This is a genomic window from Mycobacterium sp. IS-1556 (genome assembly GCF_001499985.1).
Lineage (GTDB): Bacteria > Actinomycetota > Actinomycetes > Mycobacteriales > Mycobacteriaceae > Mycobacterium.
The window spans coordinates 1-57,671 of sequence record NZ_LQIM01000039.1; the positions used below are offsets into that span (position 1 = coordinate 1).

General features: G+C 66.2%; 43 protein-coding genes (1 of these 43 running past the window's edge). 12 read left to right on the plus strand and 31 right to left on the minus strand.

Features of this window, described 5'->3' with window-relative positions; translation table 11 throughout:
- The 3 genes from AU187_RS20105 to AU187_RS20115 all read right to left on the minus strand — a co-directional run.
- A partial coding sequence (locus AU187_RS20105) for a non-ribosomal peptide synthetase (RefSeq protein WP_156442391.1) occupies positions 1–14,425 on the minus strand: 14,425 nt, incomplete at its 3' end.
- 137 nt (positions 14,426–14,562) lie between these two features.
- Complete coding sequence (locus AU187_RS20110; RefSeq protein WP_082683946.1) at positions 14,563–16,611, minus strand: SidA/IucD/PvdA family monooxygenase; 2,049 nt, start codon at positions 16,609–16,611, stop codon at positions 14,563–14,565.
- Positions 16,612–17,443: 832 nt separating this feature from the next.
- The gene (locus tag AU187_RS20115; RefSeq protein WP_059100815.1) at positions 17,444–18,181 is read right to left on the minus strand and encodes an acyltransferase; all 738 of its coding nucleotides are present in this window, start codon (positions 18,179–18,181) and stop codon (positions 17,444–17,446) included.
- 82 nt (positions 18,182–18,263) lie between these two features.
- On the opposite strand from AU187_RS20115, the gene AU187_RS20120 reads away from it, so the two are divergent.
- Complete coding sequence (locus tag AU187_RS20120) at positions 18,264–19,580, plus strand: outer membrane protein assembly factor BamB family protein (RefSeq protein ID WP_059100816.1); 1,317 nt, start codon at positions 18,264–18,266, stop codon at positions 19,578–19,580.
- Here the strand turns inward: AU187_RS20120 and AU187_RS20125 are convergent.
- The 7 genes from AU187_RS20125 to AU187_RS25720 all read right to left on the minus strand — a co-directional run bounded on the left by AU187_RS20125 (position 19,577) and on the right by AU187_RS25720 (position 25,098).
- The gene (locus AU187_RS20125) at positions 19,577–20,269 is read right to left on the minus strand and encodes an esterase (RefSeq protein ID WP_059100817.1); all 693 of its coding nucleotides are present in this window, start codon (positions 20,267–20,269) and stop codon (positions 19,577–19,579) included. The genes AU187_RS20120 and AU187_RS20125 overlap by 4 nt on opposite strands.
- Before the next feature lie 64 nt (positions 20,270–20,333).
- Positions 20,334–21,497, minus strand: coding sequence for a class I SAM-dependent methyltransferase (locus tag AU187_RS20130; RefSeq protein ID WP_059100818.1), 1,164 nt, complete (start codon positions 21,495–21,497; stop codon positions 20,334–20,336).
- 2 nt (positions 21,498–21,499) lie between these two features.
- Positions 21,500–22,510 (minus strand): class I SAM-dependent methyltransferase, encoded by a 1,011-nt coding sequence (locus AU187_RS20135; RefSeq protein ID WP_059100819.1) that lies wholly within the window; start codon positions 22,508–22,510, stop codon positions 21,500–21,502.
- 11 nt (positions 22,511–22,521) lie between these two features.
- Positions 22,522–23,169: an enoyl-CoA hydratase gene (locus AU187_RS20140; RefSeq protein WP_059100820.1), complete on the minus strand. Its 648-nt coding sequence runs from the start codon at positions 23,167–23,169 to the stop codon at positions 22,522–22,524.
- The gene (locus AU187_RS20145) at positions 23,166–24,011 is read right to left on the minus strand and encodes an NUDIX hydrolase (protein ID WP_059100821.1); all 846 of its coding nucleotides are present in this window, start codon (positions 24,009–24,011) and stop codon (positions 23,166–23,168) included. Before AU187_RS20145 ends, AU187_RS20140 begins: the two co-directional genes overlap by 4 nt.
- Positions 24,008–24,850 carry an ABC transporter ATP-binding protein gene (locus AU187_RS20150; protein ID WP_059100822.1) on the minus strand — a complete coding sequence of 281 codons (843 nt, stop codon included), beginning with the start codon at positions 24,848–24,850 and terminating at the stop codon, positions 24,008–24,010. The genes AU187_RS20145 and AU187_RS20150 overlap by 4 nt, the downstream gene beginning before the upstream one ends.
- A gap of 92 nt (positions 24,851–24,942) precedes the next feature.
- Positions 24,943–25,098, minus strand: a complete 156-nt coding sequence (locus AU187_RS25720; RefSeq protein ID WP_172800323.1) for a hypothetical protein — start codon at positions 25,096–25,098, stop codon at positions 24,943–24,945.
- A gap of 64 nt (positions 25,099–25,162) precedes the next feature.
- Between AU187_RS25720 and yczR the strand changes: the two genes are divergently transcribed.
- Entirely contained in the window at positions 25,163–26,605 is a 1,443-nt protein-coding gene (yczR, locus tag AU187_RS20155) for a MocR-like transcription factor YczR (protein WP_059100823.1), read from the plus strand.
- A gap of 97 nt (positions 26,606–26,702) precedes the next feature.
- Here the strand turns inward: yczR and serB are convergent, their stop codons facing one another.
- Together serB and ctaD are read right to left on the minus strand one after the other, a co-directional pair.
- Positions 26,703–27,938: a phosphoserine phosphatase SerB gene (gene serB, locus AU187_RS20160; RefSeq protein WP_059101120.1), complete on the minus strand. Its 1,236-nt coding sequence runs from the start codon at positions 27,936–27,938 to the stop codon at positions 26,703–26,705.
- A 25-nt stretch (positions 27,939–27,963) separates the two neighbouring features.
- Positions 27,964–29,694, minus strand: a complete 1,731-nt coding sequence (gene ctaD, locus AU187_RS20165; RefSeq protein WP_059101121.1) for an aa3-type cytochrome oxidase subunit I — start codon at positions 29,692–29,694, stop codon at positions 27,964–27,966.
- A 161-nt stretch (positions 29,695–29,855) separates the two neighbouring features.
- On the opposite strand from ctaD, the gene AU187_RS20170 reads away from it, so the two are divergent.
- From AU187_RS20170 to AU187_RS20180, 3 genes are all read left to right on the plus strand, one after another.
- The gene (locus tag AU187_RS20170) at positions 29,856–30,971 is read left to right on the plus strand and encodes an iron-siderophore ABC transporter substrate-binding protein (RefSeq protein WP_059100824.1); all 1,116 of its coding nucleotides are present in this window, start codon (positions 29,856–29,858) and stop codon (positions 30,969–30,971) included.
- Positions 30,972–30,981: 10 nt separating this feature from the next.
- Positions 30,982–31,257, plus strand: coding sequence for a YciI family protein (locus AU187_RS20175; RefSeq protein WP_059100825.1), 276 nt, complete (start codon positions 30,982–30,984; stop codon positions 31,255–31,257).
- Positions 31,258–31,376: 119 nt separating this feature from the next.
- Positions 31,377–32,420: an NAD(P)-dependent alcohol dehydrogenase gene (locus tag AU187_RS20180; RefSeq protein WP_059100826.1), complete on the plus strand. Its 1,044-nt coding sequence runs from the start codon at positions 31,377–31,379 to the stop codon at positions 32,418–32,420.
- A 108-nt stretch (positions 32,421–32,528) separates the two neighbouring features.
- On the opposite strand, the gene AU187_RS20185 is transcribed toward AU187_RS20180, so the two are convergent.
- The 6 genes from AU187_RS20185 to AU187_RS20205 all read right to left on the minus strand — a co-directional run bounded on the left by AU187_RS20185 (position 32,529) and on the right by AU187_RS20205 (position 37,790).
- Entirely contained in the window at positions 32,529–32,975 is a 447-nt protein-coding gene (locus tag AU187_RS20185) for a hypothetical protein (RefSeq protein WP_059101122.1), read from the minus strand.
- Between the two features lie 113 nt (positions 32,976–33,088).
- Positions 33,089–33,337, minus strand: coding sequence for a DUF1918 domain-containing protein (locus tag AU187_RS20190; protein WP_059101123.1), 249 nt, complete (start codon positions 33,335–33,337; stop codon positions 33,089–33,091).
- A 338-nt stretch (positions 33,338–33,675) separates the two neighbouring features.
- Positions 33,676–33,912: a hypothetical protein gene (locus tag AU187_RS25805; protein WP_156428049.1), complete on the minus strand. Its 237-nt coding sequence runs from the start codon at positions 33,910–33,912 to the stop codon at positions 33,676–33,678.
- Positions 33,913–34,238: 326 nt separating this feature from the next.
- A complete protein-coding gene (gene nrdF / locus AU187_RS20195; RefSeq protein ID WP_059100827.1) occupies positions 34,239–35,201 on the minus strand; it encodes a class 1b ribonucleoside-diphosphate reductase subunit beta in 963 nt (320 codons plus the stop codon).
- A gap of 219 nt (positions 35,202–35,420) precedes the next feature.
- Positions 35,421–36,947, minus strand: coding sequence for a flavin-containing monooxygenase (locus tag AU187_RS20200; protein WP_059100828.1), 1,527 nt, complete (start codon positions 36,945–36,947; stop codon positions 35,421–35,423).
- A gap of 102 nt (positions 36,948–37,049) precedes the next feature.
- A complete protein-coding gene (locus AU187_RS20205; RefSeq protein ID WP_059100829.1) occupies positions 37,050–37,790 on the minus strand; it encodes a TetR/AcrR family transcriptional regulator in 741 nt (246 codons plus the stop codon).
- Positions 37,791–37,941: 151 nt separating this feature from the next.
- Here AU187_RS20205 and AU187_RS20210 point away from each other — a divergent pair, with 151 nt between their 5' ends.
- The gene (locus AU187_RS20210) at positions 37,942–39,123 is read left to right on the plus strand and encodes an NAD(P)/FAD-dependent oxidoreductase (protein ID WP_059100830.1); all 1,182 of its coding nucleotides are present in this window, start codon (positions 37,942–37,944) and stop codon (positions 39,121–39,123) included.
- Positions 39,124–39,186: 63 nt separating this feature from the next.
- Here AU187_RS20210 and AU187_RS20215 read toward each other — a convergent pair whose 3' ends face one another.
- The 8 genes from AU187_RS20215 to AU187_RS20250 all read right to left on the minus strand — a co-directional run bounded on the left by AU187_RS20215 (position 39,187) and on the right by AU187_RS20250 (position 46,730).
- Complete coding sequence (locus tag AU187_RS20215) at positions 39,187–39,525, minus strand: cupin domain-containing protein (RefSeq protein WP_502687779.1); 339 nt, start codon at positions 39,523–39,525, stop codon at positions 39,187–39,189.
- Between the two features lie 25 nt (positions 39,526–39,550).
- Positions 39,551–40,225, minus strand: a complete 675-nt coding sequence (locus AU187_RS20220; protein WP_059100832.1) for a helix-turn-helix transcriptional regulator — start codon at positions 40,223–40,225, stop codon at positions 39,551–39,553.
- Positions 40,226–40,237: 12 nt separating this feature from the next.
- On the minus strand, positions 40,238–41,041 hold the full coding sequence (locus AU187_RS20225) for a class I SAM-dependent methyltransferase (RefSeq protein ID WP_059100833.1): 804 nt from the start codon (positions 41,039–41,041) through the stop codon (positions 40,238–40,240).
- A gap of 477 nt (positions 41,042–41,518) precedes the next feature.
- Complete coding sequence (nrdE, locus tag AU187_RS20230; protein WP_172800324.1) at positions 41,519–43,624, minus strand: class 1b ribonucleoside-diphosphate reductase subunit alpha; 2,106 nt, start codon at positions 43,622–43,624, stop codon at positions 41,519–41,521.
- 44 nt (positions 43,625–43,668) lie between these two features.
- The gene (nrdI, locus tag AU187_RS20235; protein ID WP_059100835.1) at positions 43,669–44,112 is read right to left on the minus strand and encodes a class Ib ribonucleoside-diphosphate reductase assembly flavoprotein NrdI; all 444 of its coding nucleotides are present in this window, start codon (positions 44,110–44,112) and stop codon (positions 43,669–43,671) included.
- Positions 44,113–44,143: 31 nt separating this feature from the next.
- Complete coding sequence (locus tag AU187_RS20240; RefSeq protein WP_059100836.1) at positions 44,144–44,392, minus strand: redoxin NrdH; 249 nt, start codon at positions 44,390–44,392, stop codon at positions 44,144–44,146.
- 428 nt (positions 44,393–44,820) lie between these two features.
- Complete coding sequence (locus AU187_RS20245) at positions 44,821–46,056, minus strand: nucleotide disphospho-sugar-binding domain-containing protein (protein WP_059100837.1); 1,236 nt, start codon at positions 46,054–46,056, stop codon at positions 44,821–44,823.
- A 110-nt stretch (positions 46,057–46,166) separates the two neighbouring features.
- Positions 46,167–46,730, minus strand: coding sequence for an NAD(P)H-dependent oxidoreductase (locus AU187_RS20250; protein ID WP_059100838.1), 564 nt, complete (start codon positions 46,728–46,730; stop codon positions 46,167–46,169).
- A 90-nt stretch (positions 46,731–46,820) separates the two neighbouring features.
- On the opposite strand from AU187_RS20250, the gene AU187_RS20255 reads away from it, so the two are divergent.
- From AU187_RS20255 to AU187_RS20265, 3 genes are read left to right on the plus strand one after another with little or no spacing between them, the layout of a single operon-like run.
- Entirely contained in the window at positions 46,821–47,429 is a 609-nt protein-coding gene (locus tag AU187_RS20255) for a TetR/AcrR family transcriptional regulator (RefSeq protein ID WP_059100839.1), read from the plus strand.
- Positions 47,430–47,487: 58 nt separating this feature from the next.
- Entirely contained in the window at positions 47,488–48,564 is a 1,077-nt protein-coding gene (locus tag AU187_RS20260) for a DNA polymerase IV (protein WP_059100840.1), read from the plus strand.
- A gap of 4 nt (positions 48,565–48,568) precedes the next feature.
- Positions 48,569–49,747 (plus strand): AAA family ATPase, encoded by a 1,179-nt coding sequence (locus AU187_RS20265; RefSeq protein WP_059100841.1) that lies wholly within the window; start codon positions 48,569–48,571, stop codon positions 49,745–49,747.
- On the opposite strand, the gene AU187_RS20270 is transcribed toward AU187_RS20265, so the two are convergent.
- Together AU187_RS20270 and AU187_RS20275 are read right to left on the minus strand one after the other, a co-directional pair.
- Positions 49,744–50,601 carry an SDR family oxidoreductase gene (locus AU187_RS20270; RefSeq protein ID WP_059100842.1) on the minus strand — a complete coding sequence of 286 codons (858 nt, stop codon included), beginning with the start codon at positions 50,599–50,601 and terminating at the stop codon, positions 49,744–49,746. The two genes, AU187_RS20265 and AU187_RS20270, sit on opposite strands and share 4 nt — an antisense overlap.
- Before the next feature lie 19 nt (positions 50,602–50,620).
- Complete coding sequence (locus AU187_RS20275) at positions 50,621–51,262, minus strand: TetR/AcrR family transcriptional regulator (RefSeq protein WP_059100843.1); 642 nt, start codon at positions 51,260–51,262, stop codon at positions 50,621–50,623.
- Between the two features lie 118 nt (positions 51,263–51,380).
- Here AU187_RS20275 and AU187_RS20280 point away from each other — a divergent pair, with 118 nt between their 5' ends.
- Complete coding sequence (locus AU187_RS20280; protein WP_059100844.1) at positions 51,381–52,865, plus strand: cytochrome P450; 1,485 nt, start codon at positions 51,381–51,383, stop codon at positions 52,863–52,865.
- A 10-nt stretch (positions 52,866–52,875) separates the two neighbouring features.
- Here AU187_RS20280 and AU187_RS20285 read toward each other — a convergent pair whose 3' ends face one another.
- On the minus strand, positions 52,876–53,379 hold the full coding sequence (locus AU187_RS20285; RefSeq protein WP_172800325.1) for a 2-isopropylmalate synthase: 504 nt from the start codon (positions 53,377–53,379) through the stop codon (positions 52,876–52,878).
- 243 nt (positions 53,380–53,622) lie between these two features.
- On the opposite strand from AU187_RS20285, the gene AU187_RS20290 reads away from it, so the two are divergent.
- Positions 53,623–54,408 (plus strand): sulfite exporter TauE/SafE family protein, encoded by a 786-nt coding sequence (locus AU187_RS20290; RefSeq protein WP_059100845.1) that lies wholly within the window; start codon positions 53,623–53,625, stop codon positions 54,406–54,408.
- Positions 54,409–54,477: 69 nt separating this feature from the next.
- Here the strand turns inward: AU187_RS20290 and AU187_RS20295 are convergent, their stop codons facing one another.
- The gene (locus tag AU187_RS20295; RefSeq protein ID WP_059100846.1) at positions 54,478–55,542 is read right to left on the minus strand and encodes a phosphotransferase family protein; all 1,065 of its coding nucleotides are present in this window, start codon (positions 55,540–55,542) and stop codon (positions 54,478–54,480) included.
- 58 nt (positions 55,543–55,600) lie between these two features.
- Positions 55,601–56,368 carry an SDR family NAD(P)-dependent oxidoreductase gene (locus AU187_RS20300; protein WP_059100847.1) on the minus strand — a complete coding sequence of 256 codons (768 nt, stop codon included), beginning with the start codon at positions 56,366–56,368 and terminating at the stop codon, positions 55,601–55,603.
- Between the two features lie 102 nt (positions 56,369–56,470).
- On the opposite strand from AU187_RS20300, the gene AU187_RS20305 reads away from it, so the two are divergent.
- Positions 56,471–57,671: the 5' portion of a molybdopterin-dependent oxidoreductase gene (locus AU187_RS20305; protein ID WP_059100848.1), read on the plus strand. The gene runs 338 nt beyond the window's last position; 1,201 of the gene's 1,539 nt are visible here — the first part of the coding sequence; its start codon is at positions 56,471–56,473; its stop codon lies beyond the right edge, outside the window.

Here is a 57,671-nt window from a genome sequence, read left to right on the forward strand (position 1 = left end):
CGGCCACATACAACTCCCCGACCACCCCCGCCGGCACCGGCCGCAACCAGCCATCGAGCACAAACAACGCCGCGCCGGGCACCGGCGAACCGATCGGCACAACCCCCGACCCAGGAACCAAGGGCGCGCTGATCGCCGCATACACCGTGGTCTCGGTCGGGCCGTAGCCGTTGACCATCACCCGCCCCGGCGCCCAGCGCTCCACCACCTCAGCCGGACACGGCTCAGCGGCCACCACCAACGCCGCCGACTCCAACGCCTGCGGGGAGAGCCTCCCCACCGCAGACGGGGTCTGGCTCAACACGCTCACTTTCTCTGAGGCCAGCACGCCCTGGAAGTCCTCCGGCGAGCGGGCCACCTCATCGGGCACCACCACCAGCCGCCCCCCATGCAACAGCGCAGCCCAGATCTCCCACACCGAGTAGTCAAAGGCCAACGAATGACACTGCGTCCACACCTGCCGTGGCGCCAGCGCCACACCGACATCTAGGCCATCGAACAGCCGGGTGACATTGCGGTGAGTGACCGCAACGCCTTTCGGCACTCCGGTGGTGCCCGAGGTGTAGATGAGGTAGGCGATGTCGTCGGGGGTCGGCGTCCGCAACGCCGTGCGCGGATACGTCTGAACCCGGGGGTCGGCGACATCGATCACCGGAAGATCAAACTCCTCTAGCCGGTCGGCCAGCTCGGTGGTGGTGACAGCGGCGATGGGTGCGGCATCAGCAACCATGAAGCCGATCCGGCTCGCGGGCAGCGCCGGGTCGATCGGCAGATAAGCCGCCCCGGTCTTGAGCACCGCCAAGATCGACACGATCGCCTCAGCCGACCGCGAAAACATCAGTGCCACAAATCGTCCCGGGCTCGCACCCCGAGCGGTGAGCAGATGCGCCAGTCGGTTGGCCGCCTCGTCAAGCTCGCGATACGTCATCGATCGGCCGTTGTAGGTCAGCGCCGGTGCCTGCGGGGTGCGCGCCACCTGCGCGGCGAACAACTCCGGAACCGACGAACCGGTCACCGGCAGCGTCAACACCGCCCGATTACCCCACCCATCCAGCCGGGCGTGCTCGGGCTCGTCGAGCAGATCGACCGACGACACCCGCGCGGGCGGCGCAGCGGTAATCGCCACCAACACCCGCCACAACCGCTCGAGGAGCGCCTCGATGCTGGCCGCATCGAACACATCGGTGCGGAACTCCACCGTGCCGCCGATCCCGGCCGGCGCACCGGATTCGCTCCACCGCTCCCCCAGGGAAAACGTCAAATCCATACGCGCCGTCTGGGTATCGATGGGCAGCGGTGTCACCTGCAGACCACCCAAAGCCAGCCCAGTGGCATCACCGTCTTGACCCGTGAAGTTCTGCCAACCCAACAGCACCTGCACCACCGGGTGATGGGACAGGCTACGGGTCGGGTTGAGCCGCTCGACCAACACCTCGAAGGGCACATCCTGATGCTCGAAGGCCTCCAAACTGCGCGCCCGAACCCCCTCCAACAACTCAGCCACCGTGGGATCACCAGCGAGATCAACCCGCAGCACCAAGGTGTTGACGAAAAACCCGACCAAATCATCGAGCGCAGGATCGCGCCGCCCGGCGATCGGAAAGCCCACCGCCACATCAGAAGTGGCGCTCACCTTCGCCAGCAGCACCGCCAGCGCCGCTTGTACCACCATGAAACTGGTCGCGTTGTGCTCACGGGCCGCTCGGGCGACCTGTTGCTGTAGCTCGGCCGGCCAGTCGACGGCCACCGTGGCGCCGTGCTGATCAGCCACCGCCGGATAAGGCCGATCGGTGGGCAGGTCGAGGCGTTCGGGCAACCCGGCGAGGGCTTCCTCCCAGTACGCCAGCTGCGCTGCGATGGGACTGTCGCTGTCGTCGAGCTCCCCTAGCTGCGCGCGCTGCCACAGCGTGTAATCGGCGTACTGCACCGTCAGCGGCGCCCAATCCGGGGCGTGTCCCGCACACCGGCTGGCATAGGACACGCCCAGATCGCGCACCAACGGGGTCAACGACCAGCCATCGGCGGCGATATGGTGCACCACCGCCACCAGCACGTGCTCATCCTCGGCGAGGCGGAAAAGCTGTGCCCGCAACGGAATCTGGTGGCCTAGGTCAAACGTGTAGCGCACCGCCTCCTCGATCGCCTCCGCCAGCCGGTGCGGTGGCCAGCCGGTGGCATCGATGACGTCCCAACCGAAGTCGGCCCGCTCGGCGGGCAACACGACCTGCTGCGGGACCCCGTCGACCGCGACAAACAGTGTGCGCAGGCTTTCATGGCGGGCCACCACATCCGCCAGCGCCGCACTCAACGCCTCCGCATCAAGCTGCCCCCGCAGCCGCAACGCCGCCGGCATGTTGTAAACCGGTGACGGGCCCTGCAATTGCTCCAGGAACCACAACCGGCTCTGGGCGAACGACAACGGAACCACCGCCGGCCGCTGCTCAGCGGCGACCAACGGCTCCAGCTGACCGGTACCCTCACCGATCCGCGGCGCCACCCGAGCAACCGTCGGCGCCTCAAACAGCGTCCGCACTGAAAGATCAGCATCGAGTGCGGAATTGATCGCCGCGATCAGGCGCATCGCCGAGATGCTGTCACCACCAAGGTCAAAGAAGGAGTCGTCGACGCCGACCCGCTCGAGCCCCAGCACTTGGGCGTAGATGCCGACCAGAATCTCCTCGGTCGGGTTGGCCGGGGCCCGGTACTGGCCGGCGGTGTACTCCGGCGCCGGCAGAGCGCGGGTGTCGAGTTTGCCGTTGGGGGTCAACGGAAGGCTCTCCAGCGCTACGACTGCGGCCGGAACCATGTAGGCGGGCAGCCGCTCGGCCAGCACGCTGCGGGCTTCGGTCGGGTCGGCGGTGCCGGTGATATAGCCAACCAGGCGTTTGTCGCCCGGGCGGTCCTCGCGGGCGATCACAGCCGCCTGCTGCACCCCCTCCAGCGCGGCGAGCGCCGTCTGGATTTCGCCGAGTTCGATGCGATAGCCGCGGATCTTCACCTGCTCATCGGCGCGGCCCAGATAGTCGAGCTGCCCGTCGGCGCGCCAGCGCACCACATCCCCGGTGCGATACATCCGTTGTGCCGGCGCGCCGAATGGGCAGGCGACAAACCGCGACGCGGTCAACCCGGCCCGTCGCCAATACCCGACCCCCACTCCGGCGCCGGCCAGATACAACTCGCCTACGACACCGGCCGGCACCGGCCGCAGCCAGGCGTCCAACACGAAAAACGCCGCCCACGTCACCGGCGAGCCGATCGGCGGCGCCCCCGCGCCCGCCGTCAACGGCGCACTCTTCGATGCCCACATCGTGGTCTCTGTGGGGCCGTAGACGTTGAGCATCACGCGCCCCGGCGCCCACCGGTCGACCAGCTGGGCCGGGCACGGCTCTGCGCCGATCACCAACGCCGTCGACTCCAACCGCTCAGGTGATAGCGCTCCCACGGCAGACGGCGTCTGCGTCAGCACGCTCACCTTCTGCCCAACCAGCAAGGCGTGGAAGGCTTCCGGCGAGCGAGCCACCGACTCGGGCACCACTACCAGGCGTCCACCATGCAACAGCGCAGCCCAGATCTCCCACACCGAGAAGTCGAAGGCGTACGAGTGACACTGGGTCCACACCTGCCCGGGGGCCAGTTCCAGGCCGGTATCCAGTGAGTCGAAAAGCTGGGTCACGTTCTGGTGGGTGACCGCTACACCCTTGGGAACGCCGGTGGTGCCGGAGGTGTAGACGATATGGGCCAGGTCATCTGGTGCCGGCCCCGGCAACCCCGTAGCCGGGTAGGCGCCAATCCGGGTGTCGTTGACGTCGATAACGACGACGCCGAACTCGGCTAGCCGCTCGGCCAGCTCGGTGGTGGTGACAGCGGCGATGGGTGCGGCATCAGTAACCATGAAGCCGATCCGGCTTGCGGGCAGCGCCGGGTCGATCGGCAGATAGGCCGCTCCGGTCTTGAGCACCGCCAAGATCGACACGATCGCCTCGGCCGAACGCGAAAACATCAGCGCCACACACTGTCCCGGGCGTGCACCCTGGCCGGCGAGCAGATGCGCCAACCTGTTCGCCGCCTCGTCAAGGTCGCGGTAACTCCACGAACGCTCGCCGCAGCTCAGCGCCACCGCCTGCGGAGTGCGAGCCACCTGCGCGGCGAACAACTCCGGAACCGACGAGCCCGTCAACGGCAGCGTCAACACCGCCCGATTGCCCCACCCATCCAGCTGGGCAAGCTCAGTGGCATGCAGTAGATCCACCGACGACAACTGTCGCGTCGGGTCGGCGGTGACAGCCACCAAGACTCGCCTCCAGCGCTCGAGGAGCGTCTCGATGCTGGCCGCGTCGAACACGTCGGTGCGGAACTCCACCGTGCCGCCGATTCCGGCGGGCGCACCGGATTCGCTCCACTGTTCGGCCAGGGAGATCGACAAATCCATGCGCGCCGTCTGGGTGTCGATCGGCATCGGGGTGACGTGGAGATCACCCAGGGCCAACGCTGCGGTGTTTCGCTCCTGCCAGGGAAAGTTCTCCCAACCCAACAACACCTGCACCAATGGGTGATGGGTCAAGCTTCGGGCCGGGTTGAGCCGCTCCACCAGCACCTCAAACGGCACATCCTGATGCTCGTAGGCGGCAAGGCTGCGCCGCCGCACCTGGCCGAGCAAGTCGGCAAAACTGGGATCCCCGGCCAGATCAACCCGCAGCACCAAAACGTTGACGAAGAACCCGACCAGTTCATCGAGCGCGGGGTCGCGGCGCCCGGCGATCGGGAACCCCACTGCCACTTCGCTACTGGCGCCGATCTTGGACAGCAACGCGGCAAGAGCGGCTTGGACCACCATGAAGCTGGTCGCGTTGTGCTCGCGGGCCACCCGACGAACCTGTTGCTGCAACTCGGCCGGCCAGTTCACCGCCACCCGGGCGCCACGGTAGTCAGCGACCGGTGGATAGGGCCGATCGGTGGGCAGTTCGAGGCGTTCGGGCAACCCGGCGAGGGCATCTTCCCAATGAGCCAGCTGGGCGGCGATGGGGCTTTCGCTGTCGTCGAGCTCACCTAGCTGCGCGCGCTGCCACAGCGTGTAATCGGCATACTGCACCCGCAAGTCGCTCCAACTCGGGACTTGCCCCGCGCACCGGCTGGCGTAGGCCATGCCCAGATCACGGGCCAACGGGGTGATCGACCAACCGTCGGCGGCGATATGGTGCACCGCTGCCACCAGCACGTGTTCGACATCGCCGATGCGGAACAGCCGTGCTTGTAGCGGGATCTGGTGTGCCAGGTCGAACGTATAGCGCGCCGCGGTCCGGATGGCATCCTCGAGCCGGTGTGCCGGCCACTCGCCGGCGTCGATGATGTCCCAACCGAAGTCGGCCTGCTCAATGGGAATAACCACTTGCTGGGGTATGCCGTCGCGAGCGACAACCAATGTGCGCAGGCTTTCATGGCGGCCGACCACGTCGGCCAGCGCCGCACCCAGCGCGTCGGCGTCAAGCCGCCCCCGCAGTTGCAACGCCAGCGCGATGTTGTAGATCGGCGAGGGCCCCTGCAATTGCTCCAGGAACCACAGCCGGCTCTGGGCGAACGACAACGGAAGCACCGGTGGCCGCTGTCCTGCCACCAACGGCTCCAGCCGATCCGCATCGCCACCGATGCGTGGCGCCAACTGGGCAACCGTGGGCGCCTCGAAAACGGTGCGCACTGAAATATCTGCGTCCAGCGAGTTGTTGATCGCCGCGATCAGGCGCATCGCCGACAGCGAATCCCCACCCAGGTCGAAAAACGACTCATCCACACCGACCCGGTCCAGCCCGAGTATTCGGGCGTAAACGCCTGCCAGGATCTCCTCGACCGCGCCGACCGGAGCGCGATAACGATCGGCATCCTGGTACTCGGGGGCCGGCAGCGCCCTACGGTCGAGCTTGCCCGATGAGGTCAACGGAAATTCCTCGAGCACCACAATGTGCGTCGGCACCATGTACTCGGGCAACCAGGCGCTCAATCGCTGACGGACCGCGTTGATTTTCGTATTGGTATGCGGGTCATTGGCATAGGTGCCGCGTCGGTGGTCCCCGGCGGTTGGTAGGTAGAGGTCGGCGAGTGCTGTGTCGTGCTGCCGGTGGGAGTCGGTAGCGGTGATGAAGACGGCATCAACCGTGCCGGGTCGGGCGCCCCAGGTGACGGCAACGTGGTATCCGTTGGCTTCACCGAGGCGATGCAACTCTTCGGGGACAGCGGAATCGGCGGGGGCGGTGGCTTGGGCGAGTGCGTCTGGCACAGACAGCCCGGCGGCCAGACCGCGCTCGATGTCCACGTCGCTGATCAGTCCGGTGCGGGGGATCTCGGTGACGCGGACAACGGCGGGACGTTGGGATACGAACCGATCTTGTAGGTCACGCAGGCGTGAGAATTCGATCCACGCCCAGGTGGGTGCGGCGGCCAGTGAGCGCACCCGTGTCGGGCTTTTGTGGACGACGACTTCGTAGCGATAGCGGCTCAGCTCGTTATCGGCCCATCCGCGTTTGACTTGGATATCGAGTCCGGCCACCGCCGGATGCTCCGCGGCCCAGGTGGTGAAAAAGTCTGGGGCCAACAGCAATTCGGGTTCGCCGAGCATGGCGCGGTGTACCCGTTGGCGGATCTCGGCGGCGTCGGTCGCCGCACTGCGGACCAGTGCGATACCGGTCTGGAAAGCACTCTGCAGGCTGTGGTTACGGATGTCGCCGATGAACAGTGCTCCGCCGGGTGCCAGCAGATCCATGGCGTTGTCGATGACCTCCGCCAGATACCCCGCATTGGGGAAATACTGGACGACCGAGTTGAGAATGATGGTGTCGAAGTAGCCCTGCGGCAAGCCCTCGGTGACGTGGGCGGGCCGGACCATCAACTCGACCCGGTCGCGCCACGGGATCTGCAACTTCTCCAGCGTGCGGGCCAGTTCGTCGATGACCACCGCCGACATGTCAGTGCCGACGTACTGCTCACATTGCGGGGCGATCTGCGACAACAACAGCCCCGAACCCACGCCGATCTCCAGCACTCGCCGTGGCTGCAGGGCGACGATCCGGTCCACGGTGGCCGAACGCCACTCCTGCATCTCCTCAAGAGGAATCGGATCATCGGTGTAGCTGCTGTTCCAGCCCCGAAAATCCATGCCGAACTCCGAGCGCTGTGTCTCAGCGCCGTAGAGGTCGTCATACAGGTGTTGCCACTCTTCGACGATTTCGGCGTCGTGATCGCCGGTAGTGCTGTGCTCGAGGGTGACGTAGGCGACGAGATGGGCGCCGGTATTGCTGTGTTGCACCGTGGCGGCGGCCTGGGTGACCTGCGGGCAGGCCAGCAGCGTGTTCTCGATTTCGCCTAGCTCGATGCGCTGTCCACGCAGCTTGATCTGGGTGTCGGCGCGGCCCAGATAGTCCAGGGTGCCGTCCGGGGTCCAGCGCACCAGGTCGCCGGTGCGGTACATGCGAGTTCCGGCGTCACCGTAGGGGTTGGCGACGAACCGTTCCGCGGTCAACTCAACTCGGCCCACATAGCCGTGCGCCAGGGCCGGCCCGGACAGATACAGCTCACCGACAACCCCAGTCGGGGCAGGGTTCAGCCAGGCGTCGAGCACCAGCGCGCACACCCCAGGGATCGGGGCGCCGATGTGAATCGGCTGCCCCTCGGACAGGCTCGCGCAGGTGACCCAGATCGTGGTCTCGGTCGGACCGTAGCCGTTGAACATCCGCCGGCCCGGCGCCCAGGCCGTCACCAACTCCTCCAGGCAGGCCTCTCCGACGGCGACCAGTGTGTCCAGCCCGTCCAGCCGCGCGCGATCCAGCGACGACAGCACCGTCGGGGTCAATATGGCCGCGCCGACCTGCTTGTCCTGCAGCAACGCGGTCAGCGCCTCCCCGGCGTACACCCCCGGCGGCGCCACCACCAGCGCGGCCCGCGATTCCACCGCCAGCAACAACTCGCCGATCGACGCGTCAAAGGTCGGCGAAGCAACCATCAGCACCCGGGCATCTGCGCTCAGGCCGAACAGCTCGCGCTGGGCCGCAGCCCAACCCAGCAGACCGGCGTGGCCGACGGCCACCCCCTTGGGGGCCCCGGTGGACCCCGACGTGAAGATCACGTATGCGGTGTTGTTGACCTCCAGCGCCGCCAACCGGTCGGCGTCGGTAATCGGATCCGCGGAGCGCGCCGACACATCCAACCCGTCGATGCGCATCACCGGGCGCTCCCCGCCTGCGGCGAGATCGTCGGCACCGCAAGTCAATACGCACACCGCATCGGCCGCGTCCAGCACCGTGGCAATCCGCTCGACCGGATGCGATGGATCCACCGGGGCATACACCCCACCGGCCTTGACCACGGCCCACCAGGCCACGACCAATTCCACGCATCGATCCATTGCCACGCCCACCGCACGCTCCGGACCGGCGCCCGCCTCGATCAGCACCCTCGCCAGCCGAGTCGACCACCGATCGAGCTCGCGATACGACAGCGTGCGCGTACCGTCCACAATCGCCACCGCGTCGGGGTCGGCCGCCACCGCCGCGGCTAACAGCTGAGGCGCCACCCCGACCGGCGCCGCCACCCCAGCGCCAGACCACCGCGACAGCACGAGCTCGCGCTCACCACGGTCCAGGAGATCCACCGACGACAGACGCCGTGTGGGATCGGCGGTCATCGCCAGCAAAACGCGGCGCAACCGCTCGATGACTGCCTTGATGGTGGCGGTGTCGAAGACGTCGGCGTCGTACTCGACGTGCAGGTCGAGCTCGCGGCCTGGCAGAGCTTCTACGGTCAGCGGGTAGTGGTTGTATTCGCGGTTGGTGAACTCGGTGATGGCCAACTCGTCGACGCCCAACGGCACGTTGGTTTCGATGGGGTAGTTCTCGTATACGAAGAGCGTGTCGAAGAGTCTTTCGTGGCCGGTGACGCGATGAATCTCGCTCAGCGCCAGGTGCTGGTGCTCGAGCGTGTCGTTATGGTCGTTTTGCAGCTGGTCCAGCAGATCTGCGGTGGTCGTTACCGCTGTGATGTTGGCCCGCACCGGCACCGTGTTGATCAACAGGCCGACCATCGATTCCGCGTCGCCGACCTCCACCTGGCCCACCCGTGACCGCGGGGTGCCGAAGGTGACATCGTGCTGACCCGTCAGCGAGGTCAGCACCAGCGCCCAAGCACCCTGCAACACGGTGCTGACGGTGGTATGACATGAGCGCGCAAACCCGTTGATGGCGCGCGTGGCCTGCTCCGGGACCCGGAACGACTCAACACCTCGCCGTCCTGCCCCTAACCGATCCTGCGGACCGACCAGTGTGGGAGTGTCGAAGTCGGCGAGTACCTCGCGCCAAGCCGCGCGAGCGGCGTCGAGGTCTCGATCGGCCAGCCAGGTGAGAAACGTCCGATACGACCGGGCTCCGGGCAGTCGCTGCCCGTAATAGCTGGCGAATATTTCGCGGAGCAGGATCGGCATCGACCAGCCGTCCAGCACGATGTGGTGATTCGTCAGTACGAACCGGTGCCGGTCTTGTGCCGTGCGGATCAATGCGGCTCTGAAGGGTGCCTGGTTGGCGAGGTCACATACCGCGGCGCGTTCGGCCACGCACAGCCGTTGGATCAGCTCATCTGCGTCGACGTCGATGCCGGCGGTCTCGACGCTGAGATCTACATACCGCCACTCCACCGCTGGGTCAGCCGGGATGATCTGCACCGGTTCCTCGAACCGCTCGCAGAATCGGGCCGCCAGGTGCGGGTGCCGATCGACCACCGTATGCACCGCGTCCCGCAGACGGTCGGGGTCGAGCCGGCCGGCCACCGTGAACTCCAGCTGGACCGCATACAGTTCACTCGATTCGCCGGGGCCCTGCGCACTGCTCGCGTGAAAGAGAAGCCCCTGCTGCAGGGGGGTCAGCGGCAGCACGTCGGCGATCCGGTATTGCCGTTGCAGTTCGTCGAGCTGGTCCTGGCTGAGGCGAGCAGGCGCAATATCCGACGGCGTCAACCCGCCTCCACCGGATCGCACATGCGCGCAAATGCCGGCCAGGGCGTCAAACCACAGCTGGCTGAGCCGGGTGATCTGCGGGCGATCAAGCGTCGAGGGCGCCCAGGCCCAGTCGGCGTGAAGGCGAGGGCCAGTGTCGGTGTCGACGGTGCCGGCGTTGAGCTCCACAGTGTGCGCAAGCGGCATGGGCACCGCCGCGGCGGCGCCGGTCAACGACAAGCCTTCCTTGCCGATCCGCCAACCATCACCCGAGACGTCGGCCGTCGCGCCCAGGCGCCCGAGATAGTTGAACCCGATCGCCGGGTCGGACCCATCGAGGTCGACTTCGGTGTTCAGATAGCGCAGCAGACCGTAGCTCAAGGGGTGCGGTAGGGCCCGCAGCTGTTCTTTGGCGTCCTTGATGACGGCCGCCAGTGCCGGTGCACCGGACATCACTTGCGCCCACCGCAGCCCGCCCACCCTCAACGACACCGGGTATTTGGTGGTGAACCACCCCACGGTGCGCGACAGATCCATAGCCGAGGAAAGCTCCTCGTGGCGGCCATGGCCCTCGACGTCGATACTGAGCGGCGCGGTGCCGTTACCCAAGAACTCCGCCGCCGCCAACGCGAACGCAATCAACAAGATGTCGTGCACTCCGGCGTGAAACGCCGCAGGCACCTCACCCAAGAGCATGCCGGTGGTCTCCACATCCAACGACACCGACAACCGACCGGCGTTGGCATACGTGTCCACCGCAGGACGTACCGCGGGCAGCGCGGTGTGTGCCGCCGCCACCTGCTTCCAGGCGTCGGCCTGTTCCACCACGTGAGGGCTATGCGCGTGCTCCGCCAACAGCTCCGCCCACCGGGCGAAGGACGTCCCGCCGGCCGGTACTGCCACCGGTTGACCGGTGCGATGCTGCGCCCAGGCGATGTTCAAGTCCTCCAACAAAATCCACCACGACACCGCATCGACGGCCAAATGATGAACGATGAGCACCAACTGGCCGGTCGAGGCGATCCAGAGCGCGCGCAGCATCACTCCGGCGGCCGGGTTCAGCCGTGACCTCGCCTCCACCACCGCCGCATCGGATAACAGCTCCACCGCTTGCAGACACTCACGGGCATCCACCGAACCGGGCTCTGGCACCGTCAACGACCAGCCACCCGCGCCGTCGTCATCGGCTCGCAGCCGCAACATGCCATGACGGTCCAGCAAGGCTTGCAACAGGATTACCGCGTCGAGCTCAGTAGCCTCGGCTGGAGCCTGCACCACCACCGTCTGGTTGAACTGCTCCACGGGGCCGTCCACGTCGCGCAGCCACCGCATGATCGGCGTGGCCACTACCGGCCCGACGCCCTCGTCCACCAAGCCGCCATCACCGTCTGTCACCGCGGCGACTCGGGCCAGCCGGGCCACGGTCTGCTCGACGAAAACATCATGCGGCCGACACATCAGGCCCGCGGCACGCGCCCGCGCAGCCACCTGCATCGCCGAAATGCTGTCGCCGCCCAGCTCGAAGAACGACTCGTCGACGCCGACGCGTCCCAGTCCGAGCACCTGTGCGTAGATGCCGGCCAGGATCTCTTCGACCGCATTGTCCGGAGCGCGGTAGTCACCGATGGTGTATTCGGGCGGCGGTAGGGCGCGGGTGTCGAGTTTGCCGTTGACCGTCAACGGCAGCGCTTCCAACACCACCACGGCCGAGGGCACCATATAGGCGGGGAGGCGCTGCGTCAGTTGGGCGCGTATCTCGCTCGGGTCGGCGTCGCCGGTGACATAGCCGACCAGGCGCTTGTCGCCCGGTCGGTCTTCGCGGGCGATCACCGCCGCCTGATCCACCTCGTGGAGCGCGCTCAATGCGGCCTGAACTTCGCCGATTTCGATGCGGTAGCCGCGGATCTTGACCTGCTCGTCGACGCGCCCTAGATAGTCCAGTTGCCCATCGGCGCGCCAGCACACCAGATCCCCCGTGCGGTACATCCGTATTCCCGGCACTCCCGCGCCACCGAACGGGCAAGCGACAAATCGCGTCGCGGTCAGTCCCGCCCGGCGCACATACCCGACGCCAACTCCGGCACCGGCCACATACAACTCCCCGACCACACCGACCGGCACCGGGCGCAACCACCCATCGAGCACAAACAACGCCGCCCCTGACACCGGCAACCCGATCGGCACAAAGCCCGGCCCGGGTGTCAACGGCGCGCTGATCGCCACACACATCGTGGTCTCAGTCGGACCGTACGCGTTGACCATCACCCGTCCGGGCGCCCACCGGTCCACCACCTCGGGCGGACACGCCTCACCGGCCACTACCAACGCCGATTCCAGCCCCTGCGGCGACAACATCCTCACCGCCGACGGTGTCTGGGTAAGCACGCTGACCTCTTCCGAGACCAACATTTCGTGCAGGTCTTCCGGCGAGCGCGCCACCCCTTCGGGCACCACCACCAGTCGCCCGCCGCGCAACAGCGCACCGAAGATCTCCCACACCGAGACATCGAAAGCCAGTGAATGACAATGCGACCACACCCCCGGCGCCGGCAGGCCGGCACCCAACGACGCCAACAGCTGGGTCACGTTTCGGTGGGCGACCGCCACTCCCTTGGGCACCCCGGTGGTGCCCGAGGTGTAGATGAGGTAAGCGACGTCATCAGGGCTCGGCGCCGGTAACGCTGTGCGGGGTTGGGTACCGACCACGGGGTCATCGATATCGATCACCAGCAGCTTGTGCTCATCTAGCCTGGGACGCAGCTCAGCGGTGGTGATCACCGCCACCGGTGCGGCATCGGCCAGCAAGAACTCGATCCGCGTCGTCGGCACCGCCGGGTCGACGGGCAGATAGGCCGCCCCCGTTTTGAGCACCGCCAACATGGCGACGACCGCTTCGGCCGAGCGCGAAAACAGAAGCGCCACATACTGTCCGGGGCCCACCCCGTGACCTGCCAACAACGAGGCCAACCGGTCGGCGGTGTCATCGAGTTCCCGGTACGTCATCGACCGGCCTTCACATACCAGCGCCACCGCTTCCGGGGCGCGGGCCACTTGTGCGGCGAACAACGCCGGAACCGACAGGGACACAACGGGAGCGGTGGCTAGCGCCGCCCGATTAGCGAGGCCGTCCAATCGGGCACAGTCGAGTTCATCGAGCAGCCCCACCGACGACAATGACCGCTCGGGATCGGCGGCCATCGCGGCCAATAACCGCTCTAACTGCTGTGCCAAGCTGCGGAGATCACAATCAGCAAACGAATGCGCCGTGCCCGGCGTGCTGAGAAAGAGCCGATCATCGTCCCTGAAAAAGACGAGCCCGAACTGATCTCCCAGCGCAGCATGTGTCAAGGTTCCCGACGCCGCAGCATCACCAAAATGTCCAATATGCGTGGTGGGAATGAAATTGACAACGACACGATTTGACACCTGCCCCCAACCGCGGAGGCCCGCCTTGTTCTCAAGAACTTGCACCGGGAACCGCTGATGTTGCAGCGCTTCTCTCATTCGCGTGTCGACGTGCCTACAAAAATCAGCGACGGCAAACTCCGGCGAAGGTCTCAACACGAGCGGCACAAAGCCGGTAACCATTCCGGGCACAGCCTGCACTCGTGGACTCACACGCCTGCTCACCGGAAAATCGAGCACCACCTCGGGACCGTCGGCATGGTATTCACGCACCAGCAGCGCGCACGCCGCAGTGATCACGGAGGCTCGACGCACACGCAACGCACGCGCCATTTTGTGAGCCTCGGCGACGACCGAAGGATCCAATTGAATCGGTTCAGGAAATCCGTCGGGGTCAGTGCCGCCGCCCCCGGTGCGCGTCAACTGATAAGGCGGTGCAGTTTCCAGCGGGAGATTTCTAGTCCAATAGGCTTGATCGTCGAGATAATCGGTGGATGCTTCGTATTCCAACTCGGAATCAACCAGATCAGGCAGCGATCCGAAGAAAGCGGGTGGTATCGAAGTACCCGAAGAAACTGCATTATAGATTTCCTCGACCCGGTGACAAACCAGAGCGACACCGATTCCGTCTGCCACTATATGGTGGCAGCAGACAAACCAATAGAATTCGTCCTCCCGTGTCTGTATCAACGCAAATTTGAACAGCGGTCCAGTAAGCGGCATGACGTTGCTTTGGATCGAGGAGGCTATCCGATAGGCGCCCTGTTCAGGATCCTGCGAGCCCGAAAGGTCATAGCGGGCAAGCTCGACATCGGGACAATCCACGGTCTTTTGGAAGACCTGGCCATCCGCCTCGAAGAAGACAGCTCTGAGTGGTTCCGCCTCAGAAACGACTTGACGGATCGCCGACCCAAGCAAATCCGGGTCTAGCGAACCTTCGATTCGCACAAGAAAACCAATGTGCCACTTCGCGCCGAGGCCGCTCGCCTCCGTGGCGAGCCATATATCCAGCTGTCCGCGCGTCAGCGGATGTACGCGATCAGCCATCCCCATCCAAGTGCCTCCCCACTAAGCAGAAACAGGTCTATGCGTCAAACACCTGGTTCTGTCCCCACTTCTCACGCGAAGCCGCGTCAACCAAAACGACGACGCTGCCACTGTCGTCATCGAAAGGGTTGGGCTGCACCGGATTACCCATCAACTCGTCGATACGCGGTGTCCGCCGGCGCGTTGCCATATTGGTGAATTTGCGCCTGCTGTTGCGGTTTCGGCTCTTCATCGACATCGAGTGGCAGCCCGACGATCGAGGAAATGAGGTCGCGGTCGTCCTGCTCTACACCATTGGCGAGGGCATGAGCTGCGTGCCAGCGATCCCTGTCGTCGCGTTCCTGGGAAAGCTTGAATCGTCCTCTCATATCGTCGATGTCGATCTCGAAACCGACGAGTAGTGGAAAGAGGCGCTGATCGCTGGCCGCTTCGCGCGTCAGCCGGAAGCCGCCCGGCGTTGGGTCCGCTGCGGCGGCGATACCGCGCAGACCGTTGACGACGGCGTCCTTGTCGCGCAGGATCCGTGCACGCCCACGAACCTCCACAGTGATGGAGTTCCACGTGGGCAGTTGCGCGGATTCGTACACGTGCGGAGAGATGTATCCGTTTGGTCCATGGAACAAAACGAGGACGCGTCGCCCGTCGAGAAGCTCGGTGTGCGGGTTTGCAAAGTCCATGTGGCCGAACAGAACCCCCAATGACCCGCGCGATGTATCGAGGGTCAAGGGAAGTTGCGTGACAACCGGCTCGTCTACCCCGCTGGCAGAGACAAGTGTGGCGAACCGGTATCGATTGATCACGTCGTGCAAGCGGTCCGGATCGGTCTCCAGATATCGCTTAGGTGGATACTCGCCATGGACGCGTTGCTTGCGGCGTATCGGGGCGCCGCTTGGCGCATTTCCGATCTCTTGCGCGATGGCCTGAGCTCGGAACGGCAACAGCGACAACAGGGTATCGCCGATTCCGAACCACGCTTCGCCGTACCCCTGCAGGAACAGCCTGGCGGTCACCGCGGGCACGGTGTTGACTCGACAGCTCCGAGTCAGCGAGATCGCGCCGGATTCATCCCACAAGACATGCGGCAGAACATGGCGAAACACCTCGGCGTCCAGCACACGCTCGTAACCAGTGGCAAGGACGGCACCGTCGAAGTGGAACTCACTGGAATCGCCGCTGAAGCGGTCTTCGAAGCTGGCGACGACTTGGTCGTCGATTTCTTCGATTTGCGAGAGCCGTGACTCACGATGCAGGAGTAGCCGGCGACATCCCTTCACCTCGTCGAGGTAGGTGATTTGGTATAGCTTCTGCAGCAGATCCGCGTCGACGACGCCATAATTGGTCGAGCGTAGTGCGCTGCGCAGCGCAACTCGTTGTGCTGGCGGATGATTGTAGAAATCCGCCGCGCTCGTCGAGAAGAAGTGTTCATTGATGAACGGAGAATGATCGGTGGCGCGAAGGGTACAGTCAGAAATGAACAGGTGGATAGTCGCTCCGGGGTAATGGTTCAACAGATAATCGACAATTTCTGCTGCGCTTTGGCCGTTGCCGATAACCGCGAATCGGTACGGCTTTTGTGATTCGTTGAATCGGTTCGTGAAGTTCGGCAAAAATGCACTTGAGTGGAGCACCGCCGACGCATCCGCACGCGCGCCGAGAAGACGCGGAACGCCGCCGCCGCCAAAAATGACGTTCGCGGTGAAGAAGCAGGACTCTGCGCCCGTAGCCATGTCACGTACATGGACTCTGAACCGCGTAAGGTGCCCGTTCGATGATGGGGAATGGCCAACGGGGACCACGGCGGTGACGATTGTGTTGTAGCAGACTCTGTCAGTGAAGAATTCGGCTACCCAGCGAAGATAGTCATTGTACTCGAGCCGGCTCGGGTGGAATTCGTGGAGATTGACGAATTGTTCCAGGCGACCTCTGGCTTTAGCATACTGAAGAAATGTGTAGCGGCTTGCTGGATTGCGAAGTGTCGCCAGATCTTTCAGGAATGAAATCTGCATTTTCGTGCCGTCGAGCAGCATTCCTGGATGCCATTGGAAGGTTCCGCTACGTTCGAAAAACAGGCCCTTCCGGTCCGGTACGATTTCGTCGGCCGCTACGGCTAGTGCCAGATTGGATGGGCCGAAGCCGATACCGATGAAATCGAGGTCGGAATCGTGGCCCTCACCGGGCGGCATAGATGTCATGTTGTCGTTCCTCCCCCACTGTCATCCGGCCCTCCGCCCAGGACTACCCGGCTCGCCCGTGGGCTCGTGCGCACGCACGATCGGAACCCACTCCCGCAAACTTGACACCTGTAGCCATAACGGGGATCGAGGGAATCGTGTTACCCGACTGCGACAGTCGCTGCAGCCAAGCCGCCCCACCTCGCTGCCTTGTATATCCGCAGGTTACCGTCCTCCCGTAGTTCCCCGCACGACAGAGTCGAGGTCATCGTAACTCGCCCTCCGAAATCTGTAGCAACTATTTCGGCAAAATCTGGTGATTGCCCAGCGAAGTATGAGCACAGCGTTCAAGTCGTCCGCTTGCGAGCGCCGCGGCGCCTTACACCGGCCCGGTCATTCCGGCGCGACGGACACTGTTCGAGCGCGACATCTACCTCGAATAACGTTCCCGCGCCCAACTGTTCAGCCACGGGTGCAGCCTCGACGACTACCGGTCCGTCACGCCACCTGGCGTGCCCTCGGCGAGGCGTCAAGCCAGGGCCGGCGGCGCACGAAATATCCCTGCAATAAAAAATTAGCGCCGCAGTAACAGAAAACTATTTGACCGAACGGACAATATCCCGTGGTTCGGCAATTTGAATGTGCTGCCGGCATCGTCAATTACCGCCTATAGCAATGATCCGTTGGCGGGCGAAATCTCGTTCGGACGACTTTGGCGCGTCCGGGGGCCCCTCGTGAGCACCTCCGAGCGTGGCAAAGCGTCGATTTTCGGCGGCGTGTCGTGTGCGGCCAGGACACTCGCGGTGCGCCCACGCACAACTGGCGTACATGCCCACGCGCAGAAGAGGAACCGCTAGCGGGAGGCCTTCTTGCGTTCGATATCGGCCAGAGCCGCCGCAAGTTCCGCGCGCTGCGCAGCCGATGTCTCCCACGCGTGTTGGCGGTTCTTGACCACCTTCGCCGGAGCGCCGACCGCGATCGAGTAATCGGGGACGTCGCCTCGCACGACGGCGTGCGACCCCAGCACGCACCCACGCCCGATCGTGGTGTTGCGCAGCACGGTCACCTTTACCCCGACCCACGTGTCGGGCCCGATCCGCACCGGGCCCTTGACGATGCCCTGGTCCTTGATCGGCACGTTGATGTCGTCCATCCGGTGGTCGAAGTCGCAGATGTAGCACCAGTCGGCCATCAACACCGAATCGCCCAACTCGATGTCGAGGTAGGTGTTGATCACGTTGTCGCGGCCGAGCACGACCTTGTCGCCGAACCGCAGCGAACCCTCATGGCAACGAATCGTGTTCTTGTCGCCGATGTGCACCCAGCGGCCGATCTCCATCGTCGACAACTCCGGCGTCGCCTCGATCTCCACACCCTTACCGAGGAACACCATGCCGCGGGTGATGATGTGCGGATTGCGCAGCTTGAACTTCAGCAACCGCCAGTACCGCACCAGATACCACGGCGTGTACGCGCGGTTGGCCACCACCCACTTCAGCGAGGCCAGCGTGAGGAACTTCGCCTGTCTCGGGTCGCGCAGCCGCGACCCGCGCCAGCGCTTGTGTAACGGCGCGCCCCACATCGTCGTCATGGCCGGAAAGCCTACGCGAGCGATCCCACCCCGAACGGTTACCCTCACGTGGGCCCAAGACGAGGAAACGGGAAAGGATCGAGTGTTCCGGCGATTGACCGTGCTGCCTGTGCTGGCACTGACAGCGCTGATCACGGCCACATTGGCAGGGTGTCAAAGCACCGACTCCTGGGTCGAGGCGAAGGCCGCCGACGGCTGGGCGGCCCAGTACCGCGACGCCGGCAACAGCAGCTACCAACCGCGGGCGGGCGCCGACACGCTGCGCCTGGAGTGGACCCGCTCGGTCAAGGGCAGTCTCGCGGCCGAGGTCGCGCTCGCATCGGGCAGCTACCTGGCCGTCAACGCGCAGACGTCCGCCGGTTGCTCGTTGATGGTGTGGGAGGCCGACAAGAACGCTCGGCAGCGCTGGTGCACCCGGCTCGTGCAGGGTCCGGGACCCGGCGCCCCGCTCTCCAGTCCTCTCTGGGACGGGTTCGACAACCTCTACATCGGACAGCCGGGCGCGATGCTGTCGTTCCCGCCGACGCAGTGGATCCGCTGGCGCCAACCGGTCATCGGGATGCCGACCACCGCCCGCATCCTCAACCCGGGTCACCTGCTGGTCGTGACGCATCTGGGGCAGGTGCTGGTCTTCGACGCCCACCGGGGCACCGTGGTGGGCAGTCCGGTGGACCTGGTCGCCGGTGTCGATCCCAAGGACCCCGAGCGCGGGCTCGCCGACTGCCGCCTCGCCCGGCCCCGCTGTCCGGTGGCCGCCGCGCCGGCCTTCGCGGCCGCGAGCGGGACCGTCGTGCTCGGCCTTTGGGAGCCCAACGCCGACAAGCCCATCGTCGTCGGGTTGCGGTACCAACCGGGCCAGACGCCGATGCTCACCCGGGAGTGGACCAGCGACGCCGTCGGCGGCGGGCCCCTGGCCAGCCCGGTGTTCTCGGCCGACGGGTCGACGGTGTACGTCAACGGCCGCGACGAGCAGCTGTGGGCACTGAACGCCGCAGACGGAAAAGCCAAGTGGTCGGTTCGGCTCGACTACCTCGCGCAGACGCCGCCGTCGGTCTCACCCGACGGGCTCATCGTCGCGGGCGGGGGCCCGGGCGCAAAGTTGGTCGGGATCCGAGACGACGGCGACCGCGGCGAGGTGCTCTGGACCCGCGATGACGTCGCGCCGCTGACGACATCGAGCCAGGCCGGCCCCGACGTCGCCTACACCGTCACGCGCGAGGGCGCCGGAGACGACGCCGGCCAAGCGCTGCTGGTGTTCGATCCCGCCGACGGCCGCACACTCAACACCTATCCGCTGCCGAGGGCGACCGGCTGGCCGGTCGGCGTCTCCGTGGGGAACGACCGCCGCGTCGTGACCGCCACCAGTGATGGTGTGGTGTACGGCTTCGCGCCCGATTAAAGCGCGAGCAGCGGTGCCACCGCGGCGCGCGGCACGTTCGCCTGAACCGGACCGGAGGATTCGGGGAACAGTTCACCCTGGCTGAAGAAGAAGATCAGCGAATCGTCGGTCAACGCAAAGTTCTGGTAGTTAGCGGGATCCATGCCGTCGCCGGGCGGCACCGGTTCGATCATGCCCTGCCTCTGTAGGTACCGGTCGATCTCGGGATAGATGACCTCCAACGGCTTGGTGCCCGGCTTGAACAGGGTGTCGAAGGTGATTGGCGCACTCTTGGCGACGTCCCAGTTGAACGCCTGGTAGAAGGTCTGCGGGCGCACCCCGCCGACGTTCTGCCAGACGGTGAAGACCACGCTGCGGGTGCCCGCGACCGGCGGCCCCGACCGATAGCCGATGCCTTCGGCGTCGAGTTCGTAGGGCAGGTTGTAGGCGTCTGGGTCCTGGGCGACGTTGACGAACCCGTCGCGGGTCTTCTTCAGATAGTCGACCAGAGGCGCTTGGTCGGGGTAGTCGTTCGGATAACTCAAATCGACGGTGTACGTCGGGGTCTCGACGTGCACCCGGCATATCTGGTCCGGCCCGACGATGCCATGGAGGTCGGCGCACCCGGTTTGCGCGCTCGCAGCCGGAGCGGCGAAGACGCCCACGACAGCGGCGACCGCGAACGGGGCAGTCCACCTGAGAATGCGCATTGTCGACGTCCTTGCAGCCGGCACCGGTCTGGATACCGGCATCACCGCCACAATACGTGTGCGGTCAGCGGGACGAACGGCAAATGAATGCCGTTGCCCTACTTGTTCCCCCGGCCCCGATGCGGGCGATGACCACCGAAGCTTGCTGTGTGCCACGCAGGCGAAGTCTCGGGCGCAGCGCGTCGGGGTCCACCTCGACACCGCGGACGAGGATCTCGACCGCCCCGACATCGCGTGCCGAAAGTGCCTGGCGCAGCCGTCGTTCGCCGAACGGTATCTCTTCGAGCACTTCGAAGCCCCGCACCCCGTGCGGCAACCCGTTCCCCGACAGGTAGGCGATGTCGCGGTCTAGTTGCCACAGACCGTGGCGCGCCGCGTAATGCCGCACCAGACCGGCGCGCACGATTGCGCCGTCCGGGTCGACGATCCACCGCCCGGCCGGCGACACCGCGCACTCGTCGGGTTCGCCGTCGGTGACCTGTTCGCCGGTGTCCAACACCGTGGCTCGGCGCCGCACGCCCGATTCCGCCAGCCCCGCCGACCACAGGCACGCCTCACGCACACTGCCCGCCGCCGAGGTGACTTCGATCTCGCCGTCGAACCCCAGCCCGGTCACCGCGTCGAAATCGATTCCGGGAGCACACTTGACGGCGAGGTCGCGACCGCGGTACGCCTCGAGAAGCTCGTCGAGCGGGGGTGTGTAGTCCCGGGGGTCGAACCGGCGTCGTCCGCCGCTGCGTCGGGCGGGGTCGAGCACGATGACGGCGTCCCGCGTCACCGGACGCAGCGCGTCGGCGCGGCAGACATCCACGTCGGCGACGTTGTTGCGAGCCATCGCGAGACGGACCGGATCGATGTCGCTGCCGACCACGAGTGCGGCCGAATCACGCAGCGCCGCAAGCTCGGTGCCGATCGAGCAGGTCGCATCGTGCACCCGCAAACCGGCCAGCCGTCGCGCGCGGTGACGGGCGACCGGTTCGGCGGTGGCCTGCTGCAGCGCCTCGTCGGTGAACAGCCAGTCGTCGGGGCGAGAGAGTTTCGCCTTCGCCTTCCTGCGCAGCACCGTGGTCTCGACCAGTATCGCGGCGCGCTCACCGAAACGGGCCCGCGCCGAGGCGATGTCGGAGATCAGCGTCGCACTCGTCAGCCGCAGCGCGGCGATCTCCCGAAGAGCGGCGACACCGGCCTCGCTGCGCAGATAGCCGACGTCCTCGACGCCGAACGCCACAGTCACTTCGCGGGCGGCTTGACCCCCGTCACCATGACGTTGTAGAACCAGCCCTTCGGGACCACCTGACGCCAGATGTTGTGGTCCACCCAGGACAACGCAATCCAGCTGTTGAACGCGAATTTCGCCCAGCCCCAGCCCAATCGGTCCGGCGGCACCGCGGCCTCGAAGGTGCGCAGCGGCCAGCCGAGCATCGCCGCGGTGAACTCGGTGGTGGCGGTGGACACGTCGACGGCGCCTGCATTGCCTGCCATGCGTTCCAGGTCGGCTGGTGAGAACGTGTGCAAGTCGACGATCGCCTCCAACGCGGCCGCGCGTGACGACTCGTCGAGCTCGGCCTGCGGGCGGCGCCAACCCGACAGCCCCGGCAGCCTCGTCACATTCGTCACCGCCCGCCACGTCAGCGTCGACAGCGGACGCGCGTAGCTCTCGCCCGCGTTCGTCGGCTCGCCGGCGAAGATGAATCGGCCCCCTGGCTTGAGCACCCGCACCACTTCCCGCAGCGACAGTTCGACGTCGGGGATGTGGTGCAGCACCGCGTGGCCGACCACCAGGTCGAAGGTGTCGTCCTCGTACGGGATGCCCTCGGCGTCGGCGACGCGGCCATCGACCTCGAGGCCGAGGTTCTCGCCGTTGCGCACGGCCACCTTGACCATCCCCGGCGACAGGTCGGTGACCGATCCGCGCCGCGCGACCCCGGCCTGGATCAGGTTCAGCAGGAAGAACCCGCTGCCGCAGCCCAGCTCCAACGCCCGGTCATAGGGCAGCTTGCGCTGCTCATCGAAGGGGACAGTCGCGTCGAACAGGTCGCGGGCGTAGTCCACACACCGCTTGTCGTAGGAGATCGACCACTTCTCGTCGTAGCTCTCCGCTTCCCAGTCGTGGTAGAGCACCTGGGCGAGCTTCGAGTCGTGACGGGCCGCCTCCACCTGTTCCGCGGTGGCATGCGGATTGGGGACCGGAGCCGCGGAGTCGGCGACATCAGGGACAGTGTCGATTTCCTCAAAGCTCATAACAGGGCAGCCTAATTGTCGAAGGTGGCCTTGGCGGCAGCCAGTACCCGCGGCGGATGCTCGACGAACCGCCGCGCCCAGGCCAGCGCCGCGTCGTACACGCCGTCGGGCGCCACCATCTGGTCGATCAGACCCAACGCGAACGCCTCCTTGGCGTCGACGAACCGGCCGCTGAACACCAGGTCCTTGGCCTTGCTCAGGCCGACGGCGCGGGCCAACCGCGACGTGCCGCCCGCCGGCACGAGCCCGGCCAGGATCTCGGTCACTCCAAACTTGACGTTGTCGCCCGAGATTCGCCAGTCGGCGCCGAGCGCCAGCGCCAGCCCGCCGCCCAGGGCGTAGCCCGTGATGGCGGCGACCGTGGGCTTGGGGACCGCGGCCAGCGCGTCGACCGCATCACGGCAGCCCCGTGCGGCCGCGGCGGCTTCGTCGGCGTTCAGCGTGCGCAGTTCGGGCACGTCGTCGCCGGCGGAGAAGATCTCGTGGCCGCCGAAGACGATCACGGCGTGGACGTCGTCGCGGCACCCGACGCTGTGGGCGGCGCCGGCCAGCTCGCGGTACACCTGGCGGGTGAGCGCGTTGGTCGGCGGCCGCGACAGCAACAGCGTGGCGATGCCGGGTTGCGCATCGCTGGTGTGGACGGAGACGAACTCGCTCATGCCTGGCGCGTATCGGATTCGTAGCCCTGCGGCGCGCGACGGTTACGGGCGGCGTTGTACCGGTCGCTGTTGAAGAACTCGATCTCCCAGTTGCCGGTGTCCTTGTTCGCCGCCAGATGAGGTGTCACGGAGACGATCTGGCGTTCCACTGCGAGCACTTCGGCAACCGTGCGGCCGTCGAGCGAGTCGAGTTGGGTCCACGTGGGCGGCAGCAGGAAAGTCCGGCCGTCGGCGAAGTCCTCGAGCGCTTCATGTGGGGTGATCCAGTCGGCCCTGTCGGTCTCGGTGTTCTCCCCGTCGGCGCGTTGCCCCTCCGGCAGCGTGCCGACGAAAAAGTAGGTGTCGTAGCGGCGGGTGCGTTCCTCCTTGGGCGTCACCCAGTTCGCCCACGGCCGAAGCAGATCGGCGCGCAGCACCAGGTTCTCGCGGCGCAGGAAGTCGGCGAACGACAACGACCGATTCACCAGGTCGGCCCGCGCCTCGCGGTAGACCGAGGCGTCGTCGACGAGCACGTCGGGGTCGTCGGCCGCGCCGGCGAACAACACCCCTGACTCCTCGAACGTCTCGCGCGCCGCCGCGCACACCAACGCCTGCGCCAGATCCGTCTCGACGCCGAAACGCGTTGCCCACCAGGCAGGTTCGGGACCGAACCAGGCGATGTCGGCGTTGCGGTCGCGGTCGTCGACACCGCCGCCGGGAAACACCATCACCCCGGCCACGAAATCCATCGCCGAGTGCCGCCGCATCAGGAACACTTCAAGCCCCGGGTGCTTGTCGCGAATCAGCATCACGGTCGCGGCAGGCCGCGGCGTCAGTGGTTCGTCGGCCGGTTGGTCTGTCATGCTCGCCTCCTGTGTGCGGCCCGGCTTCTGGCCCGCCGCGCGAAGTACCGGCCCTCCACGATCTCGAGTGTGATCGCCTGGCCGAACGCCTTGGACAGGTTCTCGGCGGTCAACACGTCCGGTAGCAGGCCCGAGTCCACGACCTTGCCCTCGGACAGGATCAGCCCGTGGGAGAAGCCGCGCGGGATCTCCTCGACGTGGTGGGTCACCAGCACCATCGCCGGCGAGTCCGGGTCGGCCGCCAGGTCCTCGAGTCGGGCCAGTAGTTCCTCGCGCCCGCCGAGGTCCAGTCCAGCGGCGGGTTCGTCGAGCAACAGCAGTTCGGGGTCGGTCATCATCGACCGCGCGATCAGCACCCGCTTGCGCTCCCCTTCGGACAAGGTGCCGTACGTGCGTTCGGCCAGGTGTTCGGCGCCGACACTCTCGAGCATGTCGATCGCCTGCTCGTAGTCGGTGTCGTCGTACTGCTCGCGCCACCGGCCCAGCACCGCGTAGCCGGCGGAGACCACCAGATCGCGCACCACCTCGCCGTCGGGCACCCGCTGCGAGAGCGCCGAACTGCTGAGCCCGACACGGGCCCGCAATTCGGTCATGTCGGTGCGGCCGAGTCGCTCGCCGAGCACGTACGCCGTCCCCGACGACGGATATTCCAGGGCGGCGGCGATGCGCAGCAGCGATGTCTTACCGGCGCCGTTGGGACCGATCACCACCCAGCGTTCGTCGAGTTCGACCGCCCAGGTGATCGGCCCGACCAGGACCTGACCGCCGCGCCGCAGCGACACCTTGGCGAAGTCGATCAGCACATCGGGGTCGGCTGCATCTCCTTCGGTGGCGGGCACCCGCTCATCGTAGTCAGGCGATTACGGTGCGCTCGTGCTCGCCCGGCGGGTGTTCGCGCACCCAAGCCGACCGCCTGCACGACGAAACCCCGCTACGCATGGTGCGGGAAGCGCAACCGGATCAACTCGAGTTCACGGGCCATCCGCTCGGCGTCGCGGTCCTGGTAGTCGGTGTACGCGATCGGCGGGTGCCAGGTGAAGTGCCTCGCGAGACGCCGGCTCATCCGAGAGATCCAGTTTGTCCTCATGGCCCCCATCGTCCGCGGTGACTGGCTTGCTCTTCAATAGCCAGTTCGTCCATACTGGCCTGTAATGACCGTCGAAATCCCGGCACGTGCGCTCGATGTGGACCTCTTGGTACGCGAGCTGGGTAACTGGCGGACCTCCAGTCGGAGCGGTCCGGCCTATCGGGGTTTGGCCGATGCGATCCGATTGCTCATCGTCGACGGACGCGTGCCCGTGGGTGCGCGACTGCCCAGCGAACGCGCGCTCGCCGACGTGCTGCGGGTATCGCGCACGACCGTCACCGGCGCCTATACGCAACTGCGCGAGGACGGCTACCTCATCGCCCGTCGCGGAGCGCGCAGCACGACCGCGTTACCCGTCGCACCGGCGGCGCGCGCCGAGCCCACCCCGCCGGCGGTGAGCTTGGCCGCCGCGGCGCTGTCCGCCCCCGCCGCCGCGGTGATGGAGGCGTTCGCCGAGGCCACCCACGACGTCACGCCGTATCTGCACGCGCCGGGACACGAACTCGTCGGCGTCACCGCGCTGCGCCAGGCTATCGCCGAAAGATACTGCGAGCGCGGTCTTTTGACCGAACCGGACGAGATCATGGTGACGACGGGCGCGCTGCACGCCATCGGGCTGATCCTGACCACCTATGTTCAACCGGGCGATCGCGTGCTCGTCGAGCAGCCCACCTATCACGGTGCGCTGTCGTCGATGATGACCGCCGGAGCACGGCCGGTCCCCGTCGCGATGACCGAAACCGGCTGGGACCTCGACGCGTTGCAGAGCGCGCTGCAGCAGTTGTCGCCGAGCCTGGCGTATCTGATTCCGGACAACCAGAACCCCACCGGGTTGACCATGCCCGCGGCGGACCGGAAACGGTTGGCGCGCATCATCGCCGAGACCCGCACCCGCACGGTCATCGACGAGACCATCCTCGACATGTGGCTGGACGAGCCGGTGCCGGGGCCGATCGCGGCCGAGATGGCTTCGCGTCGTGATCTGGTGCTCACCGTCGGTTCGATGTCGAAGTCGTTCTGGGGTGGGCTGCGGGTCGGCTGGATCCGCGCGGAGCGCGCGACGATCGCCACCCTTGCCGCGCTCCGGCCGTCGGTCGACATGGGTACGGCGGTACTCGAACAATGCGCTGCCGCAAGGCTTCTCGCTCGACACGACGATGTGCTGCCGGAGCGACGCGCAATCCTGCGCAGCCGTCGCGCCCATCTGCAGAAGCTGCTGAGCCAGCACCTGCCCGACTGGCAACCCGGCCCGGGAGCGGGTGGCATGTCGTTGTGGGTGCGGCTACCCGCGCCGATGAGCACCGCGCTGTCGGCCGCCGCCTCCCGGCTCGGCCTCGACCTGCCCGCCGGGCCGCGGTTCGGGGTGGACGGCACGCTCGAGCGGTTCGTCCGAGTGCCGTACGCGCTGCCCGAAGAGCAATTGAGTGAGGCGGTGGAACTGCTGGCGCGGTCCTGGCACAGCGTCACCGGGCTGTCCGCCCCGGAGCCGACGACCGTGGTGGTCTAGTAACCGCCGCGTGGGCCCACGCGCAAGCTGGGGACGACCGTGTCTGCACGTGACACGCCGCGAAAAGTTGGCATTTTGCGGTCGCTCGCGCGAGATGTCAGTCCGGGATGTCGACCCGGCGCACCAGTCCGTCGAGGGCGTCGGCGGCCTCGATCTCGCCGCGGGTGATACCGAGGATGAACAGGACGGTGTCCAGGTACGGATGGCTCAGCGAGGTGTCGGCGACCTCCCGCAACGCCGGCTTGGCGTTGAAGGCCACACCGAGACCCGCGGCGGCGAGCATGTCGATGTCGTTGGCGCCGTCGCCGACGGCCACCGTCTGCTCCATCGGCACGCCGGCTTGTTGGGCGAAATCGCGGAGCGCCTTGGCTTTTCCGGCCCGGTCGATGACGGGCCCGATGACCCGCCCGGTCAGCTTGCCGTCGATGATCTCGAGTTCGTTGGCCGCGACGAAATCCATCATCAGCTCGTGTGCGAGCGGTTCGATGACCTGACGGAAGCCGCCCGACACGATGCCGCAGTGATATCCCAACCGCCGCAGTGTGCGCACCGTGGTCCGGGCTCCGGGGGTCAACTCGATCTGTTCGGCGACGTCGTCGAGCACCGTCGCGGGCAGGTCCGCCAGCGTCGCCACTCGCCGGTGCAGCGATTCGGCGAAGTCGAGTTCGCCACGCATGGCGGCTTCGGTGACCTCGGCGACGGCGGCCTCCGCGCCGACGCGAGCGGCCAACATCTCGATCACCTCGCCCTGGATCAGGGTCGAGTCGACGTCGAATACGATGAGTCGCTTGGCCCGTCGCGTCAGGCTGTAGTCCTCGAGCGCGATGTCGATTTCCTCGGTGACCGCGACCTGTGCCAGCGCCTGCTGAAGCTCTTCGTAGACCGCTTGGCCGGACACCGACACGCGCAGCTCCAATCCCGTCACCGGGTAATCGGATACGCCGCGGATGAAGTCGATGTTGACCTTCAGCCTGGCAAGCTCACGGGCGACCACACCGAATGCCTCGGCCGTGATGGGACGGCCGAGCACGACGATGGTGTGTGTGGAGGGTTCGCGTAGGACGGGTTCGGCGTCACTGCGCTCGATCGTGACGTCCAGCCCGACGTCGTGGATCGCCGTCGTCACCGCATCGCGCAGCTCGGCACCGCCGGCCACCTCGGCGGGGCCGGCGACCAGCACGCCCAGTGTCAGCCGCCCGCGGATCACGACCTGCTCGACGTTGAGCAACTCGACCTGATGCCGCGACAACACCTCGAACAGGGCCGACGTGACACCTGGTCGGTCTCGGCCCGTCACCGTGATCAACAGCGACGAGCGCGCGCGCGACGGCATGCTCACCCCCGTTCGCGGCCGATCGTCAGCTCGATTGGTCGACGGGCCGCGAGTCCGAGTGATCGTGACTGCGCCCCACGTGGGCTTCGGCGCGCATTCGTTCCACCATGTGCGGGTAGTGCAATTCGAAAGCAGGGCGCTCCGAACGGATTCGGGGCAGCTCGGTGAAGTTGTGCCGCGGCGGCGGACACGAGGTCGCCCACTCCAGCGAGTTGCCGTAACCCCACGGATCGTCGACGGTGACCGGCTCGCCGTACCGCCAACTCTTGAAGATGTTCCAGACGAACGGCAGCGTCGAGATGCCGAGGATGAACGCGCCGATGGTCGACACGACGTTGAGCGTGGTGAACCCGTCGGTGGGCAGGTAGTCCGCGTAGCGGCGCGGCATGCCCTCGTCACCGACCCAGTGCTGCACCAGGAACGTGGTGTGGAAACCGATGAAGGTCAACCAGAAGTGCAGCTTGCCCAGTCGTTCGTCGAGCAGCCGGCCGGTCATCTTCGGGAACCAGAAGTAGATGCCCGCGTAGGTGGCGAACACGATGGTGCCGAACAGCACGTAGTGGAAGTGCGCGATGACGAAGTAGCTGTCGGTGACGTGGAAGTCCAGCGGTGGGCTGGCCAGCAGCACGCCCGACAGGCCACCGAGCAGGAACGTCAGCAGGAAGCCGACAGAGAACAACATCGGCGTCTCGAACGTCAACTGGCCCTTCCACATCGTGCCGATCCAGTTGAAGAACTTGATGCCGGTCGGCACCGCGATCAAGAACGTCATGAACGAGAAGAAGGGCAGCAGCACCGCGCCGGTGGCATACATGTGATGCGCCCACACCGCGATGGACAGTGCGGCGATCGAAATGGTCGCGTAGATCAGCGTGGTGTAGCCGAAGATCGGCTTGCGGCTGAAGACCGGGAAGATCTCGCTGACGATCCCGAAGAAGGGCAACGCAATGATGTACACCTCGGGGTGGCCGAAGTACCAGAACAGGTGCTGATACAGCAGCACGCCACCGTTGGCCGGGTCGTAGATGTGCGCGCCGAGATGGCGGTCGGCGGCCAGGCCGAACAGCGCCGCCGTCAGCAGCGGGAAGGCCAGCAGCACCAGGATCGACGTCACCAGAATGTTCCAGGTGAACACCGGCATCCGGAACATCGTCATGCCGGGGGCGCGCATGCACACCACGGTGGTGATCATGTTGACCCCGCCGAGGATGGTGCCCAGACCCGAGATGGCCAGGCCCAGGATCCACAGGTCTCCGCCGGCGCCGGGTGAGTGGATGGCGTTGCTCAGCGGCGCGTACGCCGTCCAGCCGAAGTCAGCCGCACCGCCCGGGGTGATGAATCCGGAGATGGCGATCAGGGCCCCGAAGACGAACAGCCAGAAGGAAAGGGCGTTGAGTCGCGGGAACGCCACGTCGGGGGCACCGATCTGCAGCGGCAGCACGAGGTTGGCGAACCCGAACACGATCGGCGTCGCGTAGAACAGCAGCATCACCGTGCCGTGCATGGTGAACAGCTGGTTGAACTGTTCGTTCGACAGGAACTGCAGGCCCGGCATCGCCAGCTCGGTGCGCATGAACAGCGCCATCAGCCCGCCGATGAAGAAGAAGATGAAGCAGGCGACGCAGTACATGATGCCGATCAGCTTGTGATCGGTGGTGGTGATGAGCTTGTAGACCAGGTTGCCCTTGGGGCCGAGTCGCGCCGGGAACGGACGCCGTGCCTCGAGTTCTCCGATTGGGGGCGCTTCGGCTACCAACAGGTCCTCCATACATCCAGGTCGGGACATCCCCGCGGTTTTCTCGATGAATCCTAGCTGCCGTCTCACGCGCGAGTCGGGGGCGGTCCTACAAAGTGTCGTATTGGCTCACTCCCGTCGGCTCACAGCCCGGGAGCTGGCCGGATGTTACCGTCGGCGACGTGCTGATCAGCGGACCGCGGAGGGGTCTTTTGGCGGGCCGGACGCTGGGGCTGGCGGCGATCGCCACCGCAGTCGCCATGACTGTGATCAGTGGTTGCGGCTCCCCCGGCGGCGATGAGTCCCGCACCGGCGCAACGCGGTCAATCGTGACGAGTACGACGAAAATCGCCGGCGCCGGAGTGCTGGGCAACGAGCGCAGGCCGGACGAGTCGTGCGCACCCGAACCCACGCCGGTGGATCCGGGGCCGCCGGACCGGATGGTGCGGCACGCGGCGGGCGAGACCCGGGTACCCGCCGACCCGCAGCGCATCGTGGTGCTCTCCGGTGACCAACTCGATGCGCTGTGCGCCCTCGGGCTGCAGTCGCGGGTGGTGGCGGCCGCGTTGCCCGACGGTTCGGACAGCCAACCGTCGTACCTCGGGCAGGTCATTCACGATGTACCCGGCGTCGGCACCCGCAGCGCCCCCGATATGGACGCCATCCGGGCCGCGGCGCCCGAGCTGATCCTCGGTTCGCAGGCGTTGACTCCCGAGGCGTTCGGCGCACTGTCGGACATCGCGCCGACGGTGTTCACCGGGCCACCCGGGCCGGCGTGGCAGGACAACCTGCGCACGGTGGGCGCGGCGACCGGTCGCCAGGACGCAGCCAACGGTCTGGTCGAGGGATTTCACCGCGCCGCCGACAGGACCGGTGCCGACAACGACGCCACGCATTTTCAGGCGTCGGTCGTGCAGTTCACCGACACCACGATGCGGGTGTACGGCGCCGACACGTTCCCGGGCAGCGTGCTCTCCGACGTCGGCGTCGATCGCCCTGTGACGCAACGCTTCACCGACAGGCCCTACATCGAGGTGGGGATCAGCGACAGGGACCTGGCCGACAATCCCGATCTGTCCATCGCCGACGGTGACATCGTCTACCTGTCGTTCGAGTCCGACGCGGCTCGCGAGCGCGCGCCGGAGGTGCTGGAGAGCGACGCATGGAAGAGACTCGGCGCCATGCGCGACGGGCGGGTGTTCGCGGTCAACAACGAGGTGTGGCAGACCGGGCAGGGCATCGTCGCCGCCCGGGGGATCCTCGCCGACCTGCGGTGGCTCAACGCCCCGATCAACTAGCGTTCGAGCCGTGTTCCACGTCTTGAAGTCGACCTATCTGCAGCCGCCCGACGTCGTCAACCAGACCAGGCCAGCTCACCTCGAATGGCTCGAGAACGAGGTCAGCGCGGGCCGGATCGTGCTGGCCGGCCGCCGGGAGGACGAGTCCGGCGCCGTTCTGATCACCGGCGACATCGATGCCGATGCGGCCCAAGACGTCATCGCCCGCGACCCGTACACGCTGGCCGCCGTCGCCAGCTATGAACGGCTGTCGTTCAACGGCGCGTTCCGCGCGCCGGGACTGTAGGGCGGATCTCACAGCTCGACCCGGAATGATCGCGGTGCGGCCAGCCGTTGTCGTGGTGGGCCCGCCGCACCGTCAGCGGCGGTTTTCTCGATAGTCACTCGAAGCAGAAGAAGGCCGTTATGAGCACTGTTACCGCATATGCCGCACCGTCGGCGACCGAACCGCTCGCCCAAATCACGATCACCCGCCGCGAGGTCGGGCCGCGCGACGTGGCGTTCGACATCCATTTCTCAGGCATCTGTCACTCCGACATCCACACCGTCCGCGACGAGTGGGGCCGGGCGAGTTATCCGCTGGTGCCCGGGCACGAGATCGCAGGCATCGTCACCGAGGTCGGTGCCGAGGTCACCAACTTCGCGGTGGGCGACCGGGTCGGCGTGGGCTGCTTCGTCGACTCCTGCCGCGAATGTGCGCAGTGCCGCGCCGGCGAGGAGCAGTACTGCGCCAAGGGCATGGTCGGCACTTACAACGCTGTCGGTCGCGACGGTGAGCCGACGCAGGGCGGCTACAGCGGCGCCATCGTGGTGGATGAGAACTATGTGTTGCGCATTCCCGACGGCCTGCCGCTGGACGCTGCCGCGCCGCTGCTGTGCGCGGGCATCACGCTGTATTCGCCTCTGCGACACTGGAATGCGGGTCCGGGCACCCGGGTGGCGATCGTCGGGCTCGGCGGGCTGGGCCACATGGGCGTCAAGCTTGCGCACGCGATGGGCGCGCACGTGACGGTGCTGAGCCAGTCACTGAAGAAGATGGAGGACGGGCTGCGTCTCGGCGCAGACGAGTACTACGCCACCTCTGATCCCGAGACCTTCACCAAACTGCGGGGATCGTTCGACCTGATACTGAACACCGTGTCGGCCAACCTCGATCTGGCCGGCTATCTCGGATTGCTCAAACTCGACGGGACGCTGGTGGAGCTGGGGATGCCGGAGAACCCGATGTCGGTGCCCGCTGGCGCGCTGATCTTCGGCCGCCGCCGCATCGCCGGCTCGTTGATCGGCGGCATCGCCGAGACGCAGGAGATGCTGGACTTCTGCGCCCAGCACGGTGTGCTGCCGGAGATCGAGGTCATCACACCGGATTACATCAACGAGGCGTACGAGCGGGTGTTGGCCAGCGATGTGCGGTACCGGTTCGTGATCGACACCGAGTCACTGCGGTGACGACCCAAAGCACGGAGTCACTGCGGGCTTGATTCGCCGAAACTGCGGCGAGATCGCGATTTCCGCGAAAGTTGCGATCTCGCTGCAGTTTCGATCCTGCTCAGACGTTCAGAACCCGCGGATCTCGACCGCGTTGATGAAGATGCCGTGGCCGGTGCTGTCGTAGGTGATCCGCGTGCGCAGCCCCTCCGGCTGGACGGTCCAACCGTTGACCTGGTACGCCTGCCCGCCGTCCACGGATACGGGTGCGTCCACCGGATCGGCGATAAGGCCTCGGTCCCAATAGAACTCGCCGGTCCCCCGCACGACGGCGAGGTTCAGCCGCTGATTCCATTTGGACGTCTCGGGAGGCGCCATCCCCCACGGCTGTCCGTTCGTCAGCGCGCATACCGTCATCGGTCCGCCGCCGAACGCCACTTCATCCGCGCTCAGCAAACACCGCACCGCGCCGGAGTCGAGCAGCACCTGCTGCCCCGGATCCGCTGCCGCCGGCGGTGCCAGCACCACCGCGCCCAGGACTGCCGCACCCAAAGCCGTAACTGCCCGCCGAATCATGCCCGTCTCCACGTCACCCGCCATCACCTTCAGCCGGGAATGGTCTCATGGTGGCGATCATGACAGGCCGGTTTCCCGCGATCTGAAACTTCAGTGTCTGCTGACCGCAGCACCTACTCGTCGGCGGCGCGGTGCGCGGCCCGGTTCTGTGCCCGCTCGTCCGCAGCTTCCTGCTCCTCTGCTTTCAGAACAATTGCGTCAGGACCGGGAACCACCGTCGCGACATGGCCGGTCGCGACCCAGCGCACCACGTACGGCGGCGACCCGTCCGCCGAGTGCACCTCCGTAATAAGCCCCCGCTGCTCCGAAAGCTCTGTCGTCCTGCCCTTGATCACCAACCAATCGCCTACGTTTGCCTTCATCACCAGCTCCTCCTGCGCTCCTGTTCCATTCTGCGCGTCTCCCGGGCGTAGACAATCTCGCCTCGTCATCTTGGGACAGGGTGTGGCAGCCGTGCGAGGCGAAAGAGCGGTTGGCCGAAACGCGCTGGCGATCGCGCGCAGCCGTCGCAAGGCACCTCTGCGCGGCGCAGCAGCGGGTACAGAAATTCCCCGTCGCCGATGACGTACGACCGCGAAGTCAGTGAACCGGGAAGGCGGCGATCCGAGCGTCGCTGGTTAGGGTGTCACTCCGTCGGCGACGATGATGAGACGCTCGCAACCGAACACCCGTCCGTTGACTGAGGTCCTCCGGCGCGTCCTCAGCCGACGCTGCCCGGTGTACCGATCGGAACCTGTACACCTACCCAGTTGCACGGTGTCCAGGTCCGCCATGCGACCAGTGCGCACTGCTGCTGGGGACTCAGCGACGGCGCACACGGCGGCGTCCCCGGCACCCCACACACGGCAGGGTCAGCCGACGCGGCACCCATACCCACGTAACCGCCGACACCGATCGAGGCTGCGGCGGCCCCGATCATCAGCAATCGTCTCAACATGTCCAGCCCTGCCTTCTGTCGTTCACGTCAGGGGTGTTGCGCTCGTCGCTGGAGCCGCCCCGACGGCTGTTGCTGCCACGGCAACGCGGCCACGCCGGGGTTCGAATCGTTTGGCATGCCCCGCTTTTGATCTTGAAGCTGAGCCGGTCCGCCCCAGCCGGGGCCCGCCCACAACACCAAGTTTGCGCGCGAGACGGCGGAATGGAATCAGGTGTTTCCCTATATTTCGAGCTCGCCTCAGCTAACCCGACAAGACGCGGTGGGAAAAGTACCGCTGGACAGTAGTACCAGCAGCGCTCCCGCCGACAGCCTCCTGAACTGCGGCTCTAGAAGTCCCAGTCCTCGTCTTCGGTGACGACGGCCTTGCCGATCACATACGACGACCCCGAGCCGGAGAAGAAGTCGTGGTTCTCGTCGGCGTTCGGCGCCAGCGCGGACAGGATCGCCGGGTTGACGTCGGTCTCGTCGCGCGGGAACAGCGCCTCGTAGCCCAGGTTCATCAACGCCTTGTTGGCGTTGTAGCGCAGGAACTTCTTGACGTCCTCGGTCAGCCCGACACTGTCGTATAGGTCCTGGGTGTATTCGACCTCGTTGTCGTAGAGCTCGAACAGCAGCTCGTAGGTGTAGTCCTTGAGCTCCTGCTGCTTGGCGGCGTCCTCCATGGCCAGCCCGCGCTGGTACTTGTAGCCGATGTAGTAGCCGTGCACGGCCTCGTCGCGGATGATCAACCGGATCATGTCGGCGGTGTTGGTCAGCTTGGCCCGGCTGCTCCAGTACATCGGCAGGTAGAAGCCGGAGTAGAACAGGAAGCTCTCCAGCAGCGTGGAGGCCACCTTGCGCTTCAGCGGCTCGTCGCCCTTGTAGTACTGCATGACGATCTCGGCCTTGCGCTGGAGGTTCGGGTTCTCCTCCGACCAGCGGAATGCGTCATCGATCTCGGCGGTCGAACACAGCGTGGAGAAGATGTTGCTGTAGCTGCGCGCGTGCACCGACTCCATGAACGCGATGTTGGTGTAGACCGCCTCCTCGTGCGGGGTCAGCGCGTCCGGGATCAGGCTGACCGCCCCGACCGTGCCCTGGATGGTGTCGAGCAACGTCAGGCCCGTGAACACCCGCATCGTCAACTGCTTCTCGTTGTCGTTGAGCGTGTTCCACGACGGGATGTCGTTGGACACCGGAACCTTCTCCGGCAACCAGAAGTTGCCCGTCAGCCGATCCCACACCTCGGCGTCCTTCTCATCCTGGAGACGGTTCCAGTTGATCGCCGAAACGCGGTCAATCAGCTTCATGCCATCACTCACGACAACCTCGTTTCCCCTGGGTCTTTGGATGGTCTGCAGCCGCCCTAAACGGTTCTGTTTCCCAATTGCGACACTACCCCTGGGGTCGGACATCTCGTGCCAACCCAACATGTTGATCTCACCGTGTCGCCGGCAACTTCGGCGAATTCTGCGCCCAGGGTTCTATCTTGGCCCTGTTTACGACCCACGTGAGAAATCGGTACCGAATCAGGCCGCCGAATCCGCGCGAGGTGCGCCGAAGAACCGGTATTCCGACGGGTCGAATTTGCGGGTGGCCAACCAGTACTGCCACGTCATGCCGCTCCACAACGTCCGGTTCACGCCGTGCTCGTCGAGGTACCAGCTCTGGCAACCTCCGGTGCTCCACACGGTGCCAGCCAGCTCGCCCTGCAACTCCTCGTTGTAGCGGTCCTGCGCCTCGCGCGTCGGGGCCAGCGCCTGCGCGCCGGCACGGTCGACCGCCGCGATCGCATGGGCGGCGTAGCGGATCTGCGACTCGATCATGAACACCACGGAGTTGTGACCGAGTGCGGTGTTCGGGCCGAGCAGGAAGAACAAGTTCGGCATTTCGGCGACGGTGATGCCGCGCAGGGCCGCGATGCCCTCCCGGTTCCACCGGTCGACGAGATCCTCGCCACGTGGGCCCTTGATGTGGACATAGGTATAGGAGTCGGTGACGTGAAAACCCGTCGCGAACACGACGACGTCGACCTCGCGTTCCGCCCCGTCGGCGGTGACGATTCCGGTCGGGGTGAACCGCGCGATGCCGTCGGTGATCACCTCGGTCTTCGGGTTCGCGACACCGACGTAGTAGGTGTCGGAGTTCAGGATCCGCTTACAGCCGGCGCGGTAGTTGGGCGTCAGCTTGCGGCGCAGTTCCTTGTCCTTGACCGACCGGCGGATGTTCCACTTGCCCATCAGCTCACCGATTTTCAGCAGGCGGGGCTGTTTGGTCATCGCGAAGCCGACGCCCTCGTGGGCCCAGTAGATACCCGCGCGCATCAGCGCCCGGGTGCCCGGCACGGTGGCGAACAAATTGCGCATCCACTCGGGGATCGGGTTGTTGGGCCGTGGCATCACCCACGCGGGTGTGCGCTGATACAGGTGCAACTCGGCGACGTCCTTGACGATCTCGGGCACGATCTGGATCGCGCTGGCGCCGGTGCCGATCACCGCGACTCGCTTGCCGGTGAGATCGACGCTGTGGTCCCACTCCGCGGAATGGAAAGCGGCGCCGGTGAATTCGTCGAGGCCGGGAAACTCCGGCACCAACGGAATGTGCAGACCGCCAGCGCCGGAGATCACGAACTGCGCGATGAACTCGCGCCCGTCCTTGGTGAAGACGTGCCAGCGGTTCTCGTCGTCGTCCCAGTGCGCACGGTCGACGTGTGAACCGAAGCGGATGTAGCGGCGCAGGCCGTACTTGTCGGTGACACCCTTGAGGTAGTCAAAGATCTCCGGCTGGAACGACCACATGTGCTTCCAGTCCGGCTTCGGCTCGAAGGAGAACGAGTACATGTGCGACGGGATGTCGCAAGCACACCCCGGATAGGTGTTGTCGCGCCACGTGCCGCCGATTTCGTCGGCCTTCTCCAGCATCAGGAAGTCGACGTTCTGACGCTGCAACGCGATAGCCATACCGAGGCCGCTGAAGCCGGTGCCGATGATCAGGGCGCGGGTGTGCACAGGTTGTCGGACGGTGATGTCGTCGGCCGTCTGCTCGGCAACGGTCATGGTCGGGTCTCCCCAATCTTCGATGTGGCCCGTTCCTGGGAACGCCGGTACCGGATACTTGAGCCCAGTCTCCGGCCTCGGCCGGAAGGTGTCAACGCGCCGTCAGGCGACGGGCTGCTGCTTGCGGACTGCGGTGTGAATGGGCTGGTCGGGTTCGATCTTGATGCCGAGCAGCTCGGCCGTGCCGTTGATGGCGCCCACCATGATCGTCGTCATGTGCGCGACGAACTCATCGGCTGGCATCCGGCGGGGGCGATCATCGTCGGCACCCAGCCACCAGTCCGTGGCTGAGGCGGCGGTGCCGAAGATCGCGAACGCGGCCAGCTCGAAGGCGGCGGGTTCGGGCGCCAGATCCTTCAGTTCCGCGCTGATCATGTCGGCGATGGCCAGGGTGATCTCGCTGCCCTTGTTGACGGTCGTCATCGCTGCCGCCGACTGGTCGGCGAACCGGCCCTGCAGAAGAAAGCGCACGACGTTCGGGTGGCGGTCGACGAGTTCGACGTAGTGCGCGACGCCGCGACCGACGATCTGGCGGGCCGAGTCTTTCTCCACGTCGATCGACGGAATGATCGCCGCCCACAGCATGTCCCGCATGCGCTGGCCGATCTCGGCGAACATGTCGGACTTGTCGGTGAAGTGCCGGTAGATCTTGGGTTTGGCGGTGCCGGCCTCCTCAGCGATTTCCCGCACGCTGACGTTGGGGCCGAGGCGGTCGATGGCGCGGAAGGCGGCGTCGACGATTTCGGCGCGCACCTTCTTGCGGTGCTCGCGCCAGCGTTCGCTGCGGGCGTCCACCTTGACACCCGGCTCACCACTCGAGCGTGGCCTGGACCCTCGTCGCACCCGGCCACTCTACCGCTCAAGCGGCGCTGACCTGCTCAGACCATGCCGCGCCGTGTTTCGCGGGGCGCTGGCCAGGCAACTCCGTCCGACAAGAGAGGCGGTCTCGCCGCAGGTAAGATCGCTGCGACAGCCGATCGACGAGACGAGATTCATGACCCAGCGATACGACCTGATCATCGCGGGTGGCGGGCCTTCGGGTTCGGCCGCCGCGTGGCAGGCCGCGCAGACCGGCGCGAAGGTAGTGGTCCTCGACAAGGCCGAGTTCCCCCGCGACAAGCCGTGTGGTGACGGGCTGACGGCCCGCGCGGTGAGCTACCTGCAGAAGATGGGGCTGGCCGACGAGGTCGCCACGTTCCACCGGGTCAACCGCGTCACGGTGTTCAGCCCCAGCCAGTGGGAGCTGTCGTTCCCGCGTCGGCCGGGCATGCCCGACCACGGCCACACCGTCAGCCGCACCCACTTGGACACGGTGCTGCTCAAGCACGCCGAGTCCGCGGGCGCCGAGGTGCGCCAGGGCGCGGAGGTGACGGGGCCGATCGTGGAGAACGGCCGGGTGGTCGGCGTGACGCTCAAGAGCGGCGAGAAGGTCCACGGCGACGCGGTGATCGCGGCCGACGGCGCCTATTCGCCGATCAAGCGGGCGCTGAAGATCGACTCGGAATACAACGGCTACTCGGCGATCGCGATCCGCTCGGAGATGCCCGCCAACCGTCCCGACTCCGACAGCCTCGACATCTACCTGAAGCTGGTTTTCGAAGGCGATCAGCTGCCGGGCTACGGCTGGGTGTTCCCGATGGGCAACGGCGTGTTCAACATCGGGCTCGGCTACGTCAACAGCTACAAGAACTGGCAGTCGATCAACGCGACGCAGTTCCTCGGCGAGTTCCTGCGCACGTTGCCGCCTGAGTGGGAACTGCCGCCGATCGAAGAGCTCAAGAAGAACAAGAGCGTGCGAGCGTGGCGCCTGCCGATGGGCTTCACCGCATGGCCGCCGTGGCGTCCGGGGGTGCTGTTCACCGGCGACTCGCTGGGCGCCGGCAAGCCGGCTTCCGGTGCGGGCATCTCCAAGGCACTGGAGTCGGGTCTGGCCGCGGGTGAATGTGCGATCGCCGCGCTGCAGAATGGCGGGCCCGACGACTTCACGAACTACGCGCAGCGGATGGAGGCGGCCTGGGGTCGGGAATACCGGCGCGGCCGCTACTTCCACAAGCTGCTCGGGTATCCCCGCTTCGCCAATGCCGGCATCAAGCTCATCGACAACGCCGCGTTCCGCGACCGGATGCTCAAGGCGCTGTACAAGAAGGCACAGGGGCCCCAGCACACGGTCAGGTGAAGCCGAACGGCTGGTTGTCGCGGGGACTTCGCAGATTCGCGTCCACGGCTCGGTATGGCGCGGCTATTTGGCGACGACCGTCAGCATGACCGCCGAGTCCTCGAGGGCCGAAAGGCTGTGCCGTTCCGCGGGAATCGCGATGTGGTCGCCCGCGATGCCGTCAACGGCGCCGCTCACGGCGTTCAGCCGGACCCGGCCGCGCAACACCAACAACGTTGCCTCGCCCGGGCTTTCGTGCTCATCGAGCCCGTGGCCCGCGGCCAGCGCCAGCAGGGTCTGCCGCAGCATGTGCCCTCGGCCGCCGTACACGGTGTGCGCCGAGCGGCCGGAGGAAGCGGCCTTCGCCGAGGTGAGCTGTTCATCGGCCATCGTCGACAACGACTGGACAGTCTGACTGGCCACGGGTTTTCCCTTCTCGCCCAGGCATTTACGGTCCCGGGCGCAACACCAAGCCGATCTCGCAGGAGCCACCGCGCGCATCGGGTACCACCGAAACCTGGTACCGCGCACCGATCGCGTCGGCGTTCAGATCGATCACTTCCTGAATGAGCCCCTGCTGCATGCCGCGGACTACCTCGGGCGCCGACGCGGCGACCTCGGCCAGCGGGCAGGTGCAGATCTGTACCGTCATCTCGCCGAACGAGGTCAACACCGAGCGCACCTGGAAACCGAGCTCGTTGAGTGTCAGCACGACGAGGTCGCCCACCGAGGTTTCGGCGCGCGGCCGCGCCAAGTGCACGCGATGCGCGAGGTCTGCACCGATGCGCAGTGCGCGCTCTTCGCGTTCCTCGACGGTCCCGCCCAGGTGCGCGGCGAACAGCGACACGATCTCCGCGTAGTCCAGTCGCGGCGCGATCTCGTAGGTCAGCCTCGGCCTGCCTGCCCCCCGGTTGCGCACACCGCCGCTGCGCCGGACGAAGCCCTGGCCCTCGAGCGTGCTCAGGTGAAACCGGGCCGTCGTGACGTGTATCTGCAAGGTGTCCGCGACGTGCTGCACGTCGACCGGTCCCGTCGCCGAACGCAACAGGTTCAGGACACGCTGTCGCTGTTGGCCTGCCGCCCGGTCGGGCGGAGTATCGCGGTCGTGGCGGGGCGCTGACATTCTCTGAGTCTGTCACGATGCCGGTACGACGCCGACGACCGCAACGGCGGTCAAGGCGCGCCGGTACCGATGGAACGTCTTGCGCATTCCAATGACGCGTTTGCGGGCTGCGCGGCGCCGAATCAGGTTGCCCACGATGCGCAGCGCTCCGCCCAACCCTTCGTCGGCCAGCACTCGCGCCGGGTTGAGCAGCGCCATCGGCGCATGGTCGACCGTCGCCACCTCGAAACCGGCATCGGTCAGCAGCGCAGACCATTCCGCCGTCGTCAACGGGCGGGCGTTGACCTTGATCGCGCGCGCCATGTCGCGGCGGATCTCGTCTTTGGTGTCCTGCGGGAGGGTGTCCGGCTTCAGACCCAGTTCGTGGATGGCGTACCGCCCGCCCGGCCGCAGCACGCGGAATGCTTCGGCGGCGATCGCCCGCTTGTCGCGGTCACCTTGCATGGTCAGCATCGCCTCGCCGATCACGACATCGGCGCTGCCCGAGGGCAACCCGGTGTCGGCGGCGTTGGCCACCACCACTTGTCCGTTGACAGGCGCGACGATCGTGCGTACGGCCTCCGTCGCGGCGGCAGTGTCGTCGACACCGACATAGGAGCGCGGCCGCAGGGCGACGATATCGCTCGCGGTACGGCCCAAACCGGGCCCGAGTTCCACGACGTCGGCACCCTGGACACCCGCCGCGGCGAGCAGGCGGGTGGTCAGTTCCAGACCACCGGGGCGCAGCACCCGCTTCCCCAGCCTCGCCAGCAGCCAGTGCCCCGGCAGATCGGCGTCGGACCGCTGGGCAAGTGGAAGGTTCTCTCTTCCAGTCATTTTCGTTGTCTCCTTCCGACAGCCGAGAGCGCGAAGATCGCGGTGAATATCACGCAGGCGTCCGCGGCGGCGCTCCGCTCGGCAGGTACCTGGCCGCGGTGTCGATGACGTACACCCAGAGCAGGATCGCTCGCCATGACCGGCTCCTTATTTAGAGGAAACTTTTCCGGTTAATGTAGACGGCGATACTGGATGAGGCAAGGCTTACCTTTGGGCCCTGCCGACTGGCGATTTTTGCCGCGCGAACGCAAGGTTCGCGTGCGGTTACTGGCGGCCCGGCGAACGCCGGACGGTCACATGTGCAGAGGGTCGACGCTGCAGCGCCGTTTGTGAATTTGACGACGTAAATTGCCGAAAAGCGTCGTCAGATTCACAAACGATGGCAGCGCTAGGTGTAGAGGGTCGACGCCGAGTGTCGGGTCAGCCAACATCAATCCGCATTTCGCGGGTGTCCACCCGACACTCGGCATGGCGGTCTCACAACATGCAGCTGACGCAGCCATCCACCTCGGTGCCTTCCAAAGCCATTTGGCGCAGCCGGATGTAGTACAGCGTCTTGATGCCCTTGCGCCAGGCGTAGATCTGCGCCTTGTTGACGTCGCGCGTGGTGGCGGTGTCCTTGAAGAACAGCGTCAGGCTCAACCCCTGGTCCACGTGCTGGGTGGCCGCGGCGTAGGTGTCGATGACCTTCTCGTAGCCGATCTCGTAGGCGTCCTGGAAGTACTCCAGGTTCTCGTTGGTCATGTACGGCGCGGGGTAATAGACGCGGCCGATCTTGCCTTCCTTACGGATCTCGATCTTCGAGGCGATCGGGTGGATCGAGCTGGTCGAGTGGTTGATGTAGCTGATCGACCCAGTCGGCGGCACCGCCTGCAGGTTCTGGTTGTAGATGCCGTGTGCCTGCACCGACTCCTTGAGGCGTAGCCAATCCTCTTGCGTCGGGATGCGGATGTCGGCGTCGGCGAACAGCTGACGGACCTTGTCGGTCTTGGGCTCCCACACCTGCTCGGTGTACTTGTCGAAGAACTCGCCCGACGCGTACTTCGACCTTTCGAATCCCTTGAAATGCGTACCGCGTTCGATCGCAATGCGATTCGACGCGCGCAGCGCGTGGTACAGCACGCAGTAGAAGTAGATGTTGGTGAAGTCGATGCCCTCTTCGGACCCGTAGAAGATCCGCTCTCGCGCCAGGTAGCCGTGCAGGTTCATCTGCCCGAGCCCGATTGCGTGGGAGTCGTTGTTGCCCTGCTCGATCGACGGCACCGATGCGATGTGCGTCTGATCCGACACCGCGGTCAGCGCCCGGATCGCCACCTCGACGGTCTGCGCGAAGTCCGGCGAGTCCATCGCCTTGGCGATGTTCAACGATCCGAGGTTGCATGAAATGTCCTTGCCCACCTTGGCATAGGACAGGTCTTCGTTGAACAGCGACGGCGTCGAGACCTGCAGGATCTCCGAGCACAGGTTGGAGTGCGTGATCTTGCCGTCGATCGGGTTGGCCCGGTTCACCGTGTCCTCGAACATGATGTACGGGTAGCCCGATTCGAACTGCAGCTCTGCCAGCGTCTGGAAGAACTCGCGCGCCTTGATCTTGGTCTTGCGGATGCGCGCGTCGTCGACCATCTCGTAGTACTTCTCGGTGACCGAGATGTCGGCAAACGGCAAGCCGTAGACACGTTCGACGTCATACGGCGAGAACAGGTACATGTCCTCGTTCTTCTTGGCCAGCTCGAACGTGATGTCGGGGATCACGACGCCGAGGCTCAGCGTCTTGATCCGGATCTTCTCGTCGGCGTTCTCCCGCTTGGTGTCCAGGAAGCGGTAGATGTCGGGGTGGTGCGCGTGCAGGTACACCGCACCCGCGCCTTGGCGTGCGCCGAGCTGGTTGGCGTAGGAGAACGAGTCCTCGAGCAGCTTCATGATCGGGATGACGCCCGAGCTCTGGTTCTCGATGTTCTTGATCGGCGCCCCGTGTTCGCGAATGTTGCTCAGCAGCAAGGCAACTCCACCACCGCGCTTGGACAACTGCAGCGCTGAGTTGATGGAGCGGCCGATCGACTCCATGTTGTCCTCGATGCGAAGGAGGAAGCACGAAACCGGCTCGCCGCGCTGCTTCTTGCCCGAGTTGAGGAACGTCGGGGTGGCCGGCTGGAAACGACCGTCCATGATCTCGTCGACCAGCTTCTCGGCCAGCGCGGTGTCACCGGCGGCCAGCGTGAGCGACACCATCACCACGCGGTCCTCGAACCGCTCCAGATAGCGCTTGCCGTCGAAGGTCTTGAGCGTGTAGCTGGTGTAGTACTTGAACGCGCCGACGAACGTCGGGAACCGGAACTTCTTGGCGTACGCGCGATCGAGCAGGCTCTTGACGAAGTTGCGCGAGTACTGGTCGAGCACCTCGCGCTCGTAGTAGTTCTCCTTGATCAGGTAGTCGAGTTTCTCGTCGACATCGTGGAAGAAGACCGTGTTCTGGTTGACGTGCTCGCGGAAGTACTGGTGCGCGGCCTCGCGGTCCTTGTCGAACTGAATCTTGCCGTCGGCGTCGTACAGATTCAGCATCGCGTTGAGCGCGTGGTAATCCATCTCGCCGGCCCCCGAAGCCGAATGCGTGGCCGGCGCGGCGGGCGCTACAGGCTCTGCAGCTGTGACGGTTGGTGACACGTCTGGTCCTTCCAAAACTCTTCCAAACCCGATCGGACGGCGTCGACGTCGTCCGGGGTTCCCATCAGTTCGAAGCGGTACAGGTACGGAACGCCGCACTTGCGGGACACGACATTGCCCGCGTAGGCGAACTCGGCGCCGAAGTTGTTGTTGCCCGCGGCGATGACGCCGCGGATCAACGACCGGTTGTGTTCATTGTTGAGGAACGCGATGACCTGCTTGGGCACATAGCCGCCGTCGTTGATGTCCGGTGTGGCGCGTCCACCCCCGTAGGTGGGTAGCACCAGCACGTAGGGCTCGTCGACCTCGATGCGTCCATGCAGCGGGATCCGGGTAGCGGGCAGGCCCAGCTTCTCGACGAAACGGTGGGTGTTCTCCGAGACGCTGGAGAAGTAGACGAGATTGCTCATCGCGCTCTCCCTTTCTGCCCGTCGGATACCCCTAAGCCGTCGCCGCGACCGCTCCGAGGGCCTTGATGCGGTCGGGCCGGAATCCGGACCAGTGCTCGTTGCCGACCACCACGACCGGGGCCTGCAGATACCCGAGCGCCATCACGTAGTCGCGGGCTTCGCTGTCGAGGGTGATGTCGACCTTCTCGTACGCGATGCCCTGCTTATCCAGCGCCTTGTAGGTCGCGTTGCACTGCACGCATGCGGGCTTGGTGTACACGGTGATCGAGTGCTGAGTCATCTGCGGTACGGCTCCTGTCGCGAACTGGGACTGGCAACTGGTCGAACACTTTCATCTGGCCGAGATTCATCGAATTTCAGCAGCCCGGAGACCCTGAAAATTCCTGTCGCCCGAGGCCACCGTCCGGTGTGCCTTGACGCCGACACGACCGGGTTCGGGGGCTCCGGCCGACCCTCAGCGAGCTTGGAATCGTGGGGGCCTGTCGGTGCTCGAAACACTACACCTAGTGTCCGACATTGCGAAGGAATACCAGATGTTCTGAATAACAATCTTGGAATTCCCAGGTCGTAAGCTCATCAGGCCCACCTCGCTCGGCGTGTCGCACGTCACACTCGGAGGTGTGTCGTGTACCTGCGGCAGGTATAGCAGTCGGCACCGACAACTCGATATGCATGACGGGCGGACAGCAAAGCGACCAAGGGCGTCGCCTAGGGCGTGGGATCGAATTCGAGCAGGCGGCGCTCGACCAGGTCGGCTCCGCGCGCGACGCCACCCGCCGATGCGAACCCGGCCGCGACCCGGCGCGCGCCGTCGACCCTCGTCATCGCTTCGTCGATCTTGCGCCGAAGCCGCGGTGCGGTCAGCTTCCTGCTCGGCAGCCGGGACCCGCAGCGCGCGACCTCAACGCGGCGAGCCACTTCGAACTGGTCGCGGCCGAACGGGACGACGCACACGGGCACTCCTCGCGCAAGTGCTTTCTGAGTCACTCCCATCCCGCCGTGGGTCACGGCGCAGACAGCCCGGTCGAGCACGGCGCCGTGCGCAACGAAGGTCCGCACGGTGGCGTTGTCAGGTATCACCAGGCCGTCGGGTACCCCACATGGGAACGTCGCGATGACATGTACCGGTCGGGTGCTCATGGCGGCCAACGCGGTCGATGGCAGAACAGCATCGGCCTGTCGCTCCGATGAAGTCGCGACCAGAACGATCGGGCGGTCGATGCCATCCAGGAACGAGACATCATCAGGCACATCGAATTCACAAGGCCCGATCATTTGAACTCGGTCGTCCCAATCCGGATGCGAGTATTCGAAGGGCTCGGCAGTCGCGACGAGGATGAGCGGCGCGCGGCTGACCAGATCCTGGCCCGACACAACGGATTTCGCACCTACCTGCGCGCACACGCGGTTGAGCGGTTCGCGCATGGCACGGTCGAATGTTCCAGCGACGAGTGGGCGCAGCGCCTCATCGCGAAGCCGACCCAGCGGTCCAGGCCATGGGCGCAGGCCGGGCCCGAAGGGCGGCGCCTTCCGCGATCTCAGAATCGGCGGGTAGGACCAAAACAATGCCCAGGGCATCGATGCCGCGTCAACGACGGCGGGTGCACCCCAGCAGTTCGAATCGATGATCGTGGCATCGGGGCATACCGACTCGATCGACGCGGCGAGATCCTCCACCTCGTATACCGCGCGTTCGGCGAAAGCTCGAAACGCGGCCCTGAGTGCGGCTCTCGGGTTGGCAGCGGTCCAGTCGTCCATCGCCACCGCCTCGATGCGCGGATCGAGGGCCGAGGATTCGAGCCCCAGCGCGCCGCCGATTCCGACTCCCTCGGACAACGTCCGCAGCACAACCCGGTGGCCGCGATTGCGCATTTCGACCAGCAGTGCCAGCAGCGGGTAGAGATTGCCGAAGGCCGGAGAGGTGTACGCCAAGATCGTGGCCACGGCTTCACCGGCCTCTTCGCTCCGAGGCCGTGCCGCTCCGGGGGCCGGCCCTTGAGCCGGAATTTTATCGGCTCACCCGCCAGCGCAGCTCGCATTCGGCAACCGGTCCCTTAGCCGACCTCGGCGGCCAGTTTGCCGACGATGTCACGCAGCCCGGCGACAACTTCCGCGTCCTCCCGCGGATGCCTGCCGTCGAGCGTGGCGGTCGGTATCGACAGCCGCAAATCCTCCACGACGCGCGGTCCAGCGATCGCGAAACTCTTGCGCGTCTCGTCGTGCGCCCACTGGCCGCCATAGCGCCCAAGCGACGCGCCGACGACCGCGAGCGGCTTGTCCTTGAGCGCGCTATCGCCGTAAGGCCGCGACAACCAGTCGATCGCGTTCTTGAGCACACCCGGGATGCTGCCGTTGTACTCGGGGGTGACCACCAGCGCGGCATCCGCATCCGCCGCGGCCCGCCGCAGCGCCACCGCCGGTTCGGGCACTCCGCCCTGCGCCTGGCCGTCGTCGATGTCTTCGTTGTAGAAGGGCAGTTCAGCAAGCCGGTCGAACAACTGCAGACGGATGCCCTCCGGAGCTGTCTCGACCGCAGTCTCGACCAGCTGCCGGTTGACCGATCCTGCCCGCAGGCTGCCCAACAGCACCAGCACCTTGGCGTTCGACGTGTCCGACATCTTTGTGTTCTCCTCGGTCGACGGTGAAAATCCTCGCACAGCACAACCGGACTGCAGTCCGAATCATTCCGGCTGAACTAAACTGCTGACATGGCCGCGCCTCGTCCCCTCAACGCGCTGCCGGTTTCCACCCCAACCCCTCCCGAGCGCGGTGACGCCGCTCGCAACCGCACGCTGATTCTCGACGCCGCGCGAAAGCTGATCGCCGAACGCGGCGCCGAAGCGGTCACCACCGATGACATCGCGACGGCCGCCGGCGTCGGCAAGGGCACATTGTTCCGCCGGTTCGGCAGCCGCGCGGGCTTGATGCTCGTGCTGCTCGACGAGGACGAGAAGGCCCAGCAACAGGCGTTCCTGTTCGGGCCCCCACCACTGGGGCCGGGCGCTCCGCCGCTCGAGCGGCTGTTGGCCTACGGCCGCGGCCGATTGGAGTTCGTGAACAGCCACCACGCGCTGCTCTCCGATGCCAACCGAGACCCCCAGATGCGGTTCAGCCCGCCCGCCACGCTGCACCATCAGCATGTCCGCGTGCTGCTGCAGGCCGCCGACACCACCGGCGACCTCGACGCGCAGGCCGCCGCGCTGCTCGCCCTGCTCGACGCGGACTACGTGCGCCACGAACTCAACGAGCGCGGCGCGACGCTCGAGTCACTCGCCGATGCCTGGGAAACGTTGGCGTGCAAGCTGTGCGGGCGATGAGCGCTTGCGCGAAGTGGGGGCACCACCCGCCCGAATGGCAGGGGGACAGACGGCTCCGATGAGACGCTGGATACTGCACGTCGACCTCGACCAGTTCCAGGCCGCGGTCGAGATCCGCCGCAACCCGGCGCTCGCCGGGCTGCCGATCATCGTCGGCGGCAACGGCGATCCGGACGAGCCCCGCAAGGTCGTGACTTGCGCGTCGTACCCGGCCCGCGCGTACGGGGTGCACGCGGGCATGCCGTTGCGCACCGCGGCTCGCAAGTGCCCGGATGCGACGTTCCTGCCGTTGGACACGGACGCCTACGATGCGGCTTCCGAAGAGGTGATGGACTTGCTGCGCAACTTCGGGCACCCCGTGGAGGTGTGGGGCTGGGACGAGGCGTACATCGGCGCCGACCTCGACGACTCGCAGACCCCGTTCGGGTTCGCCGAGCGGATCCGCGAGGTGATCGCAGCCGAGACGGGCCTGTCGTGTTCGGTGGGCATCAGCGACAACAAACAGCGCGCCAAGGTGGCCACCGGATTCGGCAAGCCGACGCGCGTGCCCGGGGCCGACGACGCGCCGGGCGTCTATCAACTCACCGACGAGAACTGGATGGCGGTGATGGGCGACCGTGCGGTGGACGCCGTCTGGGGTATCGGACCGAAGACGGCGAAAAAGCTTGCGGCCATGGGCATCACCACCGTCGCCGATCTCGCTGCCACCGACGCGTCGCTGCTCACCGCGACCTTCGGCCCCACGACAGGGCTGTGGATCCTGTTGCTCGCCAAGGGCGGCGGCGACACCGACGTCAGCGCCACACCGTGGGTGCCGCGCTCGCGCAGCCATGTCGTCACCTTCCCCACCGACCTCACCGAGCGCTCCGAAATGGACAGCGCCGTCGTCGATCTCGCGCAACAGACCCTGAGCGAGGTCGTCGGGCAGAACCGGGTCGTCAGCCGGGTGGCCGTGACGGTGCGGACGAAGACCTTCTACACCAGGACAAAGATCCGCAAGCTACCCGCACCGACGGTCGACGCCGAAATTGTCACCCGAACCGCACTCGATCTCCTCGGCCAGTTCGAGCTCGACCGACCCGTCCGATTGCTGGGCGTGCGGCTGGAACTGACGCCGCCCGAAGGCGGGTACTGAACCAATGCTGCACACGGTCGCGATCCGCGGATACCGGTCACTGCGCGACATCGTCCTACCGCTGGCGGGACTGACCGTTGTCACCGGCGCCAACGGGACGGGTAAGTCGTCGCTGTATCGCGCCTTGCGCCTGCTGGCCGACTGCGGCCGCGGCGAGGTGATCGGGTCACTGGCGCGCGAGGGTGGCCTGGAGTCGGTGCTGTGGGCGGGTCCCGAACAGCCCAGCGGCGCCCGTCGCACCGGACGCGTCGAGGGCACGACGAGGACCGGTCCGGTGTCACTCGAAATGGGTTTTGCATCAGACGATTTCGGCTACCTCGTCGACCTGGGCCTGCCGCAGATGGCGGGCCACGGATCGCTGTTCGGGCGCGATCCGGAGATCAAGCGAGAGGTCGTGTTCGCGGGTCCGGTCATGCGTAGCAGTTCGACGCTGGTGCGCCGAACCCGCGAATACGTGGAGGCGAGCGCGGAGTCCGGGCGAGGGTTCGACAAACTGTCCCAGTCGCTACCGCCCTACCGCAGCGTGCTCGCCGAGTTCGCCCATCCCGGCGCACATCCCGAACTCGCCGCGGTGCGGGACCGGTTGCGCAACTGGCGTTTCTACGACGGATTCCGGGTCGACGCCGCGGCGCCGTCGCGACAGCGCACGGTCGGAACCAGGACCCCGGTCCTGTCCGACGACGGCAGCGACCTGGCGGCCGCGATCCAGACCATCCTCGAAGCCGGCTTCGACGACCTACAGCGGGCCATCGCCGACGCCTTCGACGGCGCCTCGGTGTCGGTGGCCGTGCACGACGGGTTGTTCGATCTGCAGTTGCAGCAGCGCGGCATGCTGAGACCGTTGCGGGCGGCCGAATTGTCCGACGGCACACTGCGATTCCTGCTGTGGGCCGCCGCGCTGCTCAGCCCGCAGCCCCCGTCGCTGATGGTGCTCAACGAGCCGGAGACCTCGCTGCATCCGGACCTGGTCCGTCCGTTGGCGTCGTTGATCCGTGCAGCGACAGGAGGCACCCAGGTCGTCGTCGTCACCCACAGCAAGGCCCTGCTCGAGTACCTCGACACCGTTCCGGTCGGTGACGGCGGCGATGCTGTGGAGATCTCGCTGTACAAGGATCTCGGGGAGACGCGTGTCGACGGGTTGGGCATGCTGTCTGCTCCGCCGTGGGACTGGGGTCGGCGTTAGCGGCGCGCCGCCGGTCGCAGTGCCTTGGTGAACAACACGTTCGCCTGGCGCATCGCGACGCTGTACGGCCACCACATCGTGCGCTTGAACAGATACAGCGCCCGGATGTCGGGCGAGGTGTAGATCAGGAACCGGTTACGGCGAACGCCTTTGAGGATGCACTCGGCGGCGTGTTCCGGTGACACCGCGTGGCCGCCGAACCGGTCCGTCCACCTCTTCACCCGGGGGTCCTCGCGGTCCACCCCGGCGATCTGAACCGTCTGCACCAGCGGCGTTTTCACCGCGCCGGGCACCACCACGGAAACCCCGATCCGGTGTCGGGCCAGATCAAAGCGCAACACCTCCGACATCCCGCGCAATCCGTACTTGCTCGCGCTGTACGCGGCGTGCCATGGCAACGCCACCAGTCCGGCCGCCGAGGACACGTTGACGAGTTGACCTCCGGTGCCCGCCGCGACCATCGGCGGCACGAACGCCTCGATGACGTGGATCGGACCCATCAAGTTGATGTCGACCATCGACTTCCAGTGCTGGTGCGTCAGCGTGGACACGGTGCCCCACGCCGATACCCCGGCGATGTTCATCACGATGTCCATCGCCGGGTGGCGGGAGTGGATGTCGGCGGCGAACGCGGCCACCGCGTCGTAGTCGGAGATATCAAGAGCTCTGTACTCGGGCACCTCGGCGCCGAGCGAGCGCGCGTCGGCGACGGTCTTCTCCAGGCCCTCGGCGTCGCGGTCGGTGAGATAGAGTTCGGCGCCCTCGGCGGCCAACTTCAACGCGGTCGCGCGGCCGATGCCGCTGGCGGCCCCGGTGAGAAAACAACGCTTGTTCGCAAAGCCGGGGTGCGCCATGGCGGTGAGGATACTGTGTTCAGCCCTGCGGCCGGCCGGACGGTTCCGGACTCCCCCAGAACGCCGCAACCCAGAGTCGCTCCAGCGCGTCGATCGCTCGATTCGGATCGATACCGCGGCCCACGAAGGTGCTGTCCTGGGTCAGCGTCATCGTCGTCGTCGCGGCCAGGGTGCGAACGAGTGCGGGCAGGTCATCGGAGATCGGGCGCGCGTCGACATCTTGTTCGAGCAGCGTGATGAGTTTCTCGATGATGCCGTCGTAGAAGTCGTCCATCATCTCGCGGATCTTGGCGTCGGTGTTGCGAGCGACTGCACACGCCGTCAACACGGGGTCGTCATTGGCGTATACGGCCGCGGCGCTGCCGACCATGCGCTTGGCGAACGCCTCCGGCGTCTCTCCCGGCTCACGCGGAGCGAAGTGGTGGGTGAGGCTGTCGAGCATCTCCCCCGCGTCGGCCAGGATCACCGCGAGCACCGCGTACTTGGAGTCGAAATAGAAGTAGAAGCCGGACCGGGCGACCCCGGCACGCTCGCTGATCGTGCTGACCGACAGGTCGGCGAACGGACGCTCCTGAACCAGTTCCCGGACGGCGTTGATGATCGCGTCGCGCTGCCGGTCGCCGCGGCTGCGACGCGCCTGCGGCGCTGGTTGAGCAGTCATCGCCCTAGACCTTCGCACCGCGGCGCGCCAGGACAAAACTTGACATGCGTCAAGTGTGCCATTCAGGATGAGGATGAGAGTGACAACGGCCACAGTCTTTCTGCGCAGGAGCATGCCAATGACGACGACCATCAACACCAAGGATTACCTGCTCGACCAAGCCAAACGCAGGCTGACCCCGTCGTTCAACAACTTCCCGGGCATGGGCCTGGTCGAGCGCAGGCTGCTCAACACCGACTTTCCGCAGAAGCCGATGGCGTTGCCACCGGCGGGTAGCGACCTGAAGCCGGTCATCGGCGACGCAGGCCTGCCGATCATCGGCCACATGATCGAGATGTTCCGCGGCGGGCCGGACTATCTGCTGCACGTCTACCGCAAATACGGGCCGCTGTACTACGGAGATTCCCCGGCCTTGCCGGCCGTCGCCGCGCTGGGCCCCGACGCCGCGCAGGCCGTCTACTCCAACCGCAACAAGGACTTCTCCCAACAGGGCTGGGTACCGGTGATCGGGCCGTTCTTCCATCGCGGACTGATGCTGCTCGACTTCGAGGAGCACATGTTCCACCGGCGGATCATGCAGGAGGCGTTCGTCCGCAGTCGCCTGGTCGGCTATCAGGAGAAGGTCGACAAGGTGGTGTCTCAGGTCATCGCCAAGCAATGGGTGGCAAACGACCCGCGCTTCCTCATGTATCCGGCCATGAAGGAACTGACGCTCGACATCGCGTCGATGGTGTTCATGGGGCACGAGCCCGGCTCCGACAAGGAATTGGTGACCAAGGTGAACCAGGCGTTCACCACCACGACGCGCGCGGGCAATGCGATCATCCGCAAGCCGGTGCGGCCGTTCACCTGGTGGCGCGGCATGCAGGCCCGCAAGCTGCTGGAGGATTACTTCGAGGAGCGGGTCAAGGAACGTCGCGGCAAGGAGGGCTCCGACCTGCTGACGGTGCTGTGCCACACCGAGGACGAGCACGGCAACAGCTTCACCGACGAGGACATCGTCAACCACATGATTTTCCTGATGATGGCCGCGCACGACACGTCGACGTCGACGGCCACCACGATGATCTACCACCTGGCCAAGCACCCGGAGTGGCAGGACCGCTGCCGCGACGAATCCGACCGCCTCGGCGACGGCCCCGTCGACATCGAGGCGCTGGAGAAGCTGGAGTCGCTCGATCTGGTGATGAACGAGTCGATTCGGCTGGTGACGCCGGTGCAGTGGGCCATGCGCCAAACCGTGCGCGACACCGAACTGCTGGGCTACTACCTGCCGAAGGGCACGAACGTCATCGCCTACCCGGGCATGAACCATCGGCTCGAGGAGTTCTACCCCGAGCCGATGAAGTTCGACCCGGAACGTTTCACCGAGCCCCGCAACGAACACAAGCAGCACCGCTATGCGTTCAGCCCGTTCGGCGGCGGTGCACACAAGTGCATCGGCATGACGTTCGGTCAGTTCGAGGTGAAGACCATCCTGCACCGGTTGCTGCGCAAGTACCGGCTCGAACTGCCGCGCCCGGATTACACGACGGAGTGGGACTACGGCGGCATGCCGGTACCCAAGGACGGCATGCACATCGTGCTGCGCCCGCTGCGCTGACCTTCGGCGATCAGGCCGCAGTCAGCAGGCGGTTCGCGCAGGCGATGACGGCGCTCAGTGCCGACTGTGTCGGATCGTCGGACAGCCCCATCGCCCATTCGGACCGCATACCGTCGGAGCCGCGGATGAAGGTGGCCGTGCGTTCGCCCGCGTGCATCTGGTGAAAAGCGGTCATCTCCAGTGCGATTCCCCGGTCGTAGAGCATCGATGTCAGCGCGGCGACTGGGCCCGGCGCGGCCGCCGACGTCGTGCAGATCCGGTCGCCGATCGCCAGTGTCGCCTGATACTGGCGCGCCTGAGGCCCCAGCCGGGTAGCGGGGCGGTCACCGTCGATGCAGCTCCAGTCGCCCAGCCGCAATGGACCTGAACTGGGCGCATACTCGGCGACAAACGATTCGAAGGACATCGCGTAGGCCTCCTCCCGCAGGCCGCGCGGCATCGGGGCGTCGATGTGAGCCGCGAACGTGGGCGACGCTGCGCTGGTAGCGGATTCGGTTGCGAACGAGGTGGTCATGTGCCGATCTCTTCTTCGAAAGGAAGCGACCGACAGGGAAAGCTACGTAGCGACGACCCACAGCGAGGGGTCGGTCAGAATCAGACCCCGCTGCGGGTTGCTACTACGAGTCGCCTCGGCACGCGTCCGATCGTAGACGCACGCGCACACGGCTGCAAAGACAATTCCGTTCGCCTCCATGGCTCGTGACGCGCCCCTTGGCCGTAACGTGTGGCTGATGTCGGCCAGTCATGTGTCATCCGCATGGCTGGAGCGTTGTTCGGGCCACGGGTGAACTGGGCGCTGCTGTTCGCCGCCGGCATTCTCGGCGGGCTCACCGGCAGCATCGCCGGCCTCGCCTCGGTGACCACTTATCCCGCCCTGCTGCTGTTCGGCCTGGCGCCGGTGACGGCCAATGTGACCAACACTGTGGCGCTGGTGTTCAACGGCATCGGTTCGGTGTTGGGCTCGCGGCCCGAACTCGAGGGCCAGGGTCGCTGGATCAGGCGCACCCTGCCGGTCGCCGTGCTCGGTGGCGCGGCGGGCGCCGCGCTGTTGCTCTCCACGCCCGCGGAGGGTTTCGAGAAGGCCGTGCCGATCCTGCTCGGCGTCGCCTCGCTCGCAATCCTGCTGCCGCGCCGGATATCCACCGAAGCACAGGTAGCCAGTCACCTGCGGCACCGAACCGGAGTGCTGTTCGAGGTGTCGGCGATCTTCTTGATCTGTGTCTACGGCGGCTATTTCGGCGCGGCGGCCGGTGTGCTGCTGCTCGCGCTGCTGCTGCGCGCGGCTCCCGCGTCGCTCCCCCAGGCCAACGCGGGTAAGAACGTGGTCCTCGGCGTGGCGAATACCGTTGCGGCCGTGATCTTCGCGTTGCTGGCGCCGGTGCATTGGTGGGCGGCGCTGGTGTTGGGCCTCGGCTGCCTGGTCGGGTCGCGGCTGGGCCCGATCGTCGTCCGGCACGCACCCGCCGGCCCACTGCGCGTGGTGATCGGCGCGGCGGGCGTGGCGCTGGCGGTCAAGCTGGGAATCGACGCCTACGGTTCCTAGCGCGAGCAGACGCGAAATGCCCTCGACACGCCGCAAAATGGGGCACTTCGCGACTGCTCGCCACGGCTACTAGAGCTCGAACGGGCTGTCGCCCTTGACGACCCGGGTACCCAGGTCGATGAGGTTCTGGGCGTTGGCGTGCAACCGCTCACCCGCGTCCCGGCTGGCCTGGCCGACCAGAAATCGCGACCAGGTGCCCTCGATCACGATGCCCAACTTGAAGCACGCCATCGCGATATACCAATCGAGACTTGGAGTTTCGCGGCCACCCGCAGCGAGGTAGGCCGCGAGGAGCTCACGCCGGCTGGCCAGCCCGCCGAGCGCGGCGAGCTGCGCGCCCGCGGTGATTGTGTTGGTTTCCAGCGGCCAGCAGATCAACATCCAGCCCAGGTCCAGCAGCGGGTCGCCGACTGTGCACATCTCCCAGTCGACGAACGCCGCCAGCTCGGGCGTGTCGCGGCGCAGCAGCACGTTGCTCAGATGCGGGTCGCCGTGCATGACGCCCGGCCGCCCCTCCGGCGGCACGTTCGACGCCAACCAGTCGGCGAGTTCCGTCACGGCCAGCGACTCGGGGTCGTAGCGGTCGTGCCGATAGCTCTCGAGCAGCCGCAGGAACTGCGGGACCTGACGCTCCAGAAACGAGCCGGGACGCTTGAGTGCGGCCAGCGGACGGCCCTCCCACTCGACCTGCCCGAGCATCGCCAGGCTCGCCGCATACGACAGGCCGACCTGATGGCGCATGGCCGGGTCGCGCACGTAGGCCTCCGCCATGTCGTCGCCCGGGTTGAAGCCGTCGACCTCCTCCATCAGATAGAACACCACCCCGAGGACGCTGCGGTCCTCGCAGCCGGCGATGAAGCCGGGGTGTGGCACCGGCGTGCCCGCCAGCGTGCGCAGCGCCGCGATCTCGCGCAGCATCGTCTTGTCGCTCGTCGGCCGCGGGTGCAACGGCGGCCTGCGCAGCACCATGGGTCTGCCGTCGACGTGTAGCCGCACCACGATGTTCTGCGTCCCGCCGGTCAGCGGTTCGACGTCGCTGACCGTCGATCCCAGGCCCTGCTGCCGGACCCACTTCTGCAGGGCGGCCTGGTCGTCCTCACTCAGGGTCGGAAGCTGATGCGTGTCGTCGGGCATGCAGCCATCGTGTCAGGTCGCCGGACTCACCTAGTGCGGCTTGTGCACAAGTCACCAGTTACTTGGGGGCGAAGCGCTGGCCCGCATCCAGCCGCAGGCACTGGCCGTTGAGCATCGGGTTCTCGACGATCGCCGCGACCAGCTTGGCGTACTCCTCGGGCTTGCCGAGCCGCTTCGGGAACGCCGCATCCTTGGTCAGCGCCTTGGCGAACTCGTCGGGGATGCCCTCGGTCAGGCCGGTGGCGAACAGGCTCGGCGCGATGGCCAGCGCCCGGATGCCCAGGCTGCCCATGTCGCGGGCCATCGTCAGGCACATCCCGGCGATCGCCGCCTTGGATGCGGTGTAGGCGACCTGCCCGATCTGGCCCTCGAACGCGGCGATCGAGGCGGTGTTGATGATGACGCCCCGCTCCTCCTGCTCATCGTCGACCAGGTCCTGCTGGCTCATCTGCCAGCCCGCCAGCCTGCTGATGTTGAAGGTGCCAATGAGGTTCAGATCCACGCACTTGCGGAAGGTCTCCAGGCTGTGCGGGCCGTCCTTCTTGACGGTGCGCTCCGCGGCGCCGCCACCGGCCGTCGTCACGATGATGTGCAGGGCGCCCAGCCCGTCAATGGCCTGCTGCAGCACTTTCTCGGTGCCGTCGAAGTCGGTGACGTCCACCTCGAAGAACGAGCCGCCGATCGCGTCGGCGACCTCCTTGCCCTTCGACTGCGGGCGGTCCAGCACCGCGACGTCCGCACCGCGCTGTGCCAGCAACTCCGCCGTGGCCTTGCCGAAACCCGACGCACCGCCGACGATGATGGCCTTCTTGCCCTGGATTTCCACCTGGGTCTCCCCTTTCCAAAAAATGCTCGAATCGTAAAGCAACCTAGCCGACGTCATCTTTTGGTAAGGCCTTTGGGTCGCCAACGTGAGTACTTTGGCGGCATGACGGCGCGCAGCACCAAGGCGATGGGCGGCATCGCAGCGGCCGCCGTCGCGCTTGGAGTCACCCAGCTTCTCGCCGCTTTCGTCGGACCGGAGGCCGACGCCCGCACCGCTGTCGGTTCGTCGGTCATCGACCGGACGCCCGGGCCGGTCAAGGAATGGGCGATCCAGACCTTCGGGATGGCCGACAAACTCGTGCTCTCGATGCTCGTTCTGGCGGTGATCGCCGTCGTCGCCGCGGCCACGGCCGCTCTCGAGACCAGACGCGTTCCCATCGGCAGCATTGCGATCGTCGCGGCCGGTGTCCTCGGTTGCGCGGCCGTGCTGTCGCGCGCTGGGGCGAACCTGTTCGACGTGGTGCCGACGGTGGTGGGCACCGCGTGCGGCGTCGCGGTGCTGCGGCTGCTCGTCTCGGGCCGGTTCACCGACGCTCCCCAACCCACGGACGACGGTCCCGATCCCGGCCGACGACTGTCGTTGGTGACACTGGGTTTTCTCGGCGTCGGGGCGCTGACCGGTGTCGGCGGCGTCGTGCTTTCCCGCCTGACGACCTCCGTCTCGGGCGATCGCAACGCCTTCGCACTGCCGCCGGTCGACGTCGCCGCGCCGCCCGTCCCACCGACGGTACAGCCGAAAGGTGTTGCGCTGCCGACGTTCATCACCAGCAACGCCGACTTCTACCGGATCGACACGGCGCTGCGTGTCCCGCAATTGAGCCGGGAGAACTGGCAGTTGCGGATCCACGGCATGGTGGACCGCGAGATCACCCTGCGCTTCGGCGATCTCGAGCGGTTCGACGTGGTGGAGGAGCTGGTGACGCTGACGTGTGTGTCGAACCCGGTCGGCGGCAACCTCATCGGTACCGCCACCTGGACGGGCTACCGAACGCGGGACCTGTTGGCCGAAGCGGGAATCCACCCGGACGCGGACATGGTGCTGTCGATGTCGATCGACGGGTTCACCGCGGGGACTCCGGTCGATGCGCTCACCGACGACCGCGGCGCGATGTTGGCGGTCGGCATGAACGGTGAACCGCTGCCGACCAATCACGGCTACCCCGCCCGGTTGGTGGTGCCCGGGTTGTACGGGTACGTCTCGGCGACCAAATGGGTCGTCGACTTGGAAGTGACCCGATTCGACCGGGCCGAGGCGTACTGGACGCGGCTGGGTTGGTCGGCGCGCGGGCCGATCAAGACGTCGT

What these genes read in the sequence shown, in the direction of transcription:
- AU187_RS20110 (WP_082683946.1), bottom strand. Translation starts at nt 16,611, where the DNA reads ATGACATCTATGCCGCCCGGTGAGGGCCACGATTCCGACCTCGATTTC.
- AU187_RS20115 (WP_059100815.1), bottom strand. Translation starts at nt 18,181, where the DNA reads ATGACGACGATGTGGGGCGCGCCGTTACACAAGCGCTGGCGCGGGTCG.
- AU187_RS20125 (WP_059100817.1), bottom strand. Translation starts at nt 20,269, where the DNA reads ATGCGCATTCTCAGGTGGACTGCCCCGTTCGCGGTCGCCGCTGTCGTG.
- AU187_RS20135 (WP_059100819.1), bottom strand. Translation starts at nt 22,510, where the DNA reads ATGAGCTTTGAGGAAATCGACACTGTCCCTGATGTCGCCGACTCCGCG.
- AU187_RS20140 (WP_059100820.1), bottom strand. Translation starts at nt 23,169, where the DNA reads ATGAGCGAGTTCGTCTCCGTCCACACCAGCGATGCGCAACCCGGCATC.
- AU187_RS20145 (WP_059100821.1), bottom strand. Translation starts at nt 24,011, where the DNA reads ATGACAGACCAACCGGCCGACGAACCACTGACGCCGCGGCCTGCCGCG.
- AU187_RS25720 (WP_172800323.1), bottom strand. Translation starts at nt 25,098, where the DNA reads ATGAGGACAAACTGGATCTCTCGGATGAGCCGGCGTCTCGCGAGGCAC.
- yczR (WP_059100823.1), top strand. Translation starts at nt 25,163, where the DNA reads ATGACCGTCGAAATCCCGGCACGTGCGCTCGATGTGGACCTCTTGGTA.
- serB (WP_059101120.1), bottom strand. Translation starts at nt 27,938, where the DNA reads ATGCCGTCGCGCGCGCGCTCGTCGCTGTTGATCACGGTGACGGGCCGA.
- AU187_RS20180 (WP_059100826.1), top strand. Translation starts at nt 31,377, where the DNA reads ATGAGCACTGTTACCGCATATGCCGCACCGTCGGCGACCGAACCGCTC.
- AU187_RS20185 (WP_059101122.1), bottom strand. Translation starts at nt 32,975, where the DNA reads ATGATTCGGCGGGCAGTTACGGCTTTGGGTGCGGCAGTCCTGGGCGCG.
- AU187_RS20190 (WP_059101123.1), bottom strand. Translation starts at nt 33,337, where the DNA reads ATGAAGGCAAACGTAGGCGATTGGTTGGTGATCAAGGGCAGGACGACA.
- AU187_RS25805 (WP_156428049.1), bottom strand. Translation starts at nt 33,912, where the DNA reads ATGTTGAGACGATTGCTGATGATCGGGGCCGCCGCAGCCTCGATCGGT.
- nrdF (WP_059100827.1), bottom strand. Translation starts at nt 35,201, where the DNA reads ATGAAGCTGATTGACCGCGTTTCGGCGATCAACTGGAACCGTCTCCAG.
- AU187_RS20200 (WP_059100828.1), bottom strand. Translation starts at nt 36,947, where the DNA reads ATGACCGTTGCCGAGCAGACGGCCGACGACATCACCGTCCGACAACCT.
- AU187_RS20210 (WP_059100830.1), top strand. Translation starts at nt 37,942, where the DNA reads ATGACCCAGCGATACGACCTGATCATCGCGGGTGGCGGGCCTTCGGGT.
- AU187_RS20220 (WP_059100832.1), bottom strand. Translation starts at nt 40,225, where the DNA reads ATGTCAGCGCCCCGCCACGACCGCGATACTCCGCCCGACCGGGCGGCA.
- AU187_RS20225 (WP_059100833.1), bottom strand. Translation starts at nt 41,041, where the DNA reads ATGACTGGAAGAGAGAACCTTCCACTTGCCCAGCGGTCCGACGCCGAT.
- nrdE (WP_172800324.1), bottom strand. Translation starts at nt 43,624, where the DNA reads ATGGATTACCACGCGCTCAACGCGATGCTGAATCTGTACGACGCCGAC.
- nrdI (WP_059100835.1), bottom strand. Translation starts at nt 44,112, where the DNA reads ATGAGCAATCTCGTCTACTTCTCCAGCGTCTCGGAGAACACCCACCGT.
- AU187_RS20240 (WP_059100836.1), bottom strand. Translation starts at nt 44,392, where the DNA reads ATGACTCAGCACTCGATCACCGTGTACACCAAGCCCGCATGCGTGCAG.
- AU187_RS20250 (WP_059100838.1), bottom strand. Translation starts at nt 46,730, where the DNA reads ATGTCGGACACGTCGAACGCCAAGGTGCTGGTGCTGTTGGGCAGCCTG.
- AU187_RS20255 (WP_059100839.1), top strand. Translation starts at nt 46,821, where the DNA reads ATGGCCGCGCCTCGTCCCCTCAACGCGCTGCCGGTTTCCACCCCAACC.
- AU187_RS20260 (WP_059100840.1), top strand. Translation starts at nt 47,488, where the DNA reads ATGAGACGCTGGATACTGCACGTCGACCTCGACCAGTTCCAGGCCGCG.
- AU187_RS20265 (WP_059100841.1), top strand. Translation starts at nt 48,569, where the DNA reads ATGCTGCACACGGTCGCGATCCGCGGATACCGGTCACTGCGCGACATC.
- AU187_RS20270 (WP_059100842.1), bottom strand. Translation starts at nt 50,601, where the DNA reads ATGGCGCACCCCGGCTTTGCGAACAAGCGTTGTTTTCTCACCGGGGCC.
- AU187_RS20275 (WP_059100843.1), bottom strand. Translation starts at nt 51,262, where the DNA reads ATGACTGCTCAACCAGCGCCGCAGGCGCGTCGCAGCCGCGGCGACCGG.
- AU187_RS20280 (WP_059100844.1), top strand. Translation starts at nt 51,381, where the DNA reads ATGACGACGACCATCAACACCAAGGATTACCTGCTCGACCAAGCCAAA.
- AU187_RS20285 (WP_172800325.1), bottom strand. Translation starts at nt 53,379, where the DNA reads ATGACCACCTCGTTCGCAACCGAATCCGCTACCAGCGCAGCGTCGCCC.
- AU187_RS20290 (WP_059100845.1), top strand. Translation starts at nt 53,623, where the DNA reads ATGGCTGGAGCGTTGTTCGGGCCACGGGTGAACTGGGCGCTGCTGTTC.
- AU187_RS20295 (WP_059100846.1), bottom strand. Translation starts at nt 55,542, where the DNA reads ATGCCCGACGACACGCATCAGCTTCCGACCCTGAGTGAGGACGACCAG.